Genomic DNA, 56,819 nt, shown 5'->3' with positions numbered 1-56,819 from the left:
CATGAGATGCAGCTCTGGCCGGTTGGCGAAGATACATCTGCAGAATCAGAACTTAAACGATCTGCCGGTGAACAAGGGGTGACAGATGGTCCTGTGAAGTTGTTACAGCAGCTTGTGTACAGCTATTATGCTGCATATCGTCGTGACCTGCCCTGGCGAGATGGCATTGATCACTATCGGGTACTGGTCTCTGAGGTCATGCTGCAGCAAACCCAGGTAGATCGGGTGATTCCCAAATTTACTGTCTTTATGCAACGCTTTCCTGATCCGCAAACTCTTGCTGAAGCCCCGGTCTCTGATCTACTGGCAGCCTGGCAGGGGTTGGGCTACAACCGTCGCGCCCTGAACCTGCAGCGGGCAGCACGGATGATGGTGGAACAATGGGGCGGCAGCATACCGGATGATCCTGTCCTGTTACAGCAATTGCCCGGCATCGGTCCCTACACCGCCGGGGCGATCGCCTCCTTTGCTTTCAACCGGCCCCAGGTCTTTCTTGAAACCAATATCCGGGCCGTACTGCTGCATTTTTTCTTTGCTGATCAGGAAGGGATTACCGATAAACAGCTGTTACCGGTTGCAGAGGCGGTGCTGGATCGTGAAAATCCCCGCATCTGGTACAACGCCCTGATGGATTACGGCAGTGACCTGAAGCGCCGCTTTCCCAATCCCAGCCGCAGGAGCCGTCATCACACTGTCCAGAGCAGGTTTGAAGGTTCTGATCGACAGATCCGTGGGGCGGTGCTGCGATTGTTGCTTGGTTCTAACGAGATGACTGCCCGTGCCATGCAAAAACAGCTGGATGTTGAGACAGAAAGGTTTGAGCGGATTCTGGGGGGAATGGTGCAGGATGGGTTTATTCAGAAGACGGGAGGAAAATTCATCATACCGTCAACCTGAGTTCCACCCCCCATGGTGCCGGTTTTTCTCCATCCTGTGTCAGCACCCACAGGGTAGGGAAGGTCATCTGCTCCGGTACCGGGCCGATGCCGTCGGTCAGGTAGATTACCGCGGCAGGCAGGGGATGCATGGTTTGGGCATACTCAAAGACCGGACGCAGGTCAGTAAAGCCACCGCCATCATACCGTTGGGCCACAAATGAGGCACCCCTGAATGTCTCGACCTGCTGAATCCGGCTGTTGGCGTACAGCACCGTGATGCTGCAGTCCCGCCCTCGGGCCAGATTGACCAGTTCTGCTGCAAATGCTTCCCGTAGTGCCACGATGTTAGTGGAATCGCTGACATCGATCCCCACCAGCAGGTTCAGTTTACGACGTTTGCGGACACCTGGGGTCTGGTGGGAAAAACGGCGATGTTCCCGCATCCAGGTGCTGCTATGGCCGGTTCTGCCAGCAGTTGCAATGAACTGGCGCAGGACCTGTCGCCAGGGGATCGGCGCCGGGTGCAGCAGGCTATCCACCACTGCCCGGATATCTGCCGGGGTTTCACCATCACTGCCCCGCAGGGCATCCTGCACCATACTGCGCAGCATCTCTTCGGCAAGGGTCAGCGGGGTGCTGTCGCTATCCTGCCAGGCCTGATGGTCATCAATGGTCTCTGCATCGTGCAGTTGCTGCCCAGCCCCAGCGCCATCAATCCCGCTGCTTGATTGTTCAGCCCTGCCTGCACCGCTGCCTTCCTGGTTGCCCAGGTCAAAGGGTGGTACGATCAGGTCGTAGTATTCTTCAGCAGACAGGCCTGTTTCCATCCTAAAATTTTGGGGGTACAGAGCCCCACCGGGCAGGCCGTCAATACCTGGGTTGATGGCCAGATCGCAGGCAACATCCCAGTCATGGGGAGTACGCTCACGGCGCCGCAGCGGATGCAGGTGGAGCAGATGTTTCAGCAGGTGCTCCAGCAACGCTTCCTGTTCCGGCGGGGTAAAACTGCTGAAGGAGGCGTCATTAACCGACAGGATCGGTATGCCGTCCCGGACGGTGATGGCAACGGACCGATCACCGCCTTGCAGGGGGACACGCCGCAGTTGCAGCAGCAGGTGTCCGTAGAACGGTTTCTGTTTCAGGAGGCGGATGATGCTGTTCTCAAGGCTGCGCATGGTGAGACAGGGTAGCGAAAGGTGACGGTCCTGTCAAAGAGTTCAAATTACCTTTTCTGGTGTGGAACGGTATGCTATACAAAATAACCTAAATTTCATACCTACCGCAGTGTCGGTGGCAGGAGGCGAGAGATGTCAGAAGAAACCAATCCCAAAGTGTTGCTTGAAACCAGTAAGGGAAACATTACCCTTGAGCTGAATAAGGAAAAGGCACCAATCACCGTTAAAAACTTTCTGGGCTATGTGAAGGACGGCTACTATGACGGTCTGATCTTCCACCGTGTGATTAAGGATTTTATGATCCAGGGTGGCGGTATGGATGCCGACATGCAGCAGAAAAAGACCAAGTTTGCCATTAAGAACGAGGCTCAGAACGGGCTTAAAAACGTTCGTGGCAGCGTGGCCATGGCCCGTACGGCACTGGTTGATTCCGCCACCTCACAGTTCTTCATCAATACCGTGGATAACGCTTTTCTGGACAACAAAGGCAAGCGTCAGGATGATTTTGGCTACTGCGTATTTGGCCAGGTGATTGAAGGGATGGACGTGGTGGATGAGATGCGTCAGGTCAAGACCGGCAACAAAAACGGTCATGGCGATGTACCGCTGGAGCCGATCACCATCATCTCCGCCAAACTGGTTGAGTAGTACTGGGTAGACAGAGGACGAAGAAAGGGCCGGTGAGAGATCACCGGCCCTTTTTGTTTGTTGTTATGAAGCACGGTTATGCTTAACGTGATCACCAGAAAAAGCTGCTGTTGTATTTTGTTTTAACCGCCAGGCCGGGCATGATCAGGCTGGAGTATTCCTCTGGTATGATGATAATACTCCGGTCTTCCTGCAGGTCGGTGTCGGCAATGGTGACATCGGCAATTTTCTGCGTGGTCAGCCGTTCGGTCTTGCGTACCCGGTCAACCTCTTTGATATAGCGGAGCAGTTCAACGTCATCGCCCCCCTTCACCCCGTCCCGTCTGCCGATGTTGACATAGGCGATGCGGGTCCCGTCTGGGCCGGTCATGGTCTTGTACAGATAGCCGTAACGGGGGAATGCCTCAATAAAAGGTCGCTTCGCCTTGCTTATCGCGTTGGCCACTGCCTGATTAATAACCGCTGTGGCATTGCGAACCCGGCATTCATGTCGTGCCTCTGCAGTGGTCGTCGTGCTGACACTGCCTTTGAACGGTTCAAATGCCTGGGCAATGGAACCTGTTGAGGCGTTTATGACCCGGATGTTGACGGTGGCAGCCCCCTTGATTGTGCAGGATGGTTTGGTGGTCGTGCATTTCCCTTTGTTGTCGCAGGTGGTCTGGCTGGGTGTAAATTCGGCTCGCGCCACCGGGTTGGTTATGGAACCCAGCACAACATAATCAATCCCCTGGACCATGCTGGTTATTTCTGAAAAATCAGCGGCCATATCCAGTGACCAGACAAATTTTTTCTCATCAAAAAGTTTCTGGGCCTGGCTCCGTTCAACCACCTCCATGCCACAGCCTTTTGATACAATCTGGGTCAGCCCTTCCTGGGCACCAGGGCTGAGGCGGCCGCTGTATTCAAACGGTTCTCCAAGGGGCAGGATTGCCACCTTGGGCTGCTTTTTCTCAATAACGTGTTGGGGCGGAAGTATCTCGGCCACCGCTTGATCCATGGCGGCCTCCCGGTACTTTGCCACCTCAACCGTGTGTGAACAGCCTGCCAGGAGGGTGGCCAGACAGAGCAGACAGATGATAGTTTTTATCATGCCAGGGCATCCTTTTCTTTGTTTGGTGCGTGAACGGTAAAAATCAGTGGTGCGTGCCGGTAACCTGCATCAGCTTAAGCTTTCTGGTGGTCAGGCTCTTCAGGGTCTTGTACAGGCCCGCAGGGGTCGGCTCAAAGGGAAGGACCGCTACCCCGAGCTCGCGGCTGAGGTCTGCTGGTGTCAGGTTGTCAAGAAAACAACCTTCCCCCTCTTTCAGCATAACCTCCGGGATGAGCAGGATCTGACCCAACGGTTTGCCCTGCAGTTCGCGTATAATGTCTTTACCGCTAACCAGGCCGGTGACGGTGACGCTGGTGCCAAACAGCTGGTTGGGAATAGCTGCTGCCGTCAGGGAACAGCCTGTTCTTTTACCCAGGTCTGCTAAAAAGCTGGTGACAAAACCAACGGATGATTGACCGGTAACCACGGTTGCCGTAAGTGGTGGCAGCGGTTTCGCCCGCTTCAGCACCGCGGCTGCATCCTTTAAAAACCAGGCCACCATGCCAACCCCGTTTTCCCATTGGGGCAGGTCCCCGTATTCTTTGAGTGCCGGGAAGGGATAATCGGCCTTCAGGAAGAACTCATCCGCCAGTTGCAGAAAGGCCTCACCCAGCTGTTTGTTAACGGCCCGCATGCGGGGCAGCCAACGGTCCAGAAACGCGGCTGCGTAGCCACGATCAACCGGAGCCAATTCAGGCAGCCGTTGCCGATGCTCGGTCAGGCCCACCGGCACCACTGCCAGGGAACGCACCGACGGATAGAGGTTTGCCAGCTCAGTGACGGTCTGCTCCAGAATCGCCCCGTCATTGATACCGGGGCAGAGTACCACCTGGGTGTGCAGTTCTATCCGCGCCTTGGCCAGCTCTTTCAGCTGCTCAAGAATCGGGGGGATGTTGGTTCTGCCCAGCAGTTTCTCTCGTACCGCCGGATCAACAGCATGGACTGAGATATAGAGCGGCGAGAGGCGTTGTTTGATGATCCGGCGCAGCTCAGCCGGTTTCAGGTTGCTGAGGGTGACATAGGTGCCCTGCAGGAACGAGAGCCGGTAGTCCTCGTCCTTGACGTAGAGGGGGCGTCGTAACCCTTTGGGCAGCTGATGCACAAAGCAGAAGATGCAGTTGTTGCCGCAGCGCTTCGGTTCCGGTGGGGCAAAGGCCAGGCCGGGCGGTTCACCAGGTTCAGGCTCCAGCAGCACGGTCTGAATAGTGCCATCTTCTGCTGCCACGGTAAGCTCGGCCTCATCGTCACTGGCCAGCCAGCTGTAATCGATCAGATCACGCAGGCGGGTGCCGTCAATCTCCAGCAGGTGCTGGCCCGGTTGCAGTCCGGCACGGTCTGCCGGAGAACCGGGCTCCACTGTTTCTATCAAAAGTCCTTGCATTGAACGGTTTCTTTGCTGGTATGCAGATGGCCGGGAAAACCGGCCATCATGGGGGTTAAGGGTGATGGTGCAGGCGGAAGGTGCCATCTACCGAGGTAATGGTGGCTATGGCATGTTTATAGATCAGGATATCGCCACCGGCATCCAGTAGCAGCGAAAAATTGTCGAATGACTTGATGTGGCCTTCCAGCGACTCACCGGACATCATTCTGACAGCCACTTTTACCCGCTCTTTACGGGATTGGTTCAGATACTGGTCCTGGATGTTAAAGGGGGCTTTGGACATGGTATTTCTCTCCTTTAGGCGAAGAACGTGGCTGCAGCAGAATGGATAGTAGCAGAGTTTTCCGGATATGCAACCCACTGCATCTCCGGCTCTGCCCTGAACCAGGTTAATTGGCGTTTGGCAAAGTGGCGGGTGTTGCGCTTGATCAGCCGTGTCATCTCGGTTTGATCATGCTCGCCCTGCAGATGCGCCACCACCTCTTTGTAGCCGATGGCCTGCAGCGGTTTACAGTCTGACGGTACTCCTGATTGCAGTAAACCCTGTACTTCAGCCACCAGGCCGGCCGTAAGCATGGCATCAACCCGGTCATCAATCCGCTGGTACAGCTCTGGCCGTGGCAGATCAAGACAGAACTGCAGGCTGTTGTAGGGACTGTCGGAAAAACCGTGCTCTGCCTGGAACTGTGACAGCGTGATGCCGGTGGTCTGAAAGACCTCCAGGGCACGGATGATCCGGTTACGGTTGTTCGGGTGCAGCCGCTGTGCCGTGTCTGGATCTACCGTGGCCAGCTCCGCCAGCAGTGCCTCTCCCCCTTCACGTTCCATCCGCGTCTGGAGCAGTTCGCGCAGCACTGGGTCTTCCCCAGGGGCCTTGTTTAATCCCCGCAGCAGCGACCGCAGATACAGGCCGGTGCCGCCAGCCAGTATCGGGCGCTTGCCACGCCCGGTAATCTCCTGTATTGCGCTAGCGGCAGCACCTCTGAAATCAGACGCGGTGAACGGATCAGTCGGTTCGCAGATATCCAGCAGATGGTGGGGGACTCGTTGACGCTGTTCCGGCGTTGGCTTGGCGCTGCCGATCTCGAAACCGCGATAGACGGTCAGGGAATCAACACAGATGATCTCTCCGTTCAGTGTCTCAGCCAGATCAAGGGCCAGGGCAGATTTACCGGATGCGGTAGGCCCTGCGATGACGAGCAGGCGGGGTTTCATGTCCGGTTGAAAAATTTTTCCAGCTCCCGCAGCGGGATCTCATGGGAGACCGGTCGTCCGTGGGGGCAGTGGGCTGAGAAGTCGGTCGCATCCATCGCCTTCAGCAGCTCTTCCATCTGACGGCGGTCCAGGGGATGTGTGCCGCGCACCACACTGTGGCAGGCAACCCTGGCCAACAGATCATCCCTGATCAGGCCAAAGCTTGAGCTGCTGCCCTGTTCGGCCAGTTCAGCCAGCAGGTCCCGTAGCAGGCGGCAATGATCCTGTTCTGCCACAATCCGGGGCACCGCATTAATCCGCCAGGTCTGGCCGCCAAACTCCTCCAGTTCAAACCCCAGCGGTTCCAGGATGTTCAGGTAGCGACGGACGGTGTCTGCTTCGCTAAAGGAAAGCTCCAGGGTATCCGGCAGCAGCAGGCGTTGGGATTCAATGCCACCCGTTGCAAATCCGGCCTTCAACTGCTCAAAACGGACCCGTTCATAGGCGGCATGCTGGTCAATAATCACCAGCCGGTCATCGGCCTGACAGAGGATGTAGGCTGCCCGGAACTGGCCAATGATGCTCAGGCTGGAAAAATAGCCGCAGGCTGTTGTTGTTGCTGCTGCTGGCTGTTCCGGCGGCGGCTGGTATGCAGTAGCCGGTTCGTAGACCCGTGGCGCTGCTGAAGGCGGTGCTGCCATAAAACGATCCAGAGCCTGCTGGACACCGGTTTGATAAGGGGTGTTCGGCTTTGGTTGAACTGTGGCAGGCTGTTGCTGAGGGGCTGTAGAAGCTGGTTCACGGCGTTGCAGCCAGGGTGATTCGCGCAGCACCTCTTCCAGCACCCCGGCAATGGTGTCGTGGACCTGACTTTGACGCCGGAAACGGACCTCATGCTTGGTGGGATGGACGTTGACATCCACCTCGTCCGGGGCCAGTTCGATAAACAGTGCCACCAGCGGGTAACGCCCTTTTTCAAGGATTGGTCGAAAGGCCTGCATGATGGCATGCTGGATGACCTTGTCCCTGACAAACCTGCCGTTGATGTAGGTAAACATGGCTGCCGTGGTTGAACGGGCTGCCGAGGGGGCAGCCAGAAAGCCGCTGATCCGCGCTGCTGCGGTCTCGCCAGCCACCGGGAACAGGAGCGCATCCCGGGCCACCAGCTTTTGCAGGCGTTGTTGCAGGCTGGAAGGGCTGACCCGCAATGCCTCCCGTCCGTCATTAAGGTAGCTGAAGGAGACATCAGGGCGGGAGATTGCCATGCGGACCATCAGGTCGCCCACATGGGCTGCCTCGGTCTCGGCACTGCGCAGGAACTTGAGCCGGGCAGGGGTGTTGAAGAAGAGTTGTTCAACGGTCAGATCGGTCCCCACCGCCATACCGCAGGCAGTGACGGAGCGGACAATGCCCCCTTCAAGGGCGATTTCGGTCCCCTCGATACTGTCGCTGGTGCGGCTCTTTAGACGTAGACGGGAAACTGAGGCGATGGAAGGTAGTGCCTCACCCCGGAAGCCCAGGGTGGCAATCGCCTCAAGGTCACGGTCAGAGGTGATCTTGCTGGTGGCGTGACGCTCCAGGGCCAGCAGGGCATCCTCGCGGGACATGCCGTGGCCGTTGTCAATGAGCCGGATCATACGGCGGCCACCGGCGTTGATCTCCAGTCGGATATCAGTGGCCCCGGCATCCAGAGCGTTCTCCAGCAGCTCTTTCACCACAGAGGCAGGTCGCTCAACCACCTCACCGGCGGCTATTTTGTTGGCAAGGGATTCTGAAAGGATTCGTACGCGCGGTGCCACAGGAATGCCACTCCATCACAACAGCAAAAAAGAGCGGGGAAGCCCCCGCTCGGAAAAGTAACGATGATGTCGGCAGCTACTACTATTTTTTATCTGAATCGCCCAGATCACCAAAGAGGCTGTTGAAATCGTCATCTGCAGTCTTTTTCCCACCTTCAGCTGCAGTGCTGCCCGCTTCGCCGGGGGTAGGGGTGTCATCCCATGAAAAGCTGTTCAACTCAAAACCTTGCGGGGGCGCTTGTGGTGGTGCAGCTGCTGGCTGGGGTGAACTGGTCATCAGGGAGGCAAAAGGATCCGGTGCGCTTGCTGCTGGTGCTGCCGGAGTGTCGTCAAAGGAAAACGGCGATGAGCTTACAGCCTGGGCTGCTGCGGGCTGTTGTTCTGTGGGCAGATCAAAGCTGAACATGTCATTGCTGGTATCAGGGGAGGCGTCCTGTTTGGATGCTTCAATCCCCAGTCCGGCAGCCATTTCCGCCCGCAGCGAAGGGGGGAGAATCATGGGGGCTATACCATGGCTCTGTTTGAACTCCGTCAGGTCTGCAGAACATTTGCGGCAGGAATCATAACTTTCAAAGCTGGTGTAACCGCATTTCGGACATCTCATCTGGTGTACCCTCCTTGGAGCAGCTCTAAATATCTCCCCACTTATACTGCACAATGGCGGTCATGGCAAGGGCAGCTGTTTCAGTGCGCAGAATCCGCTCACCCAGGGTAACCGGTGTAAAGCCCCAGAACGAAAAGGCCTCAGCCTCCCCCGGTTCAAAGCCGCCTTCCGGGCCGATGGCGATGGCGATCCGTGCCGGGCGGGGCATCCCTTCCAGAACCTCACGCAGTGGTGTTGGTACACCACGCTCCCAGAGCAGCAGCTTCAGTTCTGCATTGGCAGCCCCGGCAGCGGCAGCGGCAGCTGAGGGATGCCAAGCAACCGTTGGCTGATCAAACCGCTCTGATTGCCGTGCTGCCTCAGCCACAATCCGATTCCAGCGCTCCTGTCGTGCCTGTAGTTTATCACCGGCCAGCTTGGGTACGGAGCGATCCGCCCTGAAGATGGAAAATTCACTGATCCCCAGCTCGGTCCCCTTCTGCAGTACCAGTTCTATCTTTTCCCCCTTGGGGAGCCCTTGAATCACCGTGATGGCCGGGGCATCGGGGAATTGAGATGCCTCAAGGGTCTCGGTCAACCGCACCGCCGTCCATTCCTGGGTAACCTGATCGATGGTCCCCAGATGGCGTCTGCCCTGTTCGTCAATCAGCATCACCTCATCGCCGGACCTGAGGCGTAGCACCCGTGCCATGTGGTGATGTTGCGGGCCATCATAGGAGGCGTAGCCATCGCGGATGCTGCGGGAGCTGACGATAAACCGGCGGCGTCCACTCATGGCAGCCTCCGGTAATGCAGGCAGCGCCATTCTCCTGCTGCCAGCGAGGCCTCAAAATGAAGCGGGAATGGATCAAAGCCGTTGCGGACCAGTTCTTCCCGTTCTGCCAGAATGCCGGAGAGGATCAGGCTGCCGCCTGGCGCCATCCGGCTGACAATGCCGGGAGCCATTCTGACCAGCTCCTCTGCCAGGATATTGGCCAGGATAATTTGGTAGCCGTCTCCCAGCTGTTCAAGGGGGGTGGTGCTGCAGCTGATCTGTTCTGCCACCTTGTTCAGGGTGCAGTTTTCCTCTGCAACGATGACCGCCTGGGGATCAATATCAACGGCATCAATCTGCAGCGCTCCCAGTTTGGCAGCTGCAATGGCCAGGATGCCGGAACCGGTTCCCAGATCAAGGATCTTCATCGTCGTGATGTCGGCGGGGGCAGGCACCAGCAGGCTTTCCAGACATTCCAGGCAGAGCCGGGTGGTTTCATGGCCACCGGTGCCAAAGGCCATGCCGGGGTCAAGTACGATAACGGCCCGTCCTTCGTCCTGACCGTCTGTTTCCCACGAAGGGGTAATCAGCAGCCGATGGCCGATGGCCAGCGGTTTAAAGTGTGCCTTCCAGGAGGTGGCCCAGTCTTCTTCACCCAGCAGGGAAACCTGGGGTGGTATCACTGGTGTATAACCGGGCAGCGTGGCAAGAAAGCCGGTGATCTGTGCCAGCTGCTGTTCAATCTGGCAGGGCAGGGTAAAGTAGCAGGTGATACTGGCGGTTGCCAGTTCAGGAATATCGTCCGGTGAAAAACTGTCAACATCCCGGTTCTCAGTGCAGACACCACAGCCGGACAGTTCAGACAGAAAGTCAGCCACCGTTTCCGAAAGGGGGGCTGGAACGTCGCAGGTGACTTGGTACCATGATGCAGCCATGAATGGATTTCCTTAGAGGCGATTGATTGGCGGAACAGCCCGTTAAAGTGGCCAGAACGTAGCAGAACAGAGGGATGCAGGCAACAAAAAACCTTGACAAATCAGTGGGGGGTCACTAGCTTTCATTAGAAATTAGCCATTAAGTAATAATCGGTTGTAACAGGGGTCCTGACCATGAAAAAAATCTATGTGTTGTCCGACTCCACCGGTGAAACAGCTGAACGGGTCGTTCGTGCCGCCCTGTCCCAGTTTGGTGGCAGTGATGTACGGATTGTCCGTCTGGCAAAGGTCTGTAATCAGCAGGAGGTGCAGCAGGCGGTGGCTACGGTAACCGCTGATGAAGGTCTGCTGGTCTACACCCTGGTGGACTCATCCCTGGCAGTTGCAGTGCATACCATTGCCGAAGAGCATGGCCTGATGGCCTTTGACCTGCTCTCCCCCCTGTTGCACAGCCTCTCCATTTTTCTGGGCACCGTGGCCCAGTCCACCCCCGGCCTGCTCCACCAGATTGATACCGATTATTTCCGCCGGATGGAGGCGGTCAACTTTACGGTCAAGCATGATGATGGTCAGGAAAACCGTGGTCTGGTCAAGGCTGATCTGGTGCTGGTGGGGGTTTCCCGTTCATCCAAGACGCCGCTTTCCATGTACCTGGCCAACAAGGGCTACAAGGTGGCCAACGTGCCGCTGGTAAAGGGGATTGATCCGCCAGAAGAGCTGGAGGCGATTGATCCGGCCAAGGTGGTCGGGCTGTTGATCAGCCCCAAACGGTTGGTGGAGATCCGTACCTCCCGCCTGGTAAACATGGGCCAGAGCATGAAAAACAGCTATGCGGACTATGAAAAGGTGGAAGATGAAATCGCCTTTTGCCGTCAGTACTATCGCAGACATCCGGGCTGGCTGATTATCGATGTGACCTGCAAGTCAGTTGAGGAGTCTGCCTCAGAGATTCTGCGGCGTCTGGTGGGGCAGTTTTCGGAATAAACATCCATTGAGGTTTTCTGGGAAGGGGGAGCTATGCGGGTTCTGGTGGTTGAAGATGAAAAGAAGGTGGCAGCCTTCATTAAGCGCGGCCTTGAAGAAGAAGGGTATCAGGTTGATGCTGTGCATGATGGTGAAGAGGCGGTTCAGCAGGCCCAGGCAGAATCCTATGACCTGTTGATTCTGGATGTCATGCTGCCCAGCAAGGATGGTTTCAGTGTGGTGCGTGAACTGCGGCAGTCCGGCATGCTGGCGCCGGTGCTGATGCTGACCGCCCGGGATACCACCGATGATATCGTGGCTGGCCTGGATGCCGGTTCTGATGACTACCTGACCAAGCCGTTTGCCTTTGCCGAACTGTCGGCACGGGTACGGGCGCTTGGTCGGCGCGGTGGTCGTGATCGTGGGGCAGAGCTGAACGTGGCGGATCTGCGGATAGATCCGATTAGCCGTAAGGTCTGGCGTGGCGACAAAGAGATTGAACTGACCATCAAGGAGTACGGCCTGCTGGAGTTTCTGGTGCGTAATACCGGTTCAGTGGTGACCCGTAACATGATTGCAGAAAAAGTCTGGGACCATTCTTTTGAATCCTTTACAAATATTATCGATGTATACGTCAATTATGTGCGAAAAAAGGTGGATAAAGGCTTTGACCGGAAACTGATTCATACGGTTCGCGGTCAGGGCTATACCCTCAAGGCAGAGTAGCTGTCTTGCACCAATGATGGAGGTTACAGAATGAAAGTAAGACATCTGGTAATGATCTGTATGCTGGCGGTTGCAAGCCTGTTTGTCCTGACCACCGGCCAGGCTGAGGCAAAACCGGTCAGCCCTGATTTTGTTGAGCTGTCCAAACGTCTGAAGCCTACGGTGGTTAACATCCGTACAACCAAGACAATCAAGGCGCGGGCCGGTGTTAATCCCTATGCTGGCAATGATCCTTTTGCTGATCTGTTCGGGCAGTTCTTTGGCCAGCAGGCACCGCAACAACCCCGTAAACAACAGGGGATGGGAACCGGCTTTATCATTAGCGCCGATGGTTTTATCCTGACCAACAACCATGTGGTCAATGGTGCTGATGAAATCATGGTCAAGCTGTCCGATGGCCGTGAGATCAAGGCAGAACTGAAAGGCCTGGATGACAAACTTGATGTGGCCCTGCTCAAGATCAGTGACAAGGCGGCCCTGCCGTTTGCAGAACTGGGGAACAGTGATGCCCTGGAGGTGGGTGAGTGGGTTATGGCCATCGGCAACCCGTTCGGTCTGGCCCATACCGTAACTGCCGGTATTGTCAGTGCCAAGGGGCGGGTGATCGGCAGCGGCCCCTATGATGACTATATCCAGACCGATGCCTCCATCAACCCCGGCAACTCCGGTGGCCCGCTCTTCAGCAGTGAAGGCCGGGTGATCGGCATCAACACCGCCATTATTGCCAATGGTCAGGGGATCGGCTTTGCCATTCCAATCAACATGGCCAAGACCGTTGCAGATCAGCTCAAGGCCACCGGCAAGGTGGTGCGGGGCTATCTGGGGGTTAATTTTGATAAGTTGAATCCCAAACTTGCCAAGTCACTGGGACTACCTTCTGCCAAGGGGGCGATTGTTACCAATATCCTTAAGGACTCCCCTGCAGAAAAAGGCGGTCTCAAGGTTGAAGACGTGATCGTGCAGTTTGATGGCAAGGCGATTGACGCTGAAACCGATCTGCCCAAGATTATCGCCTCTATACCGGTGGGCAAGTCGGTTAAGGTCGTGGTTTATCGTAAAACCAAACGGCTTGAACTGACCGTGGTGGTTGGTCAGCAGGCCGGGCGTGGCCCGCTTGGCGAACCGGCCACCGCCAGCATCGGTATCAGTGCCCGTGAACTGACCCCAGAGCTGGCCCGTCAGCTTGGCCTGAAGGATGCCAAGGGGGTTGTGGTGTCTGAAATAAAGCCCGGTTCTTCTGCTGAAGAGGCCGGTATGGTGCGGGGTGACCTGATTATTGAGTTTAACGGTCAGCCGGTTGAAAATCTGGAAGGCTTTGCCGCACTGGCAACAAAGGTTGCCAAAGGTGAGGTGGTGCGTCTGTTGCTGCGCCGCCCTGATGGCAGCTTTGGGTATGTTGCCGTAACAGCTGAGTAACTGAGAACGATGCTACATGAGTGGTATGCAGGGGCGGCGTGATTGCGTCGCCCCTGTTTTATAATGGGGTGATCCATGTCAGATCGTTATGTCCAACCATTACGGATGCTGGTGCAGCTGGTCTTTCTGGGGCTCTCGCTGCTGATCGGTTTCAGGTTCTTCCGATTTATCCAGGCGGTCCAGCAGGGGCTGGATACGGTGGGGCGTCCTGCTGCTGTTGACGCCTTCCTGCCGATCTCCGGTCTGTTTGGCACGGCAGCCTGGCTGAAGGGGGGCGGCATCAACCCGGTCCACCCGGCAGCGGTGGTGATCTTTGTCACCATCATTGTTGTGTCGCTGCTGCTCAGGCGGGCCTTCTGCTCCTGGATCTGTCCGGTGGGTACGCTCTCGGAATGGCTCTGGAAGCTGGGTTTCAACAAGCTGCGACGTAACTGGCTGCCTCCCCGCTGGCTTGATCTGGGGCTGCGGGGCATCAAATATCTGCTACTGGCTTTCTTTCTGTTCAGCGCTGTTTCCTGGTCCCTGTCGGCGCTGCAGGGGTTTCTGGCTAGTGGGTACCACGCCATATCAGACGTGAAACTGCTGCAACTGTTCCGCTCTCCCTCCATCACCACCCTGGCGGTGGTTGGGCTACTGCTGGCCCTCTCCATTTCGCTGCGTAATCCTTTCTGTCGCTTTGTCTGCCCCTACGGTGCGCTGCTGAGTCTGGTCTCGCTGGCATCACCACTGGCGGTGCAGCGTGATCTGAAAAAGTGTGTCTCCTGCGGGGTCTGCAGTCAAGTCTGCCCCTCACGGATTGATGTCATGCATGCCACCAGAGTCAATAACCCGGAATGCCTGGGCTGCTGGCGTTGTATCAGCCACTGCCGGGTCAACACCGCCCTTAGCATGCGGGCCTTTGGCAGGCTGGCCGTGCCGGGGATTCTGTTTGTGCTGTTGGTCGTGCTGCTATTCTGGGGCGGTACTCGGCTTGGCAAGGCCACCGGTCACTGGGATTCGGTCGTGACACCGGCGGATTATCGGGAGCTGATGGCGCGGTAGTACAGTGTAGCCGCTAAAAGCAGCCCTCCTTAATCAGCTTTTGTCAGGGATGGTGCAAAACAATAACCCTGTAAAAGCAGTAGCACGCGGAGTCGCGGAGATGCGAAGAATGAAATCATGCTGTTACAGCAGGTTGCTGTTTCAGCTGCCGAGTTACTCCTTGTTTTAGGTAACGAACAGATTTTCTCCGCGAACTCCGCGGCTCCGCGTGAGAAATTGTGTTTTTTAGGGTAACGATTCCAAGCCGCTAGTATCGTCCCTGATTCTGCAGAAACACAACATAGCCTCGAAACCAGGGGCTTGCCTCCAGGGTTGGATCAGGCACCCATTCACCCTGTTGGATCAGTCCGATTTTAAACGGCAGGTTTAACCGCTTTAGCGCCGGAAGGTAGCGCTTGTAGGTGGCAATGGTTTTTCTGCCCTGATAGGTCTGTACAACCACTTCATCAACAACCTGCTGTAACTGATTGATCGCTTCAGTATCACCATTGCTGCTCCAGTCCAACAGACCGGTAATGCTCAGTTGATAGGTTTTCGGCAATGCTACCCGCACTTGCTTTAGAAATGCCACGTACTCAGGCAGGTGCCGCGTCCTTACATCAAAATCAACCTGCAGCCCAACCACCGGATTACCAGCCTGCTGCCACTGCTGGAGCCGTCCAACCAGGGCCTGAACGGTTGCTGGTGTCCAGTTCAGGGTGTCTGCCCGGTACACCAGCCAGACCTTCCCCTTTTTCAAACGGGCCACTGACATCCCCTGAGCAACAACCGCCACCTGGGTCCTGTCTTGTTGCTTTTTCTCAACCACCTGCCCCTGCAGGATGTACAGCTCCTGAGCCTGTCCAAGGACCGGCTGCGTCTGTACCCCACCCCAGAGCCAGAACGAGCTGTACTGCTCTGCCTTGACAACACCGGCAGCAACAGGACGGGGTGGGATCAGTGCCAGGGCCAGTACGGCTAGCAGCACCGCAATGCACGGTTGTCGCAGCATCACCAGTAATATTTCAGCGCTTGCGCCCAGGCCGATTTTCCGTACCGGCTTTTCAGGGTTCTGAACCAGGCCTTCCTCTCGGGCAGCTCAACACTCTTGCCGCCACAATGGTTGTAGCCCGAGGTGGCGTAACACTGAATCAGGCGGTAGAGCGCATAGGCCTTCTGATCAGGTGTGGCGTTTGCGTCGGCAACAACGGTTTTATAGCCCTCACCTCTGGAAAAGAGGCTGCCGGGGAATTGCGAAGGTGCTGCTCCCAGTACTGCTGTCCGCGTTCCGGCAGGCTGTGGTGCTGCAGGTCTGCTTGTATCCGGTCCCGATTCAAGGTCGTTGGCATTGGCAAAGTCTCCCAGACAGATCAGGCCGTGGGGATCTTGGGGGTTTTGCGCCAGCTTTTGGGCAATCTCCACAGTGGAGGGGCAGGCGTAGCTGTCACCGCTCTTTTTGCCGCTCCAGGTAAAAAGCGCCAGATGTGGCCTGCTGTCGGAATCCCGTTTGTATGTGGCAGCATCAGCAGGTAGCAGGCGATGATCTTTCAGATAGTCCTGATACCGGCCCTGCAACAGGTCTTTGTAGAGCAGGGTGTAGAGCGCAATGTGACGTTCCTGTAGCGGGCTGTCCTTGGCGCTGATCCTCTGGCGAAGCAGCTCTGCAGATGCATCCTGCCGCAGCAGGATGCTGCGGATCAGCGGCTCGGTAACAGGTGATCCTGGGGCAAACACCGCTGCAAGCTGATTGCTGTATTCGTAGTTCAGTGCCAGCGCAAGCTGCAGGGTTTCATTCTGGAACGGCTGCCTGGCCACCGGCAAAAGGCTCAGCCACAGCTTGCGGGCAGCAGAATAGTCGTTGCCTGCCTCAAGGGCCTGGCCACGCAGGACCAGCCGACTGAAATCCAGATAGGTCATCTTTGCCGGAATCCCTGGCGGCAGACTCTGTAAGGCAGCCTTTGCATCCTTCTGCAGATACAGCTGATGGGTCGCAAGCAGGTACTCGTACAACGCCTTGTGCTTGGCAAAGAGCGGCTGCTGCTTTTTCAGGTCGGCAAAACCGAACTTCTTTGCACCTGCCGCGCCGTTGTCCCGCATCAGCAAGAGATCAACGGTTGCCAGCAGCAGCGGGTCCTGCAGCTGGTCCGGGGTTGCGCCGACCAGCAGTTTGTTGTCTGCCTCCTGGGCCAGCTCGTGTGCAGATGCGTTGTTTTGGGGAGCATGCTGGTTGTGCAGCTGCCAGGCATACTCTTCGGCAAGTTTCTGCTGATTGTTTGCCAGCCAGTAGACCCGCCGCAGCAGGCCCCTGGCCGATGCGGCATACTGACCCTTTGGATACTCTTTCAGATAGCCTTTAAACAGCGCTTCCGCGGCCAGCAGTGCCTTTTTGTCCGCCTTGTCCAGCTGCGGGTAGCCGTAGTTGTCAAACGCCTGCAACTGGGCACGGTTCAGCTCGGTACGTCCGGCCATATAACGTGCGGCCTCCTTTAACCAGGGCTGATCACTGCCAACCAGCGCACCGAAGCCGGATGATGCCGCATCATAGCGTTCTTCATAAAAGGCTGCGGCTGCCGCAAGGTACTCCATAAACTGCTTGTAGGTTGCTGATGGCGGCCCGTTCTCATTGCCTGCTTCCTGCTCTGTTGCCGGGGTAGCAGCTGTGGCTGGTACCTTGCCGCAGACCGGGGTGAACTGCTTCCGTGCTGCTGTCAGCAACTGCTGTTCGGCAGCGGATAACTCTTTGCTCTGTTTGACCGCCTCGATAAAGTCTTCTTTGCCCCCTTCATTGCTTCCACAGCGGTCTCCGGCGCCATAGCTGACCGTATTCTGTTCCGGTTCAGGGCTGTCGGCCTTGCTCTGTGACGCAAAAAGGGAGCTTTCAAAGGTATCCACGCTAAACGGCACCATGCCATAGCCAAACTCGACATCCTCCTTGCCGGGCCTTTTTGCCCGCAGGGTCCCCAGTCCGCCATCAGCCATCAGTAACTTCAGGTTTACCCGTGTATCATTGCCCGGCGTCAGCAACGGCAGGTTGCTGCAGCGGTCGTAGTTCCGCAGGGTAAGGGTCCAGGTTGGCGAACAGTAGTTGTCTGAGCTAGCCCAGGCGCACTGGCTGCACAGTATCGCAGCCAGCAGCAGGATCAGTTTTTTTGAAAACATGGAAGACCTCTTATAATTGGATGTACCCTGGAAATGGTTGTTTGCCGCAAAAGAACGCAAAGAAATAAAAGAAAACAGGTGATTTAGCCTATGAAAACTGTGCCACAGAGATCACAGAGGTCTCAGAGGAAAACAGGAACGTACACCAAACACCTGATTTCTTTTGATGAGGCGGTAAAAACAGGCTTTTTGCAGTTCTCTGTGTTTCTCTGTGTTTCTCTGTGGCTAACAGCCGTTGTATGGTTCAATTCTTTGTGATCCTTGTGTTCTTTCGTGGCCTAAAGTTTTGATGAGGTTCTCATCTGCGTAGATCCGCTCAATCCGCGTCATCCGTGTGCTCGTGCGGTGTAGCTGTGTGGTTTAGGCGTGCTGCTGCTGGAAGAAGGCATCAAGCTGGCTGATCCAGCCAGCCTTAACCTCTACATCCACAAAGCTTGCCTCAAAGCTGTTGCGGGCCAACCGGTACGCCTCTGCTGCCCCAAGCTCCGGCAGGGCCACAAAGGTCTCCAGGTAGTTCTGGTTCAGGTAGCCGCCAAAATAGGCTGGATCATCAGAGTTGATGGTGGCCCTGATGCCGCAGGCCAGCAGCCTGGCAATGTTGTGGGCCGCAAGGGTCGGGAACACGCACAGCTTCACGTTGGAAAGCGGGCAGACCGTCAGCGGTATCTGCTGCTGTACCAGCCGGGTCACCAGCTGCGGGTCATCCAGACAGTGTACACCGTGGTCGATCCGTTCTGCCTGCAGCAGATCAAGGGCATGCCAGATATACTCGGCAGTTCCCTCTTCACCGGCATGGGCCACCAGCCGCAGCTCCAGTTCTCTGCAGCGGGCAAAGACCTTGCTGAACTTTTCCGGCGGGTTGCCTTTTTCTCCGCTATCAAGCCCGATTCCGATGAATTTGTCCCGGAACGGTAAGGCCTCTTCCAACACCGTAAAGGCATCATCTTCAGTCAGGTGGCGCAGAAAGCAGAGTATCAGGGCAGCACTGATTCCCAGCTCTTTTCTGGCCTGCTGGATCGCCCGGTCCAGCCCGTTAATGATGGTCACAAACGGAATCCCCCGGGCGGTATGGGTCTGGGGATCAAAGAAGATCTCGGCATGGACAACATTATCTGCCTTGGCCCGCAGCAGGTAGGCCCAGGCCATGTCAAAGAAATCCTCTTCCGTCTGCAGCACACTGGCCCCGGCATAGTAGATATCCAGAAAACTTTGCAGGTCAGTAAAGGCATAGGCTGCCCGCAGCGCCTCAATGGTGGGGTAGGGCAGCTGCAGACGGTTCCGCTCTGCCAGGCTAAAGATCAGCTCCGGCTCCAGCGATCCTTCAATATGGATATGCAGCTCTGCCTTGGGCATCCGGCAGAGCAGCTCAGGCAGGGCGTGGCGTGGAATACTGGCCAGATTCATGGTGATGTCCCCTTTTCGGTTAGCAATGGCATCCGATAGTGCCGTCATTGAGCGCTGTGGGAGCAACCTGCCGCAGGAACTCCAGCAGGCAGTGATTAAACCCGTTTGGCTGCTCAAGGTTAACCAGATGGCCAGCATCGGCAATGACTTCAAGCTGACTGTCGCTGATCCCGTTGGCGATCATGCGGGGATGCTCAATCGGGCAGGCCTTGTCCTGTTCAGCAGCTATCACCAGTGAAGGTTTGGTGATTGATGGGAGTAACTGAGTCACATCCGGGCGATCACGCATGGCAAGCAGCCCGCCTGCCAGCCCCCGGCTTGCATTACCCACCATCCAGCCATAGACCTCTTCAGCAAGCTTGGGGCGTGCCTCCACTGTACCATCTGCAAACATCAGGGGATGGAAGCTGTCGGCAACCACCTGCGGGCCAAATTTAAGCAGATCCGTTGCAAGCTGTAAGCGTCGTGCGCGGCCTGCCTCATCATCAGCAACGCTGCGGGTCACCACAAAGACAGCGCCGCTGATCCGTTCAGGAAAGCGGGCCAGCAGGTTAAATAGCACATAGCCGCCCATGGACATCCCGGCCACCAGTGCCTGCTCAATTTCCAGATGATCCAGCAGGCTGATCAGGTCATCACCGAACAGATCCAAGCTGTAGGTCCCATCAGGCGCATCACTTTCGCCAAATCCCCGCAGATCCGGCGTTATGACCCGATACCCGGCTGCCACCAGATCTCCCAGTTGCGGGCGCCACATGCTGCGGTTCAGGGGAAATCCGTGGATCAACAGAACAGCCGGCCCTGTCCCGACATCGTCATAGGCGATCATGCTGCCGTTTATAAACGCATTTTTTGCAATCATAGGGGGACTCCTGGCTTGGTGCTTTGTAGCGGTGGTGCGGTCATCTGCGCGGACCTGTTGTTGGATGATCAATTATTCTTAAAACGGCAGTTACTCACGCGGTGCCGCGAAGCTCGCGGAGAAAATCTAAGTAGTTACCTGAAACCAAGGATCGATCCTACAGGTGAAACAATAAAATGCAGTAAGTATATGATTTTACTCTTCGCGTCTCGGCGGCTCCGCGTGCAACAGCTTTTCCTGGCGGAGGAGAGCTAACCGGCGCGCAGCTTTTTCGTGCGACCGGTCGAGCATGTAGGTGGACGTGATACGGTCTCAATAAGCCGGCCGCTGGCATATTTATGAACGATACTGGCAATCAGAGTCTGGTAGGGCATACCTTCCTCTGCAGCCTTCATTTGGATATCTTCGAGGTCCCGAGAAGAAAGCCGAATGTTTATTCGTTTATCTTTAGTGAGGGTAGCTGCAGCACTTAAAGCATAGCGGGCAATCTCTTTGTCAAGATTAGACACTGACTTCCATTCTCCGCTCTCATATGATTCCAGGATCTCCTCTTCGTATTCTTTCTCTTCAGCTTTTAATTTTCTACTCATCGTTCTTCTCCCTTTGCAATGTACCTCTTGGTGGCGATTCGACTCGGAATGATTGTCTTCAGAAAGATTTCTTCATCCGTTTCAACAAAAGGAACCAAGAAGGCGTAGCCGCGAATTCGGACGATAAAAATACGTTGGTTTGGATACTTCTCCTTATTTGGGTGTTCGACCACATCAAGGAGCGCTCCCTGCGAAACAGCTACCAGTACTTCCTCGAAGGAAATCCCTCTCTCGGCTTTGAGCGCTAAGTTTTTGTCAGAGTTCCAGTTGATTGGTTTCATAGTGATATCATACTTAACTGTGTGCCTTTTGTCATCATTTTAGTTTTTGTTCAACGGGCGATAACTCTGGGGTCAGGTCTTGAAAAATCAGTTTCTTGTATTTCAAGACCTGACCCCAAAGGTGTGACTCGGGTGAGGGGGAAACAGACTAATATTGTTTGCACCTTTTCCACCAAGAGAGAAGGGTAAAGCGGAAGATTGACGCTAATCAGGTCTTCTTTTAAATTCTTATCCCTATCTCTCCTATCCCTTTTTGCGTGACTTGATCCAGCAGCAGAATGATTGTAGAGAGCTGGCGGGAGAGCTGCTGAAAATCCGCCGCAGTAAGGGTTTTGTGCAGACCGGCAAAGGCTGCGGCTGTGCTTCGCAGGCCGCAGCCGGCGAGTACCTTTTCCAGTTCAAGCGCCTTGTCATACTCGCCTTTTCCCATCTGTTTGACCCCGCGTCTGAGCCAATGGGCCAGTATTTCACGAGCAGAGTGGACGGCATCGCCAAGCGGGGTGCTGTCGCCCAGCTGCCTGCCATGGGGTGCGGTGGTGGTGGGAGCATCTGCTGCCTGCAGCACCACGGACCGATCCCTGGTCAGGATTGCCAGCGGATGCAGAAATGGCTGACCGTTTTCAAGCCAGGCCATACCGGCAACGTCAGCGATCGGCCCCAGTTCGCCGGACAAAATCTGCAGGGCGGCATCAATGGCATGGGGAGCCAGCGGGTTGTTGGGGAGTGACAGCTGCAGCGGAGCATCCTCCGCACTGCCGGAAATAATAACGGCGTGGAGCTTCTGTAGAGCTGCATCCCAGCCGTAATCAGCCACTTGCGCGGCCTCAAGGCTGACGACATGGAAATGCCCCAGATTCTGCACCGGCCGTACAAACGCCGGCAGCTGTTGTTGCAAGTGTCGGGCAAGGGCGCAAGGGCCATGCTGGCGCACCGGCTCTTTGATGTTGTCCCAAGACTTGGGCGAGAGCGGGAAAACGTTGGTCAGGCGGTTGGTGCTGCTGATATCCACACTGCCGTTGGCTCGTCTGGTGGCGGTTTTGGTAATGATCTGGCCGTTGGCCATCTGACGCAGTGGCTTGCCCGAGACCCGCTTGCCCATCAGATCCTGCCAAGAGAGCGGTTTTGTCTGCCCCTCCTGCTGCGGCCAGTAACGCTCCAGCAGCATCAGGGTCTGGGTGTCATGATCCATGAAGACCAGATCAGCCCCCTGACCGGTGTCATCGCCCCAGATTTCCAGGCCAAGAGAGGTCAGGTTCAGATGGTCGAGCGCCATCTCACCCTTTTCACCGATCCCCAGAATCTGCCGGGCCGGCAGCCGTGGCGACGATGACGCCTCCATGAAGCCGGCGGCCTGCAGTCTGGCAGGGAGAGCGGCAACGGAGCGGAGCAGACGTTGTTGGTCAAACCTGCTGGAACGGCCATGAAGCCAGATGATCATATCCCGGATTTCCCTGACCCCTTCCCCGACCCAGCGCCATCCCAACTGGTCACACTGTGCCAGGATTAGCCGGACCTGCGCCTCGGTTGCAGAAAGCGGCTGGGCGGCACCGCCGCTCCAGATCCTGTTCAGCCAGTTTTCAATCTCGTCCATCAGCGTCGCGGCCGCCCCATCCCCTGCCAGCAATCCGGCACGGCCTGCCCGGTCTGCCCGGTCTGCACCGTCAACTCCTTCAGGCAGCCTAAGTTCAATCACCGCCTCTGCCTGATCCGGATGTTCCTGTGCCGCCTGACGAAAGGCCCAGACAGCCAGGGCCACATGGCAGCAGCCGCTGCCTTCCTTGCAGTCGCAGCGGGCGTGAGCCAGCGATGATCGCGAGAAAAAACGGACCGTGCACATGGCAAAGCGGACCGTCGGAACGTCATGCCCCCCCTGGACCGTTGCCACCATCCCTGCTGCCGCCAGTTTCTGCGCCTGCTGCAGACGTGATTTGGTCAACACCTCCAGCAGCATGCCATCGTCAAACCGGCCCGGATTCCAGCCGGGTTCTTCGGCCTCGGCGGGTTGATCGCTATTATTTTCAGCGCTATTCTCCCTTGCTGCGGCAGCGGCCTGATAGGCCAGTATCAGGGTGACGCGGTGGCGGCAGATGCCACTGGCCGGGCAGCTGCATTGGGCCTCGCGCAATGTCCTCCCCGGCGGAAGAGTGACGTGGCTGCTGTCATCGTAATAGCCATGCAGGTTTCCGTCCTGATCCTCTTCCAGACGGGGCAGCAGACCGGCCTCCAGATCCTTGATCCCCTTTTTGACAAAGCCGACGTTGGAGAGTGCGATCAGTGCCTCAGTTGACAACTCCAGCAGATCCGTGCGTCCGTATCTCATCCCCGCACCTTTTCCGCCAGCCAAGCTGCCAGCTGCCCCGGTGTCATGGCGCCGACCATTGCACCAACATTGACCAGACGGGAGGCCATCTCCCGGTCATAAACCGGTGTGGCCGATTCATCCAGCGCCGCCAGTCCTAGAAACTTCACACCGTTCTCCACCATGGTCTTGACCCGTCGCACCAGTTCTGTGCTGCTTCCCCCTTCGTAGAAATCCGATACCAGCACAACAATGCTTTTTGACGGGTTGGAGACGAGCTGCTGGGCATAGGCCACCGCCTTGGCAATATTGGTTCCGCCCCCCAACTGCACCTTCATCAGCAGTTCCACCGGATCAGTCACATCTGCGGTCAGATCAACAATGGACGTATCAAAGGCTACCAGCCTGGTATTCATGCCGGGCAGATTCCAGAGGCAGGCCGCCATGACTGCGCTATGGATAACTGAATCAACCATGGAACCGCTCTGGTCGATCAGCAGGATGATGTCCCAACGCTCCACCTGGCAGCGGGTACGGCTGATAAAAACCGGTTTTTCCAGATAAAGGTTTTTCTTTTCCGGATGCCAGCGGTGCAGGTTTTCCGACAGTGTTCTCTTGAAATCGAAATTGCGGGCTATCCGCATATTAGACCGGCGACGGCGATCACGGGTGCCGTTGAATGCCTGCTTTACCTCGCTCTGCAGCTTTTCCATAATCCGGCGCACAACCTCGGCCACCAGGCGGCGGGCGGCGAAGAGTACATCCGGATTCATCAGATGCTTGGTGTGTAGCACCGCTCGCAATAGTGATTCCGAGGGCTCCAGCCGTTCAAGCACCTCCAGGTTGGTGACCACCTCGTCAATGCCGAATCGCTCAACGGCATCCTGTTCCAGCCGTTCGATCACCTCTTTGGGAAACAGTTTGTGAAGGGAGTTGATCCAGTCCGGGGTGGTCAACTGTGATCCGTCCAGTCCGGCCTTGCGTTCTCCACGCTCAGCCCGGCCAGGATCTCTGCCGTAAAGCCACTCCAGGGCCGCATCGGCACCGGCTGCAGCCGCATCCAGTCCGCCGCCGTGCCCGGAAAGGGCCGCTTCGGCGGACTCTCCCAGCAGCAGTCGCCACCTCTGTAATGGTTCGCTAATCTGTAGATTCATGCCGTACCCCGGTTGTCGTCAACCACAATTCCCCATGCCGCCAGCAGGCGGATGACCTCTTTTTCTGCCAGTCCGGCGTTGGCCTGTGCAATGGGGTCGTTTTCCAGCAGCGGGGCTGTCAGCTGCCGGGCCGAAAGGTGGCTGGCATTGTGTAGCAGCAGGACCGCCTCCGCCAGTGCGCCTCTTTCCTGTGGCGGTAGCCAGGTAAAGGCGCCGCGCATGGCCGGCAGGGCCACTACAAAATCGTGGTCATCAAGCTCTGTTACAGCCTGATTGAGGCCGGTCAAGAAATGATGGTTGTGGGCCAACTGCTCGCGACCTAAAGCAATCATGCCGGCCAGGCCGTCCCCCATCTCCTGCGGCTGAAGTGAGAGGACCAGTTCCAGCGCCTGTTCTGCCAGCAGCTCCTGTTCCGCTTCATCCTGAACTGATAGGGCCAACAGTACGCCAACCGAGGCACCACGACTGACCGGGGCAGAATTGCAGGCGGTTGACTTGCGCTTGAATACGGCCTTGGCCCGCTCCGGCAGTATGCCGGAGAGAAACGTACTGTCAGGATCGGCATTCCGCTCGCCCCACAGATCCAGACAGATCTGACTAATCCCCTTGACGGCATGGATATGCGCTTCCTGTTCAGCCACAGCTATGGCACCGGGGAGTTCGAACAGCCACAAGGCCCGGTCAAATGCTGCTTCTACCACCGCAGCCAGCATTGGGGCGCCATCCATCTCCAGCATCCGGCCATGGCAGAACAGGTTGTATAGTGTGGACAACGCCCCACCCAATGGTTCAAAGCGTGTCGTTGCCGTCACTGCGTTAGCAAGCTGGGCAATACAGCCGGAGCTGATCTGCCTGAGACCTGCAAAAGCGGCCCTGTTGAGAATGGAGGCCAGTTTGCCGATATCGTTTTCCGCTTCCCGCAATAGTGATTCCAGGCAGGCGGTGGCGGCGGTTTCCACCGTTGCCCCCCAGGCCCCCGCCTCGATCAGGGCGGCGGCCCGGGTGATCGGCTGAGTGATCTGCCAGATTTCTGTGGACTCACCGTCCATGGCTTCTGCTGGCCCTTTGCTGCGTGTAAAACCAGGGATGGCCAGAATCGACAGCTTGTGCAGCAGCCTGCTCTTTGCGCGCCCGGCATCGCTGAATAGATCAAGTTTGAGGGTGCCGATGTGGGGAATGGCGGCTTTTTCCAGCTCTGCCGCCACGGAATGAACAAGTGGCGGTTGCGGGGTCTCCGGGGCCAGTTTGCCGATAAGATTGCCGGCGATCACATCCATGGACTCCACCAGTACCGGATCAGTACCGGGCTGCAGCCGGCCGCGATAACTCCAGGGGAGCGCAACGGAAAGGGCATCCTTTACCAGCGCTCCGGCAATAGCATCCAGCCAGTCAATGCGCAGTATCTGGCGATGACCGCGCAGACGGGACAAGCCGCTGGCCCGTGAGTGCAGAAAAATCATATCGGCCGTTGAGGCGGTCAGCTTGCGGCTGCGGAGTCGTTCAATGATCTGCCGCAACAGCTCATGCCCGGCATGCTCCGCTCCCCCCTCCCAGAGCCATTGGTAATAGGCAGGCGATGGCATGCCCGAGGCGTATCCGGTAAAGGAATCCAGACGTTTGAAGGTGTAGGGGACCAGAAAAGAACCGTAGCGTAGCTCACCACCCACATTGTCTACTTCCGGCAGTGGCGTATCCGGCAGCCCTGTCGGCATCTGCGGCCAGAGGCGCTCCAGTGCTGCGGCATGGTAGCCGCCACAGACCACCACCACCTCGCCACGCTTCTGGGCTATTGCCCAGGCGATCCAGCTGGCCATGGTCTTTTCCCTGGCCTGATTGCCCAGTGAACCGGCAGCCGTGGAGCGCAGATTATTAAAATAGGTGTCAAGTGCGCTGTCCAGCAGCTCCATCCCCAGCTGGTCATCGGCACTGCTGAACAGGTCTTCGAACAGGTGGTCCCACAGGGCATCATGCCCCTCAACTGCCAGCCGCTTCTCCAGGGCCGCGTCATAACTGCGCAGCGACTCTTCGGCCTCGGCATCAACGGCATCGGCGTAACGGTTTTCCAGTGATTCAAAGGCGTCATGCCAGGCGGGCAGATCAATGAAGCGCACCACGGCTCCAACACGGCGGCCATGGACAAGCGCCTGCCATTCGGGCGAATGCTCCGCAAATGGGGACCAGGAACCGTGATGCTGCTTGCTGCTGGAGAGGTAGCTGTAGACGGCAATCGGCAGCTGGTGCTGCAGATAAAGCTGATCAAGCTTGTCATTGAAATCAGCTGGTCCTTCAATCAGCACAAAGGCAGGCTGCAGCTGATTGATGCGCCAGACAACCCGCTGGGCGCAGGCCGGGCTGTGATGTCTTACTCCGAGGATATGCGGTTTCATGGCAGCCGGTGACGTGCCTCAAAAAAAGCCTTCCACTGCTTGCCAGCCTTTTTGGCCACCTTCTGCTCAAAATAGCGCCGTAATTTGGCCCGGTCATCATTATTATCCTTGATGACCGTGCCGCTGATGCAGTCGACAACATCCGCCGGGTCAGCAGCGCGCTGTTCCAGAAACCAGGCCCGCACACCAACGGCATGGGCCACATTAACCGCTTCGGCCGTGGACATGACCGCATTCAGCCGGTCACTGCCCTTGTCGCCATCCCGCTCGCCATTACCGGCTCCGCGCAGATCGCGGAAGGTGGTTACCAGCACCTCCACCACGTGATCCGGCAGGGTATGGGGGATGCCACTCTGCTTGAGCAGTCTGGCGGAACGCTCGGAGACCAGCTCCAGCTCCTGTGCGTAATTAAAGATCGGGAAGACGGTTTCAAAATCAAAACGACGCTTGAGGGCGGCGCTCATCTCATTTACGCCGCGGTCGCGGGTATTGGCGGTAGCGATGATATTGAACCCCTCCCGGGCATAGAGCATGTTGTCATTGCCCGGCAGCTCCGGTACCGACATGACACGGTCGGAGAGCATCCCCAGCAGGCAGTCCTGTACCTCCAGCGGGCAGCGGGTGATCTCTTCAAAGCGGACCACCTTGCCGTCCCGCATCCCCTGATAGAGCGGGGCAGGCACCAACGCGCGCGGCGTGGGCCCTTCATTGATCAGCAGTGCGTAGTTCCAGCCATACTTGATCTGGTCCTCGGTGATGGAGGCGCCCCCCTGAATGGTCAGAGTGGATGTGCCGGAAACGGCCGCCGACAGCAGCTCCGACAGCATGGATTTGGCCGTGCCTGGCTCGCCAACCAGCATCAGTCCGCGCCCGGTGGCCAGCGTCACCAGCATCCGCTCAATACTGGAAACCGGTGCTACGATCTTCTGAGTAATTCCGGCCGCCGCATCCCCCATAATGAAGCTTCTGGCCGACTTGAGGCTGATCTGCCACCCCGGAGGCGTCGCCTCCCGGTCCGCCTTACGCAGCCGTTCCAGTTCCTCGCCATACATGATCTCGGCCGGCGGCCGCTGAAAGTCATCATTTTCTGCTGCTGGCGTATAAGTTGTTCTGGCCATTTTTACCTCTTGAAATGTATGTCTGGTTGAGATGGGCGTAAGGGCGAAGCACGACTTTATCGTGCTTCGCCTGCCTTTCCGGGTGATTCCGGTAATGCGGGCGAAGCAGGTGATGCTTACTTCGACCCGTTTGGGTGCTGATTTTAAATAGGTCAGCAGCAAACCTGAACAGGGCTTGGCAAATAACATGGTGACTGCAAAAACGTAAGCCAAATGCAACCAGAATAAGTTAGCTCATGGCCGAGGATTAATGCGTCGGTCCAGGAGTCTGTCGGACTTAGAAAATCTATCCCCGCAGTGCTTCCATATCGCGGATCAGTTCACTGGCCGAGATTGGGTCGAGCAAATCGAGTTTTTCCGGTTTTTGCAGTTCGCCCCATGAAGACGGAATCCCGACCTGGATCTCCTGTAATGTCTGCTCTGGATATTCATCGACCATGCCGACGATGATGCCCGGATTAAGCAGTAGTTCGATAACCTTGTCGCCGGTCAGCGGCTTGTTGAAATACCAGATGCTGCCGCCATCCTGAGCATGTCCCCTGCGCCACCCCTTGTTAACCAGACCAAGCACGCGCCCGGTGGGGACGACCGTTCCTTTCCAGCGTTCCAGTTTCTCTCCGCTCAGTTCCGTCTCGCTGATCGTGTATGTGTCGCGGCCGATCTGGGCAAAGGGCTGCAGCAGCTCATAGTCAGCAAACAGCTGCCCGAAGGCGGCCGCATCTTCCTGCGGCAGCTCCAGGGCGTGGGGCAGGCCGATCAGCAGATTGTCTCCTTCCGGCAGTGTTATGGCGTCGTCATCGCTGTTGGTATAGCTGCCATCCTCGCTGACCCGGAAGCAGGTCAGCAGTTTGCCGCCATAGCTGCTCTCCGGTTCGCACTGGTAAACACCCCAGATCAGGCGCTGGACCAGGTGGCGTACCAGCGGGTGCCCGGCCAGGAACTGCCTGAAGACCGTTTCTGACCAGCGCCGCCTGCTGCACATGGCTGTTTCCAGCCTGACAACCTGCTGGCCGGCAATGGTGCGGGCATCCTTTTTGAGCAGCTTGAACCGTTCAACAGCCTCCTTGGAGAGTGCGTCATCATCGGTTTTTTTCGGTTTGGGGAGATCGGCCAGCCGTCCACCGTCGCGCCCATCTGCAAATTCGCGTACATACGGCTTGAGCGCCTCATCAAAACCGACCTTGAACTGACGTGGACCGAAATCGAGGACAAGAGAACCGGATTCATCCAGCCCCAGGTCCGGGGCCAGGCGGTCCTCCAGCTCTTCACTGGTGAGGCCGCGTGCTTCGGCAATAGCATCGATCTTTTCACGGGCCTTGTCCTGAAGTCCTTTGAACTTGAGCTTCTGGGCAATGCCATGCAACAGCATCAGGGCCACATCGCTGCCGATATTGGCCAGCACATCCAACCCTGTTACAGCACGTGCATGGGCCGATTCACCCGGCCAGGCCCGCAGATAGGGGGTCAGCTTGCGGGCTGTATCATCCGTTCCCAAATACCCCAGCATGGTCAGCGCCCACCCTTCCTTGGCCGGTGCACCGGCATTCAGCCAGGAACCAAAGCAGTCCCAGCCGAAGTCTGCCAGGGATTGGGCATCACAGGCCTCTTTGACAATATTGATGCCGGGATAGAGCTCTTCCGTGGTGGGAAAGGTCAGCATGTTGCCCAGATATTGCAGGGCGCTGTCCGGCAGCGCCTTGCCGTTTTTCAGCCTTGGTCTGCTCCAGCTTTCCGCCTGCCAGAACTGCGGCATAGTCGGGATCTTGGATGGGAAACGATCCAGTGGGTTTTCATCAAGCATGGCGGCCACGGCAACCGACACCTCTGGCTGATTGTACAGTCCGGCCTTCTCCATGATCAGGCCTGCATGGCCGTTGGCGGCCAGCAAACGTAGTGATGATGCGGCACAGTCGCGTGTTTCGCATGCCTTGCCGACAGATGCCGCCAGTAGCCCGCAGATTGCATGTTCCGGGAAACGGAGCAGCCATTCTCGCCCAATGGAGCGCATGGATTTTAGCTTGGCAAAGGCCCTGGCAGCGGTGGCGGCAAAACTTGTGTCACCGAAATGCAGTGCCTCGGCCAGATATTCCGTCGGCCGACTGGTGGCCAGCGCCTTCAGGCTAGATAGCGTCTCCAGGCCATAGCTCGCATTGACATAGTCGCTGGAATATACACTGATTCCCATTTTTAGAGCCTCCGGAATGATGCTGTTCCAGAATTCAATCGCCAGTTTTCTGGGGAGCAAAGTTACAAACAGCCCATTCAGGCTGCTGTAGTAATAGCGATGTGTTGCCTTGTTTTCATTGTGATTGTCGATCCAGATCTTTGCCAGCGCCTTGCCGTCATTATCCTTGGCCGCTTTCATGACTGAAACCATTGATTTGTTATGATCTTTCAAGCCGATTTCTTTCAGGATCTTGCCCAGATCATCCCGACACTCTTCAATCCTTTGCTGTACCCATTTGTTGTCTTCGCGCTGAGCAAGTTCCTTCTCTCCTTCGTCCCAGTACTCCACCGCTGCCAGCGGGAGTAGCTCAAGTGCCAGTGGTTTCAGTGCAGCCTTGCGCTTTTTCAGCCAGGGCGGGGTGATCAGCAGTTCCGGCAGTTCACTGAAATCAGCCACCTCTTTTGGTCCACTGATCTGTTCCTGAAGCCTGGTAATGACGTTGATCGAGGACGAATCCAGCCAAGGCGCCAGCTGTTGCGGCATATCCGGGTATGCTTTCAGCAAAGAGAGGAGATTGGGCGTAATCAGCCCGGCATCCTTGCCACCGCCACTAACAACCTTTGCCATGGCGGTCATGGCGGCGTGCGGCCAGCGCTCCACCGCCTGGGCAAAGCGTGCCAGGGCCGGTTTGGAGCTGCTTGCGGCCCGGGCCAGCGCTTCCAGGGATTCCGGCAGGCCGATGCAGGAGAGCGCCTGACCGGCAGCATCATGGGTGGCCCCTGGAATCAGGATCTCCAACGCCTCAATCCCGCGTTCCTGCAACAGCGTGGCCACCACGGAGTTGTCATCCCATAGCCAGGCTTCCGGGCGCGCCTTGCGGGCAACGGCAACAGCCTTTTCGGAACGGACAATCAACAGCAACCAGTGGATTACCGATGGAACGGGGGGAGCACCGTTATATTCCAGTGCGACCTGCTCAGCCAGTTTCGGTTCACTCGGAAACAACAGGGCCACCAAAGCCTGACGATAGGTATGCAAACCGGGCAGCACCTTGAACGCCTTGTCCAGGCATTCCCTGTAGACGTCTTCCGGGGCTGATGAGAGATAGGCCCGGATCAGGTGATCTCCCATGGTCAAGGGAGAATAATAGCTGTACGTGCTGATACTGCCGACATTGCGGGAAAACGTTTTCACGCTTTGGCAATTCCTGCCCGACCCTTTGTATTCTGTTTCCGTTGCAATCTGCTGCGCCTCCAGATAGACATCAATCAGGTATGACACCCCGCCTTTTGCTGCCAGAAAATTGATGACGCTGCATTTGACTGAATCTTCGTCTCGATAGTTGTCTTTCATGCTGGCCAAGAGGATCGAATCTGCCTGTAGGCTGCCATCGGTTTTACGCCCCTTTACCCGTTCTTCCATTTCCGCCACAGCCGGTTGCAGATCAGCAGAGCTGCCATTTATGTCGAAGGTGACATTTTGCTCCAGGTCATTGCGCAGCTTGAACCAGATTTTCTGCGCATCCCCTTCTACTGGCTTGCACGGAAAGCGGCGGGTTGGAATCGTATTGCAGAGCAGTTCCGGCAGTATGCGCAACGGTGTGCCATTGGCCAGCCAGGGCGGCAGATTGGCTGTTGTGGGTTGATTTTCCTCAGCTGTTGCGGGGCTGGCGCTGCTCATACCGGCAATCCTGGCTGCCAGTGACTGGCCATGCTGGTTCACATTGTATGAACCGCCATATCCCCAGACCAGACCGGCGGTGCAAAGTCTCTGCAAAACCTGTTTGGCTGCCGGTTCACTGATGCCATAATCACGCTTCAGACGCGGTGCGGTCAGGCACTCCTTGATCTGGCTGCAATCCCCTGCAAGGATTTCAATCATGGCGTTAAACGCGCGATCGGCCTGGGCGTCCTGGCTTTCAACCGACACTGCTTCAGTCAGCGGCTGTTCCGCCGGAATAGTTTCAGATACGGCAACCACCACCTTTGCCTGTTTGGCGTCTTGTTTTACCGGTTTTTCAGCTGAGGCGCCAATTGCTGCATCTGCCGCAACGCCCACCTCTTTGTAACCCTTGCCGGTTTTCTCACTGACAAGTTTGGTCATGGCAATTGCCGCTTTGGCAGCATCATCAAACCCCTTGGTCTGGCTCTGGCCATTGGTGCCGATCTTGCCCCAGCGAATATTCAGGTTGTCGCCTTCCTGCTCGATCTCCCAAAATTTGTTTGATTTGTCATCACTGAATTCAAAACGACGCATTGTATAAACCTCCGGCAAAATTGAAATATCGCATCTTTTTTGTATATAAACTTGGGTCATGGCTAACCGGCTGAGGCACCGGCGCTGTGCCTGTTCAGGTTAGTTGAGCCATTAGGCGGTTACTGAACCGTCTTGCCAAATCTGTCCCAACGTACTGCTCCATTGGCACTGTCCCACGACCAATAGATTGATTTTACCGTTCCACTTAGCTTGTCCTTGGAAACGGTGCCCCAAAAACGGCTGTCATAGCTTCTGTCTCGATTGTCCCCCAACACAAAATATGAATCATTTGGAATTTTAATGGGTGCAAGGTTGTCTCTTGGGTTTTGGTCTGGCGGGAATAGAGTCTCTTCTTGATGAACAGCATAAGATTCTGGCAGTATTTTGCCATTTAAGTAGAAGGTTTTGTCTTTAATTTCAACCGTATCACCGCTTAACGCAACAACACGCATTACAAATTCTTTCGACGGGGATTCAGGATATTTGAAAACTATGATGTCTCCACGTTTGGGGGTACGCGCTGGCTGGCTCCGGTCAACGAGGATATGATCACCAACAAGCAGTGTCGGTTCCATACTTTTTGAAGGAATCTTGTACGCCTTGATAACATTTTCTCTGACGTAAAATGTCCCTGCTATAGACGCGATGCCTAAAAGTAAACTAACGCTAATCAAAATGAACTTGTTGATCATCTGTTGGGCTCCATATGGCTTAACGTTCATGAGATAACCGACTGGCGATGCCGGAGTGGTGCTGCCTGACTAAACGACCAACTGACGGTTGAGGCATTGGTGAAATTCAGCTCACAGTAAGCCAGTCCGAGTTGATTGAACCGTTAGAGACAGCAATACATTGAAATTTTAGCCTACTCGTTGAAAAGCTCTTTAACGGAATCTTTGTTTAAGGCAATCAGGGTTAATACTCCAAGCACTGTACCAAACGGCATGAACATACATTCAATTCCAGCAACCACCATGCAAAACGTTTTGCTTTTTCTGGCTTTTAGCTTTTTGCCTGCGATAATCATGCATACAGCTATACTCCAACCTACCAAAATAAACATGCCACCCATAATAATGAACAGCCATCCAAACATTGCTTCAGGAGGACCTGATGATTTGCTTGTTGTTTCGGCAAATTTTCCGGTAAGCACCGCAATACCCATGAATACATGTATGAACGGAAAACATGAAAACAATGCGGTGATTCCGCCTAATATGTAGTGGAACATAGCCAGCAGGTCTAAATTTTTAGCATCATCATTTGCCATTGAGTTGCCACTCCTATTAGTATTCCATTTTGCTGTAAATATAAGTTTCTAACGGTTTGGGAACTGACCTGACGGGTTTGGGGTCAGGTCTAGTGATCTGGGTGGGCATAGAGTTTCACTTTCCTATACCATTCTGTAGATTTTCTTTGATAGAGAAAGACAAGTGCAACAATTTGCATTACCACCTGAACTATGACGATAGTAGTGGCTATGGGCTGTGTATTGAATGAACTCAGAAAGGTTGGCCTAAAAAACGGTAATTTAGCAGAGAAGATCACTAAGCATACAATTCTTGCCCAATTTTTCCCCTTTTGTATTTTGAAAATGATTAGCCAGGAAAAATACGCGGCCGCGAAAAATAAAACCCATGCCATCACTACTGATCCGTTTTTTGGCAAACCAAATCCTATAAATGCACCCCTGAGCATCCCTGCAGCAAGGGAAACATACAACATAATTACAGCAAAGGTTACCTTCTTGGGACGATCTAGGTTCATTTAACTTCAATCCTATTAACGGGCCGTGAGATCACCGGCAGGGTTTTAGGCCGGTGTATCTTCCTGGTTAGATGCTCTATTCCCAGCTTGATCGTATGCTGCCTTACTAATTTGGTGCGCTCGTTCAAGCATGGCAGGTACATTTTCGGGGGTTAGTTTTGTGTCCATGATCTCTGCCATAACTGCTGCGATATGGACAAGATATGTATCCAGCGGTGTAATTTGTGGAAGTCTTCCGTTTGCTGACTTCACGAGCTCATGGTGCTTGTACCAGTATTCAATGGCTGCTTTGACAACTTGCTCTTTGAGGTGTCTTCGTTCTTCTGATTCTAATTTCTTTTCTTCGGTTTTTTTGCTTATGAAATTGTTGATTGCGCCAAAAGCACCAACTACTAAACCTCCGGCAACAGCACTAACAATTGGAACCCATGCGGGAACAGTAGTTGGATCAGCCATAAATACTCCTTTTGTGAAAGGTGGTGAATGCTATGGGATTTGGTGAATGGATTACTTTCTCCTTCGTTGGAGGAATGTTCGTAGCTGCTTTCTGCGTCACGGTATTTCAACTAGGGCGGCATTGATTTCTTTTATTCATCTAACCCGTTAATCTACGGTTTCCCGCGTACTCATCCACCAGCGCTGCCGCTTTGCGGGCACCCCGCAGCCTCATTTGCCAGAGTATAGCGCAGCATCTGTATTTATCAATCGCTGCAATCGTTTTTTAAGTATCAATGCGCTGCGGTCCCGTCCCCACTGCTGTATACCTCCAGAAGATACTGGGCCATACCAATCTGCTGCAAATTATGCTATAGATATCGACCCGAAAAAAACGGCCAGTGTCTCTTGGCCGGATATGCTGAAGCAGTACCCGCTGCTACCTGAAAGGAACAGATTTACTACCATGGGAGTCTATTCAAATACCGTCAGTTTTGCCCAGTATCGCGTGAACGGAGAACTACCCCAGCAGCAGGAGCGGTTTGAATGGCTGTCCGCTGCGCTGCAGGGACGGATCTTTAAATCCATTGAGCAGTCTGCTGAAGAACAGACCGAAGGCTGGACCTGTACCGATGCCACCGATGACCCTGCCTTTGTGGCGCCGGGTGAATTCTGGCGTGATCGCTACCTGTTCTTCAGCTACCGCCGTGACCAGCGCCGGATTCCCTCAGCCCTGCTCAAGGCCCACATCGGACGGGAAGAACGTGACTATCTTACCAAGCGCCCTGAGCTGAAGCGCCCTCCCAAGCGTGAGCGGGAGGAGATTGCTGATCGAACCAAGCTGATGCTTTTAACTCGCGCCCTGCCAGCCCCCTCTACCGTGGACCTTTCCTGGCATATGGATAACGGCCTGCTGACCCTGTTTTCATCATCAGGCAAGGTGATGGAGCGGTTTGAAGAGCTGTTTGGCAAGAGCTTTGAGAACCTGCGGGTGCAGGTGATCTACCCCTATGCACGGGCCAAGGCGTTGCTGGATGAGGCTGATCAGGAAAAATTGGCTGCCCTGAATCAGGCTGGTTCCGATGCTGCCCTGGATGAGATTCAGAGTAACTGCTGGCTGGGTGAGGAGTTCCTGCTCTGGCTGTTGCATGGCGGTCTGGAGGGTGAAGGCTTCAAGGTCTGCACCAAGGGACAGTTTGATATCGGTACCCCGTTTTCTGCCTGGATTGATGACAAGATCCAGCTGCAGGGGGGCGGTGAAGGCGGGCCGCAGAAGGTGGCGGTGTCCGGTTCACAGGACAAGTATCTGGAGGCCCGTTCCGCGCTTACCACCGGCAAGGCGATCAGCAGTGCGGTGATCCACCTTGAAAAGGATGAGCTGGAGTGGCGCTTTGCCCTGAATGCCGAGCTGTTTACCTTCAGCTCCTTCAAGTGTCCGCCGGTGAAGGTGGAGCGTGAAGGGGTGGAGGATCTGTCTGAGCGTGAATCTGCCTTTTACGAGCGGATGTATCTGCTGGAGGCAGGGCTGCAGATGTTTGACAGCCTGCTGCTGCAGTTTCTGCAGCAACGTCTGAGTGATGGCTGGCAGACCAGGTTACAGGAGATTGCAACCTGGCTGGAAGGGGAGCAGGCATGAAGTTTATTGATGAGGTAACCCTGTTGTGTTCCTCGGGCCATGGCGGGGCAGGCTGTGTTGCGTTCCGGCGGGAGAAGTTTATCCCCTTTGGCGGTCCTAACGGTGGTGACGGCGGCCGGGGTGGCGATCTGATCTTTGAGGCCACCAAGACACTTTCAACCCTGCTTGAGCTGCGGCATAAGCAGCACCAGAAGGCAGATCGGGGCAGGCACGGCATGGGTAAGGATCGCCATGGTGCAGCCGGTGAAGATCTGGTCGTTAAGGTGCCGGTGGGAACGCTGATCAAGGATTTCGAGACCGGTGAGGTGCTGGCGGACCTGACCGAGGATGGTCAGCGGATTATCCTGCTGAAAGGTGGACGGGGTGGCCAGGGCAATGCCCGTTTTGCCACTGCCACCAACAAGGCCCCCAAGTTTGCCCAGCCGGGTGAAGAGGGGGAGGAGCGCAAGCTGCGGCTGGAACTGAAGTTGATGGCGGATGTTGGCCTGCTGGGGTTGCCCAATGCCGGTAAGTCATCGCTGATCACCAAGGTCTCGGCGGCCCGTCCCAAGATTGCCGATTATCCCTTTACCACCCTGGCCCCTTCGTTGGGGGTGGTGGGCTACAAGAATTTCCGTTCCTTTGTGATGGCTGATATCCCCGGTATTATTGAGGGGGCCCATGAAGGGGCTGGTCTGGGACACCGCTTCCTGAAACACCTGGAGCGCTCCGGTATTCTGGTGCATCTGGTGGATATCTCCGGCCTGCCGGACAGTGATCCCTATGCAGCCTTTGAGGCGATCAATCGTGAACTTGCCATGTTCAGCGAAGAGTTGGACAAAAAGGGGCAGATTGTGGCCCTGACCAAGATGGATCTGCCTGCGGCACAGGAACATCTGGCCGAGGCACAGGCCTGGTTTCAGGAGCGCAAGATCCCGGTCTATCCGATATCATCCATTACCGGTGAGGGCGTGGAGGCGCTGTTGGATGCCATTGCTGAACGGCTCTGGTCTGCTCCCAAGGAGGAGTGGTGATGCGTAGGGAGCTGTTGCAACAGGTCCGCAGGGTAGTGATCAAGGTGGGCAGCCGGGTGCTGACTGTTGAGGGTGGCGGGCTTGATCATGACGCCATTACCCGGTTGTGTGACGAGATGGCCGGTCTGCGCAAACAGGGGATCGAGGTGATTCTGGTCTCCTCCGGTGCCGTGGCTGCCGGTCGGGATGCCTTGCGTTCCGCTGATACGACCCTGACCATACCGCAGAAACAGGCTGCTGCTGCAGTGGGGCAACCGCTTCTGATGCAGGCCTACCAACAGGCCTGTACCCGCCATGGATTGGTGACTGCCCAGATCCTGCTGACTGCCGAAGATCTGGCCAACCGGAACCGTTTCCTGAATGCCCGTACCACCCTTGAGTCGCTGCTGACTGCCGGTGCCCTGCCGGTGATCAATGAGAACGATTCCGTTGCCGTGGCTGAGATCAAGTTTGGCGACAATGATAACCTCTCTGCCCTGGTGACCAGTCTGGCCGAGGCTGATCTGCTGTTGATCCTGACTGATATTGAAGGACTCTACAGTGCCAATCCAAGCAGTGATCCTGATGCACAGCTGATCCCGCTGGTGCGCAGCATTACCCGCGAGATTGAACGGATGGCCGGTGGCAGCAGCTCAAACGTCGGCACCGGCGGTATGGCCACCAAGGTGACGGCAGCCAAAAAGGCGGCCCGTTTCGGGGTGCCCACCATCCTGGCGCCGGGCAAACAACCGGGGGTGATCACTGCTGCGGTCAGCGGTCAGGAGATTGGTACCCTGTTCTTACCGGCCAGGGACGGCCTGAACCGTCGTAAACACTGGATCGCCTACACCCTGCGTCCGGCAGGCAAAATACTGGTGGATGCAGGGGCGCAGAAGGCGTTGGTTGCCAAGGGAACCAGCCTGCTGCCCTCCGGCATCACCGGTGTGGAAGGCCGTTTTGAGCGGGGCAGGTGTGTGCGGATCTGCGGCCCGGACGGCGTTGAGATTGCGCGGGGCTTGTCTGATTATTCCAATAGTGAGATTCAACTGATAGCAGGCCATAAATCTGCTGAGATTGAGCAGTTGCTGGGCTATCGCTACGGTGATGATGTGGTACACCGGGATAATCTGGTGTTGATCAACAGTATCTGAAGCTGGCAAAAATAGTTTCACGCGGAGTAACTGCTGTTTTAAGCCTATAACAAGCAGTTCACGCAACGGCGCAACGACGCTACGCATAAAACAACAGCTTGTATAAACGTAACCTCTCACCAAACAGGTGAAACTGAATGCTTCTGTAACTGTTTTGTTTTCGTTGCGAGCGTTGCGGCTTTGCGTGAGTAACTGCCGTTTTATGGTTACAAGAAAGGCCCCTGATCATGACTGGTCAGGGGCCTTTTGTTATGCAAATTGTGCGGTGAAGAACTAAGGCTGTTTTGCTTTTACCGTAAACGCAGCTCCGTTGAAACTCTCTTTTACCTGCAGTGCGGTCTGCAGTACCTCTACAGCGCCTTTGGCAGTCTTGCCTGCTGCATCAGTCCTGACGCTAACCTTCAGGCTCCGTTCAACCAGGTTGCCTGACGCTACGGCGTCGATCCGGCAGGCAGCCAACTGCTCGTTTTCAATCCAGCAGCCATTGCCACCGGCATCAGTCAACTTCAACTGCTGGGGCAGGGTGATCCGCAGATCAATTTCTTTTGCCGCCTTTGACCCGACGTTAAGCAGGGTGATCTTGTAGCTGCCAGCCTCTCCTGCTACAGCGGCCTGCTGCAGGCGGGATACGGCACGTAACAGCGGTGCAGCAGCGGTGATAGTCAGCTCTTTTGACTTGCTGATGTCATTAAATTTAGTTGAGGTGGCTTTGGCGGTGGCGGTAATCCGTGAGCCATCAACACGATCAGCAGGCATCTTGAAGGCGATCATCAGCTCTGCATGTTGACGGGGCTGCAGGGTGATCTTCTGCACCGGTTGGGTACGGTCAGCAGCCTGGGTAATCATCCCTTCCACGCCCGATGGCAGCATGGCCTCAAGGCTAAACTCTTCAGCATCCTTGCCATGGTTAACCAGCTGGAACAATACGCTGGCAGCAGAGCCAACTTCCTGAGCTGCTACAACCGGTGTCTCAATCTCAAACCTGACCGCATCCTTGGCAGCCTTGAGGGCAGCCAGCCGTTCACGCTCTTTACGATCAGCTTCGGCCCGCTCCCGTGCAATCCGCTCCCGATCAGCCCGTTCCTGGGCCAGGCGTTCCTGTTCTGCCTTCAGGGCTGCAGCACGCTCCAGAGCCAGATGCTCGTTACGAACCTTTTGGGCTGCTGCACGGAGATGTTTGTTGGGTGCCAGTTTTTCGCCAGCCTGGCGGCGTTTAGCCAACGCTGCAAGGTCTGCCTCAATGGAATCGGCAAGGGGGCCATTACCAAATTCTTTGCTGAACTGGTTGATGGTTTGTGCAGCGGTGTCGTTATCACCAGAGCGGTGCTGCGCCCTGGCCAGCATCAGCAACGAGACGTCCCGCAGGGGAGAATCAGGGAAAAGCTGTCCCATATGGTTGAGCTTTTCAATGCTGTGCAGGTAATCCTTACCCTGAAAGGAGGTGAATGCCTCCATAAAGAGCGATGAATCATCGGTTTCTGCATTGGCTGGTGCAAACTGCAGCAGGCAGATCAGGAGACACAGAACCAGGATAAAGCGGGTTGGCTGACGGTGGCTGAGAAGTATGTGCATGTGGTTACTCTACAAAGCTTTTAAGTTTTTTGCTGCGGCTGGGGTGACGCAGTTTACGCAGTGCCTTGGCTTCGATCTGACGAATTCGTTCACGGGTAACCTCAAAGTCCTGGCCTACCTCTTCCAGGGTGTGGTCACTCTTTTCGCCAATACCGAAACGCATCCGCAGTACCTTTTCTTCCCGTGGGGTCAGGGTTGAAAGCACGCGGGAGGTCTGTTCAGACAGGTTGGCCTTGATCACCGCCTCAAGGGGGTTGACCACGCCCTTGTCTTCAATGAAATCACCCAGGTGGGAATCTTCTTCCTCACCGATCGGGGTCTCCAGTGAAATCGGCTCTTTGGCGATCTTCAGCACCTTGCGGACTTTGTCCAGCGGCAGTTGCATCCGCTCGGCGATCTCTTCCGGTGCCGGCTCACGACCGTTTTCCTGTACCAGCTGACGGCTGGTGCGGATCAGCTTGTTGATGGTCTCGATCATATGGACCGGAATCCGGATGGTACGGGCCTGATCAGCAATGGCGCGGGTGATGGCCTGACGGATCCACCAGGTGGCATAGGTGGAGAACTTGTAGCCCCGCTGGTATTCAAACTTGTCCACCGCCTTCATCAGGCCGATGTTACCTTCCTGAATCAGGTCAAGGAACTGCAGACCGCGGTTGGTGTATTTCTTGGCAATTGAAACCACCAGACGCAGGTTGGCTTCGATCAGTTCTGACTTAGCGATGCGAGCCTTGTGCTCACCTTCGCGGATCGCCCGGATCGCCTTGGAAAGTTCGGTCGCCTTAAAACCTGATTCCTGCTCTACCTTGATCAGCTTGCGGGCAGCATTCTTGAGGCGCTTTTCAACCTTCTGAAAGTCATCTTCATTCAGTTTCAACGGCTTGAGGGCGGCCATCCCCTTGGTTTCGTCAAGCCGGAACTTTTCCAGCAGTTCAGCCATTTTGTCTGCCGGTATGATGTTGTGGACTTCAGCCAGTTCATTTTTAACCCGGTTGACCTTGGAGGAAAGCTCCTTCAGACGGTCAGCGACCCTGGTTATATGGCGATCCTTCATCCGCAGTGAGCGCAGCAGTTCTGCCAACTGCTCCTTGGACTCTTTCAGGGCTTTTTCCAACTCTTTTTTCTTGGCGGCAGCCTTGGCTGCTTCAAGGGCTGCTGCCAGTTCTGTGACCTGCTGGTCACAGGCTGCGATGGCATCAATCGTCTCAAGCAGGCGGATCTGCTGGACATCCTCTTCACCTTCTTCTGCATCAACATCTGGATCTTCTTCAATATCCTTGCTGATTTCAGAAGCGGTGATCTGGAACTTGCGCAGTTTGTCACCCAGCACAAGCACTTCTTTGACCGTAATCGGGGTGTTCAGGATGATGCCGGCCACCTCACGGTCGCCGTCTTCAATCCGCTTGGCTATCTCCACCTCGCCCTCACGGGTCAGCAGTGATACCGAGCCCATTTCCCGCAGGTACATCCTGACCGGGTCACTGGTGCGTCCGATGGCTCCTGGCTCAAACTCGACCTCTTCTGCCTCGCCTTCGGCTTCTTCTTCCCCTTCTTCCAGATCGATCTTGATCTTGGGGATCTTGACCTTCTGGGCAGAGTCAACGATCTCGATATCCATATCGCCGAACATGCCCATGACGTCATCAATCTGTTCCGTGGCAATATCGGGGGGGAGGATGTCGTTTACTTCGTCAAAGGTCAGAAAGCCCTTCTCTTTGCCTATATCAATCAACTGCTTAACATCATCAATGTTTTTCTTAGCCATGGGTATGGGTACCTTTGTAAAATACTGAGTATGATTACTTATAACGCCGATTTTTTATTACGCAACTGATCGGCCAATTTTAATAATTCTTGATACTCTTCACTGTCTTCAGGCAGGGTGGCCAGCCGGAGGGCGATCTGTTTTAATCCGCCGGTCTCTTTTTCCTTTTGTCGCTTCAGGCATTGCCGTAGGGCGGATCGCCAATCAATATTTGCCAGATGTTGGTCATGAACCAGCAGCCGTGCCACCAGCTCTTTCTGTTCTTCCTGTTCAAGCCGCGCCAGCAGATCATGCCAGATCGGCCCTTCCTGATCACTGCTGGCAGTGTCAAGTATCGCCTGGGCCAGCGGCAGGTGCTGTTGGTCAAACAGCTGCGTAAGGTCAAGTGCCTGTAGTTCCTGGCGGACTTCAGGATAGGTTGCCAGCAGGCTCAGCAAGGTTTCCTGGGTCTGTATGACAATATCCCGTTGAGCAGGCCGTTGCGCTGGCCTTGTTGCTGTCTGGAGCGGTTCCTGTTTCTGTTCGCTGCGTTGTCCTGCCAGTCGTCGCCGGAATGACGGTGGATCAATACCCAGCAACCGGCAGATCTCTTTCAGGTACAGATCCCGCTCTACCGGATCTTTGATCCGTTGAAAGCGGGGGATGATCTCATCCATCAACCGTACCCGCTGATCAATGCTGTCAGCCGGTGTCTTGGCCAGAAGCCAGTGTAAAAACTGTTCAAAGGCCGGTTTTGCCGCTGCAACCTGCTGGTTGAATGCCTCGACACCATGCTTCTGCAGCAGGCTGTCAGGATCTTCTCCCTGGGGCAGGTTGATGACATAGACCGGCAGTGCCTGTTCAAGGCAGAGTTCCATGGCCCGTACCGTGGCCTTACGCCCGGCATTGTCACCATCAAACAGCAGGCAGACCCGCTGGGCATGTTTCTTCAGCAGGCCGATATGTCCGTCAGTCAGTGCCGTGCCGCAGGTGGCAAGGGCGTTGCGGATACCGGCCCGGTAGAGGGCCAGGTGGTCAAAGTAGCCTTCCACGATAATCGCGGTGCCGCTCTGTCTGATATCCCGTAATGCCAGATCAACCCCGAACAGTACGCTGCTCTTGCGATACAGCGGCGATTCCGGCGAGTTGATATACTTGGGCAGGCTGCTGTCCAGCACCCGGCCTGCAAAACCGATCGGCTGTCCCTGCTTGTCCCGGATCGGAAAGATCAGGCGGTTGTGCAGCAGATCGTACCAGCCACGCTCACCCTTGCGGATGATCCCCAGCTGTTCTGCCAGCTCAAGCGGTAATTCTTTGGCTTTCAGAAGCTGGATCAGGGTGTCACGACGCTCAGAGGCAAAGCCAAGCCCATAGGCTGCCGATGTCTCCGGGTCTACTTCCCGCTCCTGCAGATAGCTGCGGGCCGCCGCCCCTTCCGGTTTTCTGGTCAGGGTGTCGCGATAGTGTTCTGCTGTCACCAGCATGATTGTGCGCTGTTGATCGCGTTCGGTCTTTAACTGCTTTTCTGCATCAGTCAAAGGGCGATCTTCAATGGCCACACCGGCACGTGCAGCCAGTTTACGCAACGCCTCAGGGAAGCTGATCCCCTCAATCTTCATCACAAAGGAGAAGATATCCCCCCCTGCGCCGCAACCAAAACAGTGAAAAATTTCACGGGCTGGATTGACGTTAAAAGAGGGTGTTTTTTCTCCATGAAACGGGCAGAGCCCCAGAAAGTTGGAACCACTCCGTTTCAGGGAAACGTATTCACCAATAACCTCAGCAATGGAAAGCCGTTCAGCAACCTCTCTGACCGTGTCATTACGGTTCATGGTGTTTGTTGCCGAAAGGTCTTGGCTCGATCAATTGCTGTACCGCCAAACTGTGCCAACGGGAGTGCAAACGAATGTTTTTTAACCGTATCCTTGAACTGAAAGGTAAACGGGATCGAAAGAACGGCGTAAAAGAACATTCCCAGTATAAGCGCTGCTTCAAGACAACCGATCATCATGCCGCCCAGGCGATTAACCCACCCCAAAAGGGCAAGTTTAATCAGGTTGGTCAGCAGATTACCCAACAGGTGAGCCGCCAGCCCCACCAGAATCAACAGGGTTACAAAGGCGATCATCCGTGCCGCTACCGGTGGAACCATCCCTTGTAGCAGTACGGCTGCCTGTTCATGGAACCGGAAGGCCATCCAACCCCCCAGCAGTAACGCGGTCAAGGCGGCAACCTCTTTCACAAGGCCACGCAGCAGGCCTCTCAATGCCCCAAGGGCCAGCACGGTCAGGATAGTGATGTCGAGCAGGCTCATAGATGGTGTCCACAGAGAACAATTCCAGTTCCAACTCAAGGCGATATCTTCGTTGGCTCGTCTTCGGCTCCTCAACGTACGGTTTGTACGCCTGCGTCGCCGATATTCGTGCCGCCTTGATCTCATCCTTGATTTGAAACTGGAACAAGACGGAAACGGGGCTTTCTTGCGAAAGCCCCGTTCGTTACTACATACCGGATCGTAAGTGGAGGAGAGGAAGGGAGATCCGGCTTCGATGGCCGTTAGTCCATCATCTTACGCTGCTTCTTAAGGGCGCGTTTGCGAGCTGCAATCGCCTTCTTCTTGCGCTTGATGCTGGGCTTCTCATAGTGCTCACGCTTGCGGACCTCAGAGAGGATCCCCGCCTTTTCGCACTGCTTCTTAAACTTCTTCAGAGCGAGATCAAATGGCTCGTTTTCCCGAATTCGTACTCCTGGCATCCATAATCCCTCCCTCCGTCGTAAGATACGTGTATGGAAACAGCTGACGCTGTTAACAATGCCTAGGTGTATTTTTTTGTGAGCTTCGTATACTAGCAGCAAATTTCCTGATGTCAACTGAATAAATATGCAAAACTACTGCGGAGGCTGTCTACTGCGTTGCGCGGTGCTCGCTCCTTTGTCTAACTGGGGGTTATGTCTCAGTCGCTGTGCGCCGTGCGCCTTGTATCCGGCCTTCCTCATGACATTTTGCAAGAGATTAAGGTTTTACTATTCCTTACGGGCAGCCTTTTCAGCGATGCCTGAGGTGCCAAAGCGGCGTTGCAGTTCTGTCCAGACGGTATCAGCCGGAACATCCCGTGCTGCCAGCAGTACCAGGCTGTGATAGAGCAGGTCAGCGGTTTCGTAGATCAGCTCGGCATCAGTGCCGCCTTTGCCGGCAATCACCACTTCGGTGGCCTCTTCTCCGACCTTCTTGAGGATCTTGTCCAGACCTTTGTGCAGCAGGGAGGCGGTGTAAGAACTGTCTGGCGAGGCACCTTTGCGGGAGAGGATTACCTGATACAACTCATCCAGAATATGCTGGTTACTGTTCATCTTAGACCATCCTGATCGGGACGCCACGTCCCTGGAGATACTGTTTTGCTTCCTGTACCGTATGCTGCCGGAAATGGAAGATGGAGGCAGCCAGGCATGCTGAGGCCCCGGCAGTCGTGAAGCCGTCATAGAGATGCTCAAGGTTGCCGACACCGCCGGAGGCGATTACCGGTATTGAAACCGCATCAACCACGGCACGGGTCAGGGCAAGGTCATAGCCATCTTTGGTGCCGTCACGGTCCATGCTGGTCAGCAGGATCTCACCGGCGCCAAAGGATTCCATCCGGTTTGCCCATTCCACCACATCAATACCGGTCGGCTTGCGGCCACCGTGGGTATAGACCTCCCAGCGCTGTTCGCCCGGAACCTGACGGGCATCAATGGCCACCACCGTACACTGGGAGCCGAACCGTTCGGCTGCCTCATTCACAAACTCAGGCCGACTGACTGCAGCTGTGTTGATCGAAACCTTGTCAGCCCCGGCATTCAGCATGCGGCGGATATCCTCCACCACTCGGATACCGCCACCAACGGTCAGCGGCATAAAGACCCGCTCTGCCGTGCGGCGTACCACATCCACCATGGTGTCGCGCCCATCGCTGGATGCGGTGATATCCAGAAAGGTCAGTTCGTCAGCCCCTTGCTGGTCATAGGCCTCGGCGATCTCCACCGGGTCACCGGCATCACGTAGCTCCAGAAACTGGACCCCTTTGACCACCCGGCCACCGGTTACGTCCAGGCAGGGAATAATACGACGGGTCAGCATTGGCAGCCCCGCTTGGTCAGGTCAATCGCCTCACGCAGGTTAATGGCACCGGTGTAGATTGCCTTGCCGGTAATGGCGCCGCTGATGCCGCTCTGCTCAATGGCCATCAGATTTTCGATATCTTTCAGTGAAGAGACGCCGCCGGAAGCGATCACCGGAATGGAGATCGCCTCTGCCAGCGCCTTGGTTGCTTCAAGGTTGGGGCCGCCCATCATGCCGTCCCGGCTGATGTCGGTGTAGATGATGGCAGCAACACCACAGTCTTCAAACTTCTTTGCCAGATCAATGGCGCTGATGTCGGTCAGTTCAGCCCAGCCCTGTACCGCCACCATGCCGTTCTTGGCATCAATGCCCACCACAATCTGGCCCGGAAACTTCTGACAGGCCTCGATCACCAGTTCCGGGTTGCGCTGGGCAGCGGTGCCGATGATCACACGGGAAAGCCCCAGTGACAGGTAGGCCTCAATGGTGGCGATGTCGCGGATACCGCCACCAAGCTGGGCAGGAATCTTAATCGCCTTGATGATCGATTCAATGGCGGCCTTGTTCTTGGGGATACCGGCAAAGGCGCCATCCAGATCCACTAGATGCAGCAGTTCTGCACCAGCCTCCTGCCACTTCAGGGCCTGCTCGGCAGGATTGTCGGAAAATACGGTGTCGCGGTTCATCTCGCCCTGTTCCAGGCGGACGCAGTTACCTTCTTTCAGGTCTATGGCAGGTATAACGATCATAAAAACCTTTCAAATCTATCTGGCCACAGAGAACACAGAGGGCTCAGAGGAAACAGCATCAAACCGAAAGAGATCTGATCTGTAGGAATTGGGTCTAAAACCAACGTTTCGGTTTTGTCTTACTCGGTGTACTCTGTGACCTCTGTGGCAAAAAAATTAGCCGTTCATCTCGGCAAAGTTTTTCAGCATCTGCAGGCCGATCCCTTGCGATTTTTCAGGGTGGAATTGGGTGGCCATGACGTTGTCCTTGCGGATAGCGGCACAGAACTCCAGCCCGTAGTTACAGGTGGCAGCTACGACTGTCGAGTCATCCGGCTTCACATAGTAGGAATGGACAAAGTAGACGTTACTGCCATCAGCAATGTTGTTAAACAACGGTGTTTCGGCCTTGAGAGAAATCTGGTTCCAGCCCATGTGAGGCACCGGCAGCTTTTCTCCCTGCTCCTGCATCCCCTCAGGAAAACGGACCACACGGCCCGGAATGACTCCCAGTCCTTTGTGCAGACCAAACTCTTCGCTTTCAGTAAAGAGCAACTGCAGCCCCAGGCAGATACCCAGAAAAGGACGGCCCTCAGCAATCACCTGCAGGATCGGCTCAACAAATCCTCCCTGCTGCAGGTTGTGGATGCAGTCACGGAAGGCACCCACGCCGGGCAGTACTATCTTTTGGGCCTCAAGCAGTCGTGCCGGATCAGCGGTTACCTCTGCAGCAAAACCTATCCGCTCAAACCCTTTCTGGACCGAGCGCAGGTTGCCCATGCCATAGTCAATTATTGCAATCATTTGATACCGTTCTTAATCAGGTGAGGACCGTAGTTCCTATCCTGGCCTTTGATATGGTCAATCAGCCATTTCTGCAGGAAGGAGATCACATCCTGGGTCAGCAGTGCCTCGCCGCTCTGGAATTTGCCGATCAGTGCAACCACCTGATCCACCAGGTTCTTGTGCAGGTTTTTATGGTTAACTACGTCAGGATATCGGGTCTGGTCAAAGGCCTTTTCCTCTTCAGCAAAATGGTTGACCGTATAGTCAGCCAGCCCGTGCAGAATCTTGCCGATCACCTCTTTGGTCCGTTTCTGTTGCATGGCATCGTGTAGCTCGTTAACCATGTTGAACAACACCTTGTGCTGCTCATCAAAGGTGTGGATGCCGGTGGCAAAGCTGGCATCCCAGACCAGGGCGCTGGCCAGCTTGAAGTGTCCTACCAGCTGATGCAGTTCATCCACCTGCTCGGCCAGTTTGACGGTTGCCTCAGTGGTGCCACGGGCGTTGTCCACGTTGCGGTTGACCACTTCAGTGATCATCTGGATGTTGCTGGTGATCTCGCAGGTGGTGGCGGTCTGTTCTTCCGCTGCGGTTGCCACCTGGTTGATCTGCAGGGCCAGTTCGTTGATCATGTTCAGGATATCTTCCAGCGCCTCACCGGAGCGGGTAGTACCTTCAGTGCCCCGTTTAACCTCTTCAACCCCTTCAGACATGGATTTAACCGCTGATTGGGTCTCGGTCTGGATGGTCTTGATCATGCCGGCGATCTCTTTGGTGGCCCGGGTGGTCCGCTCTGCCAAGGCCCGTACTTCATCGGCAACCACGGCAAAGCCACGACCCATCTCGCCAGCCCGGGCAGCCTCGATGGCTGCATTCAGCGCCAGCAGGTTGGTCTGGTCAGCAATATCCTCAATGGTGCCCACAATGGCGCCGATCTGGTCAGAACGTTGCCCCAGCCCTTCAACCGTGGTTGATGACTGCATGACCCGCTTGGCAATATTTTCCATGACATCGGCGCTGCTGCGGACAATCTGGGCACCGGAGGTGGTCTGCTCAGTTGCCTTCTGTGAATTTTCAGCTGCATAGAGGCAGTTGCGGGCGATGTCCGATGAGGTGGCTGACATCTCTTCGCTGGCCGTGGCGATGGTGCCGGCCTGCATAGCCACCTCTTCTGCTGCATCAGCCATGGCATTGGTGGTGTTTTGCACCATGGTAACTGAATCTCGCACCAGGTCTGCCACGCTGAAAAATTTGCGCATGGCCTGGTTCATGTCGTTCATCATGGCATTAAAGGCGATGCCCAGACGGCCGATTTCACCGGCTGCATTGGTCTCTGCACGTACGGACAGGTCACCGGCAGCTGCCTTTTCCATGGCGGCTACGATGCCCCCCAGTGGTTTAAAGGCTTGATTACAGAGCCACCACAGCACCGTGGAGGAGCCCACCAGCAGAACCAATCCCAGCAGCAGTCCATTCAGCATGCTGCCGGTTTTGTTTAGCAGGGTCAGGAGCAGTACAGCAGAAAGTACAACAATAGCATTGCCAAAGATGATGCGGCCAGTGAATGACATGGTGAACCTCCAGGTTCATCTTGATTGGATAAAATGCCTAACCGGTCAGTCTGCTGAAATCTGCAATCTTGCTAAAGAGACGATTAATGGTGGTTAAGAGTGCCAGGCGGTTGTTACGCACCGCAACGTCATCTGCCATGACCATCACCGCATCAAAGAAGGCATCAACAGCCCACTTCAGGCCGGCGATGTCAGAGAGTGCCTCCAAATACTGGTGCTGGTCGATTTTGGTCTGGGCTGCTGTCTTGGTTTCCTGCAGCACCCGGTAGAGGGTGTGCTCTGCCTCATCCTGAAACAGGGCCGGGTTAACCGGCGCATCAACCCCTTCTTTAACGATATTGCAGACCCGCTTGAACGCCACGGTCAGGGGCTGGAAATCATCCCGCTGGCGGAAGGTGTCCAGGGCGCGAATCCGTTGTGCGCAGTCAGCCAGATCATCAAAACCGGCTGCCACAGCGGCCTCAACCACATCAGTCGGGTGGCCATTGCCCAGCAGGTTGACAAAACGGCCCCGGAAGAACTCCAGCAGGTCGCGCTGTACCTCGTCACGGGGGCGGGTCAGTTTGGCAGCCAGCAGATCAAGTGAAGAACCGATCAACCCTGACAGCGACAGGCGATAGCCCTTGTCCAGAATGATGCTGATCATGCCGATCGTGGCACGGCGCAGGGCATAGGGATCAGCAGCGCCGGTGGGGATCAGGCCGACACTAAAGCAGCCACAGAGGGTGTCCAGCTTGTCAGCCAGGGAAACAAAGGCGCCGATATCCGAGGCAGGCAGGTCGCCGCCAGCCTGGATGGGCAGATAATGTTCGGCAATGGCGTTGGCTACGGCAGCATCCTCACCATCATGCAGGGCATACTCGCGGCCCATGATCCCCTGCACTTCAGGGAACTCGCAGACCATACCGGAGACCAGGTCAGCCTTGCAGAGGAAGGCAGCCCGTGCCGCCTGCTGCTTGACAGCAGGGTTGAGCTGTTCGGCCAGCTGCTCAGCCAGGGCACGGAAGCGCTCCATCTTTTCATAGGAAGTGCCCAGCTTCTGCTGGTAGACCACGCTTTTGAGCGATTCAACCCGGCTCTCCAGCGTAACCTTGTGGTCTTCATCAAAGAAGAAGCGGGCATCGGAGAGACGGGCCCGCAGCACCCGCTCATTGCCCTTGACCACTACGGACGGATCTTCGGCCAGGGTGTTGGGGATGGTAATGAAGTAGGGCAGCAGCTTGCCGCTCTCATCCACCACCGAGAAGTAACGCTGGTGGGAACGCATGGAGGTGATCAGCACCTCTTTGGGCACCACCAGGAACTCGGCCGGGATACTGCCGATAATGGCACTGGGGTACTCCACCAGATAGGTAACCTCTTCCAGCAGAGATTCATCCGGCAGCAGGTGACCGCCGGTGGTCTTGGCAATCCGGTGGGTCTCTTTGCGGATGATCTCTTTGCGGCGCTCCTGGTCAACAATCACAAAGTGACGCTCACACTCTTCCAAATAGTGGGCAAAGTCACGCACCGGAAAGGTTGTGTTGGCCATAAACCGGTGGCCACGGGAGATATTGCCGCTTTGGATCGGCCCAAAGGAGAACGGCACCACGACCCCATCAAACAGGGCCACAATCCAGTGTATCGGGCGGGCAAAACGGACATCCAGATCGGCCCAGCGCATTGATTTTTTGAACGGTATGCCAGACACCAGTCTGGGCAGGATCTCGGCCAGCAGTTCATGGGTCGGGCGTCCAACCTCCTGCTTGGTAACTGCCAGATACTCGCCTTTGTCAGTGCTGATAATCTGCAGGGCTGAGACATCCACCCCCTGGCCGCGGGCAAATCCTTCAGCAGCCTTGGTCGGTTTGCCATCGGCATCAAAGGCCGCCTTCTTTGACGGTCCCATGGCGGTCAGCTCGGCATCGGGCTGGATGGTGGGCAGCCCTTTGATATGCAGTGTCAGGCGACGCGGTGTTCCCATGGTGGTAATGGCATCAAAGCAGAGCCGGGCAGCCTCAAGCTCTTTGCGGATCATCTCTTCAATGGATGCAAGCGCCTTGGGGACAAATCCGGCCGGGATCTCCTCAGCACCAATTTCAAGTAACAGTTCCCTGGTCATGGTCTAGTTTCCCCCTTTCAGCATTGGAAAGCCCAGGCGTTCCCGCTGACGGACATACCCTTCAGCGCAGAGACGGGCCACGTTGCGTACCCTGCCGATGTAGGAGGCCCGCTCAGTAACGGAGATGGCGCCACGGGCATCCAGCAGGTTAAAGGTGTGGGAACATTTCATGACAAAGTCATAGGCAGGGAAGACCAGATCTTTTTCAGCCAGACGGATACACTCTTTTTCGTATTTGCCGAACAGCTCCAGCAGCAGGGCCACATCAGCCTCTTCAAAGTTGTAGGTGGAGAACTCAACCTCGGTCTGGTGATGGATATCGCCGTACTTGACCCCTTTGGCCCATTCCAGATCATAGACGTTGTCCACTCCCTGCAGGTACATGGCGATCCGCTCACAGCCGTAGGTAATCTCCGATGAGACCGGCTTCAGGTCGATCCCGCCAGCCTGCTGGAAGTAGGTGAACTGGGTGATCTCCATACCATCCAGCCAGACCTCCCAGCCCAGCCCCCAGGCTCCAAGGGTGGGAGACTCCCAGTCGTCTTCCACAAAGCGGATGTCATGCTGACTGGGATTGATGCCAAAGGCCCGCAGGGAATCCAGATACAGGTCCAAAATATTGGCCGGTGATGGCTTCATGATGACCTGAAACTGGTAGTAGTGCTGCAACCGGTTGGGGTTCTGGCCGTAACGGCCATCAGTAGGACGGCGTGAAGGCTCCACGTAGGCCACATTCCAGGGCTCAGGCCCAAGCACCCGCAGGAAGGTGGCCGGGTTGAAGGTGCCTGCCCCTTTTTCAGTATCATAGGGCTGTTGAATCACGCAGCCCTGGTTTGCCCAGTAATTTTGGAGCGACAGGATCAGGTTCTGAAACGTCACGGTCTACCTCCGTGAGGATGGATTGAAATAAGTTGCATAAAATACCAGTGCCAAGGGGCGCCGGTCAAGAAACTAAGAACTACGGTGGACAGTTTGCGCACATGGACTTGAATAGATTGGTACTCAGGTAGCGATCCCCACGGTCAGGAATAATCACCACAATGGTGCCGTTTTCGAGTTCTTGTGCCAGTTTAAAGGCGCCAGCCATGGCGGCCCCGCCGGACATGCCGCAGAAGATCCCTTCATGGGAGGCCAGTTGCCGGGAGGTTTCAAAGGCGGTCTCGTCATCAATCACGATCTTCCGGTGCAGTTGTTCTTCGTGGTAGATGGCCGGGACAATCGCCTCTTTCATATTCTTCAGGCCCTGGATGGCATGCCCAAGATTTGGTTCGACCCCGATGATCTGCACTGTTGGGGCGTGCTTGCGAAGACAGGCCGCGGTTCCCATCAAGGTGCCGCCGGTACCCATGCCGGCCACAAAATGGGTCAGGTTGCCACCGGTCTGGGCCAGGATTTCAGGCCCGGTGGTCAGTTCATGGGCCAACGGGTTGTTGGGGTTATCGTACTGGTTGGGCATGTAGTAACGCCCCGGCTCTTCCCCATAAATCTTGTGGGCCAGGCGGATGGCGCCGTCGGTCTTCTCGCAGCCTGGTGAAAGCACGATCTCGGCCCCATAGGCCTCAAGGATGCTGCGACGTTCAACGCTGACGCAGGCGGGCATGGCCAGTTTGATTCGGTAGCCACGGGCTGCGGCAATCATGGCCAGGGCGATGCCGGTGTTGCCGGAGGTTGGCTCAAGTATAATCTTATCTGCAGTCAGCTCACCGGACGCCTCCGCTGCCAGGATCATCTGACGTGCTGGCCGGTCCTTGATGGAGCCGCCGGGGTTGTTTCCTTCCAGTTTGGCAAGAATACGAACATGGGGGTTGGGATTGATTGCAGTGATCTGAATCAGGGGGGTGTTGCCGATAGCATCAAGAAGTGGTTGTCCGAGCATCAAAGGTACCTGCCTGAAATAAATAGTGAATTTTAATGGTGTGGTTTGTTGATTGAATTTGTTTTTATAGCCTTTCGCTGACAGGGGGTCAAGCAGATATCAGTGCAAGTGGCTGTTCATCGGCCACTTTTCCCTGTTACTTTCCTGTTGACATCCTCTGGTTGTTGTGGCTATCGTGATTAAACTTCAGTTGCAACCACCCGCTACGCTCATTTCCAAACTAAAGAGAGTTTCCCGACAGCCGTTAAACCCGGGCTTTGCGTCTGGCAAAAGTCCCCACGTGAATACAACACTATCCCTGTTTTTTGTGAGTTTAACCTTTGCCATTGCCTGAATATCCCAGTAACCCTATGCCAACATCACCGTCCTCTCATTCCTTGATGACGTCGTATCCCACCAGCAGGAGATCCTTGTCGTGAACCTCCAGGACTTGAAAAACAAAAAAATCAGCGAACTGAATGGTATTGCCCGTGACCTGAGTATTGAAGGTGCCTCAGGCCTGCGTAAGCAGGATCTGATCTTTGCCATCCTGAATGCCCAGACTGAACAAAACGGCTCGATCTATGGCGAGGGTGTTCTGGAAATTCTGCAGGATGGTTTCGGCTTCCTGCGGGCACCAGACTATAACTACCTGCCGGGTCCCGATGATATCTATGTATCTCCCAGCCAGATCCGGCGTTTTAACCTGCGTACCGGTGATACGGTCTCCGGTCAGATCCGTCCGCCCAAGGAAGGTGAACGTTACTTTGCCTTGCTGAAGGTGGAGCTGATCAATTTTGAGACACCAGAGGCCGGCCGTGACAAGACCCTCTTTGATAACCTGACCCCGCTCTATCCAGAAGAAAAACTCAAGCTGGAGACGGCCCCGGACAACTATGGCATGCGGGTCATGGAACTGGTTTCGCCAATCGGCAAGGGACAACGTGGCCTGATCGTGGCTCCGCCCCGGACCGGCAAGACCATGCTGATCCAGAATATCGCCAACTCGATTGCAGCCAATCACCCTGAGGTGTACCTGATTGTCCTGCTGATTGACGAACGGCCTGAAGAAGTAACCGACATGCAGCGTTCAGTTAATGGTGAAGTGGTCTCTTCTACCTTTGACGAACCGGCTACCCGTCACGTACAGGTGGCGGAGATGGTAATTGAGAAGGCCAAGCGGCTGGTGGAGCACAAAAAGGATGTTGTGATTCTGCTGGACTCCATTACCCGTCTGGCCCGTGCCTACAATACTGTTCTGCCGCCATCCGGCAAGATCCTGACCGGTGGTGTGGATGCCAATGCCCTGCAGAAACCGAAGCGGTTCTTTGGCGCGGCCCGTAACATTGAAGAAGGCGGTTCGTTGACCATCATCGCCACTGCCCTGGTGGATACCGGCAGCAAGATGGATGAGGTGATCTTTGAGGAGTTCAAGGGCACCGGTAACATGGAAGTCCACCTGGATCGCCGTCTGGTGGAAAAGCGTACCTTCCCGGCCATTGATATCAATAAGTCCGGCACCCGTAAGGAAGAACTGCTGATTGAGCGGATTTCTTTGAACCGGATCTGGATCCTGCGTAAGATCCTGCATCCGATGAACGTGGTGGATGCCATGGAATTTTTGCTGGATAAATTGTCTGAGACCAAGGGCAATCAGGATTTCCTCGATTCCATGAACAAGTAGTCCGTAGATTATTCAAAAAAGTGCTTGATGTTTTTTGTGTAAATCCGATATCCTACAATTTCGCCAATACACAGCTTTATTAAACGAGCTGCAATTATCAGGAGGTAGCAGATGAAAGAAGGAATTCACCCGATGTACAACGAAGTGACCGTTAAATGTGCCTGTGGCAACAGCTTTCAGACCCGTTCCACCCGCAAGGAAATCTTTACCGAGATTTGTTCTGCATGCCATCCTTTCTTCACTGGCAAGCAGAAGTTGGTTGACACTGCTGGTCGTGTTGAGCGGTTCAAGAAGCGTTACGGCCAGGCTTAGCTTTTTGGTGGAGAATCTTGAAGGGGGCGTGCCGTCACAGGTACAGCCCTCTTTTTGTATCTATACGAGGGTTTTATGAATATAGAGCTATTACATCATACCCCTGAACCTGAGCGTACCGTTGCTCTGGCAGCACGCCTCTGTTATTCACCCACCGGCCTTGATGAGCTGAAGGAAAAGATCGGTAGCGGTGATATCCGCCAGTTTATCGACAAGATCATGTCCCTTGGCCACCACTCGGTGCTGGAACATGCCTCCTTTACCTTCGGGGTTGAGGGGATCTCGCGGGTCACCTCCCACCAGCTGGTGCGTCACCGGGTGGCCTCCTATTCCCAGCAATCCCAGCGTTATGTCTCCCATGTTGAGCGCTTTGATGCGGTGGTTCCCCCCTCGATTGATTCCAACGAAGAGGCAAAGCGGATCTTTGACTTCACGGTCGGGGTGGTGCATCAGGCCTATAAACAACTGGTGGAGATGGGGGTGCAGCCTGAGGATGCCCGTTACCTGCTGCCCAATGCCACTGAGACCAAGGTTATCATCACCATGAATGCCCGTGAACTGCTGCATTTCTTCAAGCTACGCTGCTGCATGCGTGCCCAGTGGGAGATCAGGAGCATGGCGGTGGGGATGCTCAAACTGGCCAAACAAGCCGCCCCCACCATTTTTCGTGATGCAGGTCCCGGCTGTGTTGCCGGCCCCTGCCCGGAAGGTGAATTCTGCTGTGGCCGTACGGCCCAGGTGCGTAAGCAGTTCAGGAGTCTTAGCTAAATGGAAAAAATCAATATCGGTGGTCAGGCCATACTTGAAGGGGTGATGATGCGTGCCCCCCGGGCCATGGCCATTGCGGTCAGACGTCCCAACGGCGAGATCGTGGTCAAACGGGAGCAGATGCCTCCCCTCTCAGAACGGTATCCGATTGTGAAACTGCCGATTCTGCGTGGAGCGGTTGCCCTGTTTACCTCGCTGATCCTGGGGATCAAGGCGCTGAACTTTTCCGCCAATGAGGCGCTTGAGGAAGAGGTTGACGAGAACGGTGAAAGCAAGAAAGAGGAGCTGACCTCCTGGGCCTTGGCCGGCACCATGGCAGTGGCCTTTGGCTTTGGTATCGCCCTGTTTTTCTTTCTGCCCCTGTATCTGACCAAGCTGTTGGTACCGATTATCGGTGACCATAATGTGATCTTTAACCTGGTGGATGGCGTGATCCGGGTGATCGTCTTTCTGATCTACATCTGGTCCATTGCCCGGATGAAGGATATCCAGCGGGTCTTTCAGTACCACGGTGCTGAACATAAAACTATTTTTGCCTTTGAAGCAGGCGCAGAGCTGACGATTGAACGGGTGAAAAGCTTCAGCCGTCTGCATCCCCGCTGTGGCACCAGCTTTCTGCTGATTGTGATGCTGGTCAGTATCGGCGTGTTTTCTCTGATCCCCAAGGCCTGGCCCTTTGTCTACAAGGCGTTGTCGCGGGTGGTGCTGTTGCCGCTGATTGCCGGTATCTCCTATGAGTTTCTGAAGTGGAGCGCCAAGAACGATCAGAATCCGCTGGTGAAGCTGGTGATTACCCCTGGACTGGCGTTGCAACGCCTGACCACCCGTGAGCCGGATGATGACCAGATTGAAGTGGCGATCCGGTCCGTCAAAGAAGCTTTAGATGAGAACGGCGGTTATGCCGATGACAGATTAGTAGTGTGAGGAACCTTGAGCATGTTTGACAAAATACAGGATTTAGAGATCCGTTTTCAGGAACTGGAGTCATTACTGTCTGACCCGACCGTAATTGCCAACCAGCCGGAGTTCCGCAAGCTCTCCCGCGAGCATGCTGATCTGTCCCCTTTGATTGAGGCGTTCCGTCGCTATAAGAAGGTGCTGGAAGAGCTGGAAGAGAATCAGGAACTGTTGGCTGATCCTGAGATGAAGGAGATGGCTGAAGAAGAGATCAGCCGTCTTAGCCAGGAAAAAGAGCGCCTTGATGCAGAGATCAAGATCCTGCTGTTGCCCAAGGACCCCAACGATTCCCGTGACGTTATTCTGGAAATCCGGGCCGGAACCGGTGGCGACGAATCGGCCCTGTTCAGTGGCGACCTGTTTCGGATGTATTCCCGCTTTGCCGAGAAAAACCGCTG

The 56,819-nt window shown here is 55.6% G+C and carries 51 protein-coding genes (2 of these 51 only partly in view); 15 read left to right on the top strand and 36 right to left on the bottom strand.

Annotation, left to right across the window (positions count from 1 at the left end; genetic code table 11):
- Positions 1-897, top strand: partial view of an HhH-GPD family protein gene (locus tag B5D39_RS04760; RefSeq protein WP_244161354.1) — the 3' portion only. Its footprint begins 63 nt before the window's first position; the window shows 897 of its 960 coding nt (coding positions 64-960); the start codon falls outside the window, past its left edge; the stop codon is at positions 895-897.
- On the opposite strand, the gene B5D39_RS04755 is transcribed toward B5D39_RS04760, so the two are convergent.
- Positions 881-2,053, bottom strand: coding sequence for a vWA domain-containing protein (locus B5D39_RS04755; RefSeq protein WP_078789255.1), 1,173 nt, complete (start codon positions 2,051-2,053; stop codon positions 881-883). The genes B5D39_RS04760 and B5D39_RS04755 overlap by 17 nt on opposite strands.
- Positions 2,054-2,185: 132 nt before the next feature.
- Here B5D39_RS04755 and B5D39_RS04750 point away from each other — a divergent pair, with 132 nt between their 5' ends.
- On the top strand, positions 2,186-2,701 hold the full coding sequence (locus B5D39_RS04750) for a peptidylprolyl isomerase (RefSeq protein ID WP_078789254.1): 516 nt from the start codon (positions 2,186-2,188) through the stop codon (positions 2,699-2,701).
- Between the two features lie 91 nt (positions 2,702-2,792).
- Here the strand turns inward: B5D39_RS04750 and B5D39_RS04745 are convergent, their stop codons facing one another.
- The 8 genes from B5D39_RS04745 to prmA form a co-directional block, all read right to left on the bottom strand.
- Positions 2,793-3,791: a CsgG/HfaB family protein gene (locus tag B5D39_RS04745; RefSeq protein WP_078789253.1), complete on the bottom strand. Its 999-nt coding sequence runs from the start codon at positions 3,789-3,791 to the stop codon at positions 2,793-2,795.
- A 43-nt stretch (positions 3,792-3,834) separates the two neighbouring features.
- Entirely contained in the window at positions 3,835-5,259 is a 1,425-nt protein-coding gene (locus tag B5D39_RS04740; protein ID WP_341865414.1) for a DUF512 domain-containing protein, read from the bottom strand.
- On the bottom strand, positions 5,228-5,458 hold the full coding sequence (hfq, locus tag B5D39_RS04735; RefSeq protein ID WP_078789251.1) for an RNA chaperone Hfq: 231 nt from the start codon (positions 5,456-5,458) through the stop codon (positions 5,228-5,230). Before hfq ends, B5D39_RS04740 begins: the two co-directional genes overlap by 32 nt.
- 14 nt (positions 5,459-5,472) lie before the next feature.
- Entirely contained in the window at positions 5,473-6,390 is a 918-nt protein-coding gene (gene miaA, locus B5D39_RS04730) for a tRNA (adenosine(37)-N6)-dimethylallyltransferase MiaA (RefSeq protein ID WP_078789250.1), read from the bottom strand.
- The gene (gene mutL, locus B5D39_RS04725; RefSeq protein ID WP_078789249.1) at positions 6,387-8,168 is read right to left on the bottom strand and encodes a DNA mismatch repair endonuclease MutL; all 1,782 of its coding nucleotides are present in this window, start codon (positions 8,166-8,168) and stop codon (positions 6,387-6,389) included. Before mutL ends, miaA begins: the two co-directional genes overlap by 4 nt.
- Before the next feature lie 82 nt (positions 8,169-8,250).
- Positions 8,251-8,772, bottom strand: coding sequence for a hypothetical protein (locus B5D39_RS04720; RefSeq protein ID WP_078789248.1), 522 nt, complete (start codon positions 8,770-8,772; stop codon positions 8,251-8,253).
- A gap of 25 nt (positions 8,773-8,797) precedes the next feature.
- On the bottom strand, positions 8,798-9,547 hold the full coding sequence (locus B5D39_RS04715; RefSeq protein ID WP_161947423.1) for a 16S rRNA (uracil(1498)-N(3))-methyltransferase: 750 nt from the start codon (positions 9,545-9,547) through the stop codon (positions 8,798-8,800).
- Positions 9,544-10,461, bottom strand: coding sequence for a 50S ribosomal protein L11 methyltransferase (prmA, locus tag B5D39_RS04710; RefSeq protein ID WP_078789246.1), 918 nt, complete (start codon positions 10,459-10,461; stop codon positions 9,544-9,546). The genes B5D39_RS04715 and prmA overlap by 4 nt, the downstream gene beginning before the upstream one ends.
- Positions 10,462-10,635: 174 nt before the next feature.
- Between prmA and B5D39_RS04705 the strand changes: the two genes are divergently transcribed.
- From B5D39_RS04705 to B5D39_RS04690, 4 genes are all read left to right on the top strand, one after another.
- Positions 10,636-11,445 carry a pyruvate, water dikinase regulatory protein gene (locus tag B5D39_RS04705; RefSeq protein WP_078789245.1) on the top strand — a complete coding sequence of 270 codons (810 nt, stop codon included), beginning with the start codon at positions 10,636-10,638 and terminating at the stop codon, positions 11,443-11,445.
- A gap of 33 nt (positions 11,446-11,478) precedes the next feature.
- The gene (locus B5D39_RS04700; protein WP_078789244.1) at positions 11,479-12,150 is read left to right on the top strand and encodes a response regulator; all 672 of its coding nucleotides are present in this window, start codon (positions 11,479-11,481) and stop codon (positions 12,148-12,150) included.
- Positions 12,151-12,180: 30 nt separating this feature from the next.
- Entirely contained in the window at positions 12,181-13,566 is a 1,386-nt protein-coding gene (locus B5D39_RS04695; RefSeq protein WP_078789243.1) for a DegQ family serine endoprotease, read from the top strand.
- Positions 13,567-13,641: 75 nt separating this feature from the next.
- Entirely contained in the window at positions 13,642-14,607 is a 966-nt protein-coding gene (locus B5D39_RS04690) for a 4Fe-4S binding protein (protein WP_078789242.1), read from the top strand.
- A 247-nt stretch (positions 14,608-14,854) separates the two neighbouring features.
- On the opposite strand, the gene B5D39_RS04685 is transcribed toward B5D39_RS04690, so the two are convergent.
- The 13 genes from B5D39_RS04685 to B5D39_RS04625 all read right to left on the bottom strand — a co-directional run bounded on the left by B5D39_RS04685 (position 14,855) and on the right by B5D39_RS04625 (position 33,533).
- The gene (locus B5D39_RS04685; protein ID WP_078789241.1) at positions 14,855-15,598 is read right to left on the bottom strand and encodes a DUF3142 domain-containing protein; all 744 of its coding nucleotides are present in this window, start codon (positions 15,596-15,598) and stop codon (positions 14,855-14,857) included.
- The gene (locus B5D39_RS04680; protein WP_078789240.1) at positions 15,598-17,745 is read right to left on the bottom strand and encodes a PA5441 family protein; all 2,148 of its coding nucleotides are present in this window, start codon (positions 17,743-17,745) and stop codon (positions 15,598-15,600) included. The genes B5D39_RS04685 and B5D39_RS04680 overlap by 1 nt, the downstream gene beginning before the upstream one ends.
- Before the next feature lie 360 nt (positions 17,746-18,105).
- Positions 18,106-19,197: an adenosine deaminase gene (locus B5D39_RS04675; protein ID WP_244161353.1), complete on the bottom strand. Its 1,092-nt coding sequence runs from the start codon at positions 19,195-19,197 to the stop codon at positions 18,106-18,108.
- The gene (locus B5D39_RS04670) at positions 19,169-20,011 is read right to left on the bottom strand and encodes an alpha/beta fold hydrolase (RefSeq protein WP_078789238.1); all 843 of its coding nucleotides are present in this window, start codon (positions 20,009-20,011) and stop codon (positions 19,169-19,171) included. Before B5D39_RS04670 ends, B5D39_RS04675 begins: the two co-directional genes overlap by 29 nt.
- 251 nt (positions 20,012-20,262) lie before the next feature.
- Positions 20,263-20,601, bottom strand: a complete 339-nt coding sequence (locus B5D39_RS04665; RefSeq protein ID WP_078789237.1) for a CopG family antitoxin — start codon at positions 20,599-20,601, stop codon at positions 20,263-20,265.
- The gene (locus tag B5D39_RS04660; protein WP_078789236.1) at positions 20,598-20,882 is read right to left on the bottom strand and encodes a BrnT family toxin; all 285 of its coding nucleotides are present in this window, start codon (positions 20,880-20,882) and stop codon (positions 20,598-20,600) included. Before B5D39_RS04660 ends, B5D39_RS04665 begins: the two co-directional genes overlap by 4 nt.
- Positions 20,883-21,102: 220 nt before the next feature.
- A complete protein-coding gene (locus B5D39_RS04655) occupies positions 21,103-23,202 on the bottom strand; it encodes an SWIM zinc finger family protein (RefSeq protein ID WP_078789235.1) in 2,100 nt (699 codons plus the stop codon).
- A complete protein-coding gene (locus B5D39_RS04650; protein ID WP_078789234.1) occupies positions 23,199-24,335 on the bottom strand; it encodes a vWA domain-containing protein in 1,137 nt (378 codons plus the stop codon). The genes B5D39_RS04655 and B5D39_RS04650 overlap by 4 nt, the downstream gene beginning before the upstream one ends.
- On the bottom strand, positions 24,332-26,722 hold the full coding sequence (locus B5D39_RS04645; protein ID WP_078789233.1) for a DUF5682 family protein: 2,391 nt from the start codon (positions 26,720-26,722) through the stop codon (positions 24,332-24,334). Before B5D39_RS04645 ends, B5D39_RS04650 begins: the two co-directional genes overlap by 4 nt.
- Positions 26,719-27,840, bottom strand: coding sequence for an ATP-binding protein (locus B5D39_RS04640; RefSeq protein ID WP_078789318.1), 1,122 nt, complete (start codon positions 27,838-27,840; stop codon positions 26,719-26,721). The genes B5D39_RS04645 and B5D39_RS04640 overlap by 4 nt, the downstream gene beginning before the upstream one ends.
- 286 nt (positions 27,841-28,126) lie before the next feature.
- Positions 28,127-32,263: a WGR and DUF4132 domain-containing protein gene (locus B5D39_RS04635; protein ID WP_078789232.1), complete on the bottom strand. Its 4,137-nt coding sequence runs from the start codon at positions 32,261-32,263 to the stop codon at positions 28,127-28,129.
- 119 nt (positions 32,264-32,382) lie between these two features.
- Positions 32,383-32,955, bottom strand: coding sequence for a signal peptidase I (gene lepB / locus B5D39_RS04630; protein WP_078789231.1), 573 nt, complete (start codon positions 32,953-32,955; stop codon positions 32,383-32,385).
- A 173-nt stretch (positions 32,956-33,128) separates the two neighbouring features.
- Positions 33,129-33,533, bottom strand: coding sequence for a hypothetical protein (locus tag B5D39_RS04625; protein ID WP_078789230.1), 405 nt, complete (start codon positions 33,531-33,533; stop codon positions 33,129-33,131).
- Positions 33,534-33,725: 192 nt separating this feature from the next.
- Here B5D39_RS04625 and B5D39_RS17205 point away from each other — a divergent pair, with 192 nt between their 5' ends.
- Positions 33,726-34,034, top strand: a complete 309-nt coding sequence (locus tag B5D39_RS17205) for a hypothetical protein (RefSeq protein ID WP_208610549.1) — start codon at positions 33,726-33,728, stop codon at positions 34,032-34,034.
- 41 nt (positions 34,035-34,075) lie between these two features.
- On the opposite strand, the gene B5D39_RS04615 is transcribed toward B5D39_RS17205, so the two are convergent.
- Positions 34,076-34,486, bottom strand: a complete 411-nt coding sequence (locus tag B5D39_RS04615) for a hypothetical protein (protein ID WP_078789228.1) — start codon at positions 34,484-34,486, stop codon at positions 34,076-34,078.
- 445 nt (positions 34,487-34,931) lie between these two features.
- On the opposite strand from B5D39_RS04615, the gene rdgC reads away from it, so the two are divergent.
- The 3 genes from rdgC to proB are packed head-to-tail and all read left to right on the top strand — an operon-like array spanning position 34,932 to position 38,244.
- Positions 34,932-36,101: a recombination-associated protein RdgC gene (gene rdgC, locus B5D39_RS04610; protein ID WP_078789227.1), complete on the top strand. Its 1,170-nt coding sequence runs from the start codon at positions 34,932-34,934 to the stop codon at positions 36,099-36,101.
- Entirely contained in the window at positions 36,098-37,114 is a 1,017-nt protein-coding gene (obgE, locus tag B5D39_RS04605) for a GTPase ObgE (RefSeq protein ID WP_078789226.1), read from the top strand. The genes rdgC and obgE overlap by 4 nt, the downstream gene beginning before the upstream one ends.
- On the top strand, positions 37,114-38,244 hold the full coding sequence (proB, locus tag B5D39_RS04600; protein WP_078789225.1) for a glutamate 5-kinase: 1,131 nt from the start codon (positions 37,114-37,116) through the stop codon (positions 38,242-38,244). The genes obgE and proB overlap by 1 nt, the downstream gene beginning before the upstream one ends.
- A 273-nt stretch (positions 38,245-38,517) precedes the next feature.
- Here the strand turns inward: proB and B5D39_RS04595 are convergent, their stop codons facing one another.
- The 13 genes from B5D39_RS04595 to B5D39_RS04535 all read right to left on the bottom strand — a co-directional run bounded on the left by B5D39_RS04595 (position 38,518) and on the right by B5D39_RS04535 (position 52,721).
- On the bottom strand, positions 38,518-39,816 hold the full coding sequence (locus tag B5D39_RS04595) for an outer membrane protein assembly factor BamD (RefSeq protein ID WP_078789224.1): 1,299 nt from the start codon (positions 39,814-39,816) through the stop codon (positions 38,518-38,520).
- 4 nt (positions 39,817-39,820) lie between these two features.
- A complete protein-coding gene (gene rpoD / locus B5D39_RS04590; RefSeq protein WP_078789223.1) occupies positions 39,821-41,581 on the bottom strand; it encodes an RNA polymerase sigma factor RpoD in 1,761 nt (586 codons plus the stop codon).
- A gap of 38 nt (positions 41,582-41,619) precedes the next feature.
- Positions 41,620-43,392 (bottom strand): DNA primase, encoded by a 1,773-nt coding sequence (gene dnaG, locus B5D39_RS04585; RefSeq protein WP_078789222.1) that lies wholly within the window; start codon positions 43,390-43,392, stop codon positions 41,620-41,622.
- Positions 43,389-43,874, bottom strand: a complete 486-nt coding sequence (locus B5D39_RS04580) for a CvpA family protein (RefSeq protein ID WP_161947422.1) — start codon at positions 43,872-43,874, stop codon at positions 43,389-43,391. Before B5D39_RS04580 ends, dnaG begins: the two co-directional genes overlap by 4 nt.
- 242 nt (positions 43,875-44,116) lie before the next feature.
- Positions 44,117-44,314 (bottom strand): 30S ribosomal protein S21, encoded by a 198-nt coding sequence (gene rpsU / locus B5D39_RS04575; protein ID WP_012469089.1) that lies wholly within the window; start codon positions 44,312-44,314, stop codon positions 44,117-44,119.
- Positions 44,315-44,584: 270 nt separating this feature from the next.
- Positions 44,585-44,911, bottom strand: coding sequence for a phosphoribosyl-ATP diphosphatase (locus tag B5D39_RS04570; protein ID WP_078789220.1), 327 nt, complete (start codon positions 44,909-44,911; stop codon positions 44,585-44,587).
- A 1-nt stretch (position 44,912) separates the two neighbouring features.
- On the bottom strand, positions 44,913-45,677 hold the full coding sequence (gene hisF / locus B5D39_RS04565; protein WP_078789219.1) for an imidazole glycerol phosphate synthase subunit HisF: 765 nt from the start codon (positions 45,675-45,677) through the stop codon (positions 44,913-44,915).
- Positions 45,671-46,408, bottom strand: a complete 738-nt coding sequence (gene hisA / locus B5D39_RS04560) for a 1-(5-phosphoribosyl)-5-[(5-phosphoribosylamino)methylideneamino]imidazole-4-carboxamide isomerase (RefSeq protein ID WP_078789218.1) — start codon at positions 46,406-46,408, stop codon at positions 45,671-45,673. Before hisA ends, hisF begins: the two co-directional genes overlap by 7 nt.
- Positions 46,409-46,564: 156 nt before the next feature.
- Positions 46,565-47,191: an imidazole glycerol phosphate synthase subunit HisH gene (hisH, locus tag B5D39_RS04555; protein ID WP_078789217.1), complete on the bottom strand. Its 627-nt coding sequence runs from the start codon at positions 47,189-47,191 to the stop codon at positions 46,565-46,567.
- Positions 47,188-48,744, bottom strand: coding sequence for a bacteriohemerythrin (locus tag B5D39_RS04550; protein ID WP_078789216.1), 1,557 nt, complete (start codon positions 48,742-48,744; stop codon positions 47,188-47,190). Before B5D39_RS04550 ends, hisH begins: the two co-directional genes overlap by 4 nt.
- Positions 48,745-48,781: 37 nt before the next feature.
- Positions 48,782-50,845 (bottom strand): glycine--tRNA ligase subunit beta, encoded by a 2,064-nt coding sequence (gene glyS, locus B5D39_RS04545; protein WP_078789215.1) that lies wholly within the window; start codon positions 50,843-50,845, stop codon positions 48,782-48,784.
- A gap of 3 nt (positions 50,846-50,848) precedes the next feature.
- Complete coding sequence (gene glyQ, locus B5D39_RS04540; RefSeq protein WP_078789214.1) at positions 50,849-51,724, bottom strand: glycine--tRNA ligase subunit alpha; 876 nt, start codon at positions 51,722-51,724, stop codon at positions 50,849-50,851.
- A 79-nt stretch (positions 51,725-51,803) separates the two neighbouring features.
- A complete protein-coding gene (locus B5D39_RS04535; RefSeq protein ID WP_078789213.1) occupies positions 51,804-52,721 on the bottom strand; it encodes a PLP-dependent cysteine synthase family protein in 918 nt (305 codons plus the stop codon).
- 415 nt (positions 52,722-53,136) lie between these two features.
- On the opposite strand from B5D39_RS04535, the gene rho reads away from it, so the two are divergent.
- From rho to prfA, 5 genes are all read left to right on the top strand, one after another.
- Positions 53,137-54,384 (top strand): transcription termination factor Rho, encoded by a 1,248-nt coding sequence (rho, locus tag B5D39_RS04530; RefSeq protein ID WP_078789212.1) that lies wholly within the window; start codon positions 53,137-53,139, stop codon positions 54,382-54,384.
- 111 nt (positions 54,385-54,495) lie between these two features.
- Positions 54,496-54,696 (top strand): 50S ribosomal protein L31, encoded by a 201-nt coding sequence (rpmE, locus tag B5D39_RS04525; RefSeq protein ID WP_078789211.1) that lies wholly within the window; start codon positions 54,496-54,498, stop codon positions 54,694-54,696.
- Between the two features lie 75 nt (positions 54,697-54,771).
- Positions 54,772-55,464 (top strand): FAD-dependent thymidylate synthase, encoded by a 693-nt coding sequence (gene thyX / locus B5D39_RS16705; protein WP_139366677.1) that lies wholly within the window; start codon positions 54,772-54,774, stop codon positions 55,462-55,464.
- Positions 55,465-56,388, top strand: a complete 924-nt coding sequence (locus tag B5D39_RS16700) for a DUF1385 domain-containing protein (protein ID WP_139366676.1) — start codon at positions 55,465-55,467, stop codon at positions 56,386-56,388.
- A 12-nt stretch (positions 56,389-56,400) separates the two neighbouring features.
- Positions 56,401-56,819, top strand: partial view of a peptide chain release factor 1 gene (gene prfA, locus B5D39_RS04515; protein ID WP_078789210.1) — the beginning only. Its footprint extends 649 nt past the window's final position; 419 of the gene's 1,068 nt are visible here — the first part of the coding sequence; the start codon lies at positions 56,401-56,403; its stop codon lies off the right edge, out of view.

The organism is Trichlorobacter thiogenes (genome assembly GCF_900167465.1).
GTDB lineage: Bacteria > Desulfobacterota > Desulfuromonadia > Geobacterales > Pseudopelobacteraceae > Trichlorobacter > Trichlorobacter thiogenes.
This window is presented reverse-complemented; position numbering and strand designations above follow the sequence as displayed.

What these genes read in the sequence shown, in the direction of transcription:
- B5D39_RS04685 (WP_078789241.1), bottom strand. Translation starts at nt 15,598, where the DNA reads ATGCTGCGACAACCGTGCATTGCGGTGCTGCTAGCCGTACTGGCCCTG.
- B5D39_RS04635 (WP_078789232.1), bottom strand. Translation starts at nt 32,263, where the DNA reads ATGCGTCGTTTTGAATTCAGTGATGACAAATCAAACAAATTTTGGGAG.
- B5D39_RS16700 (WP_139366676.1), top strand. Translation starts at nt 55,465, where the DNA reads ATGGAAAAAATCAATATCGGTGGTCAGGCCATACTTGAAGGGGTGATG.
- hisF (WP_078789219.1), bottom strand. Translation starts at nt 45,677, where the DNA reads ATGCTGACCCGTCGTATTATTCCCTGCCTGGACGTAACCGGTGGCCGG.
- dnaG (WP_078789222.1), bottom strand. Translation starts at nt 43,392, where the DNA reads ATGAACCGTAATGACACGGTCAGAGAGGTTGCTGAACGGCTTTCCATT.
- hisH (WP_078789217.1), bottom strand. Translation starts at nt 47,191, where the DNA reads ATGATTGCAATAATTGACTATGGCATGGGCAACCTGCGCTCGGTCCAG.
- B5D39_RS04720 (WP_078789248.1), bottom strand. Translation starts at nt 8,772, where the DNA reads ATGAGATGTCCGAAATGCGGTTACACCAGCTTTGAAAGTTATGATTCC.
- miaA (WP_078789250.1), bottom strand. Translation starts at nt 6,390, where the DNA reads ATGAAACCCCGCCTGCTCGTCATCGCAGGGCCTACCGCATCCGGTAAA.
- B5D39_RS04650 (WP_078789234.1), bottom strand. Translation starts at nt 24,335, where the DNA reads ATGAATCTACAGATTAGCGAACCATTACAGAGGTGGCGACTGCTGCTG.
- B5D39_RS04665 (WP_078789237.1), bottom strand. Translation starts at nt 20,601, where the DNA reads ATGAGTAGAAAATTAAAAGCTGAAGAGAAAGAATACGAAGAGGAGATC.
- B5D39_RS04705 (WP_078789245.1), top strand. Translation starts at nt 10,636, where the DNA reads ATGAAAAAAATCTATGTGTTGTCCGACTCCACCGGTGAAACAGCTGAA.
- B5D39_RS04675 (WP_244161353.1), bottom strand. Translation starts at nt 19,197, where the DNA reads ATGACGGCACTATCGGATGCCATTGCTAACCGAAAAGGGGACATCACC.
- B5D39_RS04660 (WP_078789236.1), bottom strand. Translation starts at nt 20,882, where the DNA reads ATGAAACCAATCAACTGGAACTCTGACAAAAACTTAGCGCTCAAAGCC.
- rpoD (WP_078789223.1), bottom strand. Translation starts at nt 41,581, where the DNA reads ATGGCTAAGAAAAACATTGATGATGTTAAGCAGTTGATTGATATAGGC.
- thyX (WP_139366677.1), top strand. Translation starts at nt 54,772, where the DNA reads ATGAATATAGAGCTATTACATCATACCCCTGAACCTGAGCGTACCGTT.
- B5D39_RS04680 (WP_078789240.1), bottom strand. Translation starts at nt 17,745, where the DNA reads ATGTTTTCAAAAAAACTGATCCTGCTGCTGGCTGCGATACTGTGCAGC.
- rpmE (WP_078789211.1), top strand. Translation starts at nt 54,496, where the DNA reads ATGAAAGAAGGAATTCACCCGATGTACAACGAAGTGACCGTTAAATGT.
- B5D39_RS04690 (WP_078789242.1), top strand. Translation starts at nt 13,642, where the DNA reads ATGTCAGATCGTTATGTCCAACCATTACGGATGCTGGTGCAGCTGGTC.
- B5D39_RS04700 (WP_078789244.1), top strand. Translation starts at nt 11,479, where the DNA reads ATGCGGGTTCTGGTGGTTGAAGATGAAAAGAAGGTGGCAGCCTTCATT.
- proB (WP_078789225.1), top strand. Translation starts at nt 37,114, where the DNA reads ATGCGTAGGGAGCTGTTGCAACAGGTCCGCAGGGTAGTGATCAAGGTG.
- B5D39_RS04740 (WP_341865414.1), bottom strand. Translation starts at nt 5,259, where the DNA reads ATGGCACCTTCCGCCTGCACCATCACCCTTAACCCCCATGATGGCCGG.
- B5D39_RS17205 (WP_208610549.1), top strand. Translation starts at nt 33,726, where the DNA reads ATGACGATAGTAGTGGCTATGGGCTGTGTATTGAATGAACTCAGAAAG.
- B5D39_RS04615 (WP_078789228.1), bottom strand. Translation starts at nt 34,486, where the DNA reads ATGGCTGATCCAACTACTGTTCCCGCATGGGTTCCAATTGTTAGTGCT.
- lepB (WP_078789231.1), bottom strand. Translation starts at nt 32,955, where the DNA reads ATGATCAACAAGTTCATTTTGATTAGCGTTAGTTTACTTTTAGGCATC.
- B5D39_RS04595 (WP_078789224.1), bottom strand. Translation starts at nt 39,816, where the DNA reads ATGCACATACTTCTCAGCCACCGTCAGCCAACCCGCTTTATCCTGGTT.
- B5D39_RS04670 (WP_078789238.1), bottom strand. Translation starts at nt 20,011, where the DNA reads ATGATTGCAAAAAATGCGTTTATAAACGGCAGCATGATCGCCTATGAC.
- B5D39_RS04695 (WP_078789243.1), top strand. Translation starts at nt 12,181, where the DNA reads ATGAAAGTAAGACATCTGGTAATGATCTGTATGCTGGCGGTTGCAAGC.
- B5D39_RS04745 (WP_078789253.1), bottom strand. Translation starts at nt 3,791, where the DNA reads ATGATAAAAACTATCATCTGTCTGCTCTGTCTGGCCACCCTCCTGGCA.
- B5D39_RS04625 (WP_078789230.1), bottom strand. Translation starts at nt 33,533, where the DNA reads ATGGCAAATGATGATGCTAAAAATTTAGACCTGCTGGCTATGTTCCAC.
- B5D39_RS04655 (WP_078789235.1), bottom strand. Translation starts at nt 23,202, where the DNA reads ATGAGATACGGACGCACGGATCTGCTGGAGTTGTCAACTGAGGCACTG.
- hisA (WP_078789218.1), bottom strand. Translation starts at nt 46,408, where the DNA reads ATGATCGTTATACCTGCCATAGACCTGAAAGAAGGTAACTGCGTCCGC.
- rdgC (WP_078789227.1), top strand. Translation starts at nt 34,932, where the DNA reads ATGGGAGTCTATTCAAATACCGTCAGTTTTGCCCAGTATCGCGTGAAC.
- B5D39_RS04580 (WP_161947422.1), bottom strand. Translation starts at nt 43,874, where the DNA reads ATGAGCCTGCTCGACATCACTATCCTGACCGTGCTGGCCCTTGGGGCA.
- B5D39_RS04535 (WP_078789213.1), bottom strand. Translation starts at nt 52,721, where the DNA reads ATGCTCGGACAACCACTTCTTGATGCTATCGGCAACACCCCCCTGATT.
- obgE (WP_078789226.1), top strand. Translation starts at nt 36,098, where the DNA reads ATGAAGTTTATTGATGAGGTAACCCTGTTGTGTTCCTCGGGCCATGGC.
- B5D39_RS04715 (WP_161947423.1), bottom strand. Translation starts at nt 9,547, where the DNA reads ATGAGTGGACGCCGCCGGTTTATCGTCAGCTCCCGCAGCATCCGCGAT.
- B5D39_RS04640 (WP_078789318.1), bottom strand. Translation starts at nt 27,840, where the DNA reads ATGGCCAGAACAACTTATACGCCAGCAGCAGAAAATGATGACTTTCAG.
- rpsU (WP_012469089.1), bottom strand. Translation starts at nt 44,314, where the DNA reads ATGCCAGGAGTACGAATTCGGGAAAACGAGCCATTTGATCTCGCTCTG.
- B5D39_RS04550 (WP_078789216.1), bottom strand. Translation starts at nt 48,744, where the DNA reads ATGTCATTCACTGGCCGCATCATCTTTGGCAATGCTATTGTTGTACTT.
- prmA (WP_078789246.1), bottom strand. Translation starts at nt 10,461, where the DNA reads ATGGCTGCATCATGGTACCAAGTCACCTGCGACGTTCCAGCCCCCCTT.
- B5D39_RS04755 (WP_078789255.1), bottom strand. Translation starts at nt 2,053, where the DNA reads ATGCGCAGCCTTGAGAACAGCATCATCCGCCTCCTGAAACAGAAACCG.
- B5D39_RS04750 (WP_078789254.1), top strand. Translation starts at nt 2,186, where the DNA reads ATGTCAGAAGAAACCAATCCCAAAGTGTTGCTTGAAACCAGTAAGGGA.
- glyS (WP_078789215.1), bottom strand. Translation starts at nt 50,845, where the DNA reads ATGACCAGGGAACTGTTACTTGAAATTGGTGCTGAGGAGATCCCGGCC.
- B5D39_RS04570 (WP_078789220.1), bottom strand. Translation starts at nt 44,911, where the DNA reads ATGAACAGTAACCAGCATATTCTGGATGAGTTGTATCAGGTAATCCTC.
- B5D39_RS04645 (WP_078789233.1), bottom strand. Translation starts at nt 26,722, where the DNA reads ATGAAACCGCATATCCTCGGAGTAAGACATCACAGCCCGGCCTGCGCC.
- hfq (WP_078789251.1), bottom strand. Translation starts at nt 5,458, where the DNA reads ATGTCCAAAGCCCCCTTTAACATCCAGGACCAGTATCTGAACCAATCC.